Here is a 55,595-nt window from a genome sequence, read left to right as displayed (position 1 = left end):
GGGAAGGCGCGGATGCGCAGCGCATCGGCATGGATGCCCTCCGCCTCCAGCGCCGACAGCGCCTCCTTCATGGCGGCGGAGGAGCTGCCATAGTAGATCACGCCGGTCCGCGTCGGCTCCTTCGCCTGGCGCAGCACCGGGCGAGGGACGAGGGACTTCGCCGTCTCGAATTTCTGCAGCAGGCGCTGCATGTTGTCGACATAGGCGGCGCCGACCTCGGTGTATTTGGCGAAGCGGTCGCGCGAGGTTCCCCGCGTGAAGAAGGCGCCCTTGTCTGGGTGCGTGCCCGGATAGGTGCGGTAGGGGATGCCGTCGCCATCCGCATCGAGGTAGCGGCCGAAGACGCGCCCGGCCTCCAGCTCCTCCGCCGTCATCACCTTGCCGCGGTCCATCCGTCGGTTGTCGTTCCAGGCGAAGGGCTCGCAGAGCCAGTCGTTCATCCCGATATCGAGGTCGAGCAGCACGAAGACCGGCTGCTGCAGCCGGTCGGCGAGGTCGAAGGCATCGGCGCCGAAGGCGAAGCACTCATGCGGGTCCTCGGGGAAGAGCACGACATGCTTGGTGTCGCCATGGCTGGCATAGGCAGCCGCCAGCACGTCCGATTGCTGGGTGCGCGTCGGCATGCCCGTGCTCGGCCCGGCGCGCTGCACGTCGAAGATCACCGAGGGAATCTCGGCGAAGTAGGAGAGGCCAACGAATTCCTGCATCAGCGAGATGCCCGGGCCCGAGGTCGCGGTGAAGGCCCGCGCCCCGTTCCAGGCGGCGCCGATGACGATGCCGATGGAGGCCAGCTCGTCCTCCGCCTGGACGATGGCGTAGCGCTTGCGCCCGTCCGGGTCGGTGCGGAACTTCTTCGCATAGCGCTCGAACCCCTCGGCCAGCGAGGTCGAGGGCGTGATCGGGTACCAGGCGCAGACCGTCGCGCCGCCATAGACGGCGCCGAGCCCGGCCGCACTGTTGCCGTCGACATAGATGCGGTTGCCGACCTTGTCGGCCCGCTCCAGCGTCAGCCCGATCGGGCAGGCGAGGTTCGCCAGCGCCCAGTCGCGCCCCATATGGAAGGCGTCCTGGTTCGGCTTGGCGAGCTTCTCCTTGCCCTTGTACTGTTCGGAGAGCAGCGTCTCCACCACCGCCGGGTCGATCTGCAGCAGGGCCGAGAGCGCGCCGACATACATGATGTTCTTGAACAGCTGCCGCTGCCGCGCATCCGTATAGGCGGCGTTGCACATCTCGGTCAGCGGCACGCCGATGACATGCACGTCGTCGCGGAAGCGGCTCTGCGGCATCGGCCGGGTGCTGTCGTAGAAGAGGTAGCCGCCCGGGTCGATCTCGGCGAGGTCGCGGTCCCAGGTCTGCGGGTTCATCGCCACCATCAGGTCCACGCCGCCGCGCCGGCCGAGATGCCCCTCGCCTGAGACGCGCACCTCGAACCAGGTGGGCAGGCCCTGGATGTTGCTCGGGAAGATGTTGCGCGAGGCGATGGGGATGCCCATGCGCAGGATCGCCTTGGCGAAGAGCTGGTTGGCGCTGGCCGAGCCCGAGCCGTTGACATTGGCGAATTTGACGACGAAGTCGTTGATCGCAGTCACCGGGCTGCGCATGCGTGCACCCTTTCAGCCTTGGGCTTCGCGCTATCGAGGAGGAATTTCTGCATGTCCCAGGCGCCGGTCGGGCAGCGCTCGGCGCACATGCCGCAATGCAGGCAGACATCCTCGTCCTTGGCCATGACGCGGCCGGTCTTGAGGCCGTCCGCGACATAGATCGCCTGCTCGAGGTTGAGCGCCGGCATCTTCAGCCGGTCGCGCAGCTCGGCCTCCTCGCCATTCTCGGTGAAGGTGATGCAGTCGACCGGGCAGATATCGACGCAGGCATCGCATTCGATGCAGAGCTTCGCGGTGAAGACGGTCTGCACGTCGCAATTCAGGCAGCGCTGCGCCTCCTTGAAGGCAAGCTCCCGGTCATAGCCGAGCTCCACCTCGGTCTTGATATCGCGCAGCGCCACCTCGTTCTCGGCATGCGGCACCTTGAAGCGGAGGTCGAGCGAGACGCCGTTGTCGTAGCTCCACTCATGGATGCCCATCTTCTGGCTGGCGATGCGCACATCCGGCGGCGGCCGCTGCGCCACGTCCTCGCCGCGGCAGAAGAGGTCGATGGAGACCGCCGCCTGGTGGCCATGCGCCACCGCCCAGATGATGTTCTTCGGCCCGAAGGCCGCATCGCCACCGAAGAAGACCTCCGGCCGGGTCGATTGCAGCGTCGCCTCGTCGAGCTTCGGCAGGCCCCAGCGGTCGAATTCGATGCCGAGATCGCCCTCGATCCAGGGGAATGCGTTCTCCTGGCCGATGGCGACCAGCACGTCATCCGCCTCGATCACCACATCCGGCTCGCCGGAGGGGACGAGCTGGCGGCGGCCCTTGGCGTCGCGCTCGGCCTTGACCGGCTCGAAGACCATGCCGGTGAGGCGGCCATCCTCGTGCAGCACCTGCTTCGGCACGAGGAAGTTGCGGATGGGGATGCCCTCCTTCAGCGCATCCTCCTTCTCCCAAGGGCTCGCCTTCATCTCCTCGAAGCCGGAGCGGACGACGACCGTCACCTCCTCGCCGCCGAGGCGGCGGGCGGAGCGGCAGCAATCCATCGCCGTGTTGCCCCCCCCGAGGACGATCACCCGCCGGCCCACGCTCTCGACATGGCCAAAGGAGACGGAGGAGAGCCAGTCGATGCCGATATGGATATTGGCCGCGGCCTCGCGCCTGCCTGGCACATCGAGGTCCCGCCCGCGCGGCGCGCCGGCGCCGACGAAGACGGCATCGTATCCCTCCGCCAGCAGCGCCCGCAGGCTGCCGACTCGCTGGTCGTAATGGGTGACGACGCCGCCGCGGCCGGTGATGTAGCCGACCTCCTCGTCGATCACGCTTTCCGGCAGGCGGAAGCGCGGGATCTGGCTGCGGATGAAGCCGCCGCCCTTCGACTGCTCGTCATAGACATGCACCTCGTAGCCGAGCGGCGCGAGGTCCCGCGCGACGGTCAGGCTCGCCGGCCCGGCGCCGATGCAGGCGATGCGCTTGCCGTTGCCGACGGCAGGGATGGGCGGCATCCGCGCCAGCACATCCTCCTTATTGTCGGCGGCGACGCGCTTGAGGCGGCAGATCGCCACCGGCTCCTCCTCGACGCGCCCGCGCCGGCAGGCCGGCTCGCAGGGGCGGTCGCAGGTGCGGCCGAGCACGCCGGGAAAGACGTTGGAGTGCCAGTTGACCATATAGGCATCGGAATAGCGGCCCGCGGCGATCAACCGAATGTATTCCGGCACGGGCGTGTGGGCCGGGCAGGCCCATTGGCAATCGACGACCTTGTGGAAGTAGTCGGGATTGCTGATCTCGGTCGGCGTCACGCGCGCGACTCCCCTGGACACATCCTGGATTCCTCCTGCCGGCCTCTGCGGGCCATGCGGGGAGCTTGCCCCAAGCCCGGTAGCCCCGCAACGACCTGATCGCAGCCGTGCCGAAGCCCCGCTTGCGGCCCTGCCGGGCGCCACCGATGATGCGGCATGAGCCAGGGGAGGGGCGGCGGATGAAGCTCATCAGCTTCGCGATCGGCGGCGAGGCGCGCTTCGGCGCGGTCGAGGGCGATGCAGTGATTGACCTCACCAGCCGGCTCGGCGCGCGCTTCCCGAGCCTGCTCTCCCTGATCGAGGCGGACGCGCTGGCGGAAGCGCAAGCGGCGCTCGCCGCACCCGGCCCGCGCCACGCCCTCGCCGGGATCACCTATCTGGAGCCGATCCCGCAGGCGCGGCGCATCTTCTGCGTCGGCGCCAACTACCCGAAGGTCCACCCGACCGGCGGCGTGGTCAGCGGCCCGGAATTCCCCGCCATCTTCCAGAAGCCGGCCGAGACGCTGGTACCGCACAAGGCGGTGCTGCAGGCGCCGGCGGCGTCGGGCCAGTTCGACTACGAGGGCGAGCTCGCCTTCGTCATCGGCCGCGGCGGCGCCGGCATCCTGCCGGAGCGGGCGCTCGGCCATGTCTTCGGCTATGCCTGCCTGAACGACGGATCCGTGCGCGACTTCCAGAAGCACAGCGTCTGGGCGGGGAAGAATTTCGCCCGCTCCGGCGGCTTCGGCCCCTGGCTGGTGACCGCCGACGAGGTGGGCGACCCGGCTTCCCTCACCCTGGTGACGCGGCTGAACGGGGAGGAGGTACAACGCACCGGGCTCGACCGGATGTTCTTCGGCATCCCCGCCATCATCGCCTATCTCTCGGCGGTGACGCCGCTGCTGCCGGGCGACGTGGTCGCCACCGGCTCGCCCGAGGGCAGCGGCGCCACCCGCAATCCGCCGCGCTGGCTCGTCCCAGGCGACCGGATCGAGGTGGAGGTGGAGCGGGTCGGCGTGTTGGAGAACAGCGTGGGCCGGTAAGCGCTATCGCCTTGCAGTAGAATATTCGCTGCCTTGAACCTCTGTCCAAGTAAAGCTGACACGGTTTCGTCACAACACGGGATAGTTCCGACACCAGTTCCGGTTCTTCTTCTACATCCTCGCAGGCCGGCCCATGGGTTGCCCAAGGCCCGGCCCGATCCACCTGTGCTTGAGGAATGAGGAAGGATGCGTCTCCTACTCCTGTTGCCGGCGCTTGTCCTCGCCGGCTGCGCCATGTCCAAGGCTGACCCTCAGGCCGAGGCCGAGCTGGCCGCGGTCCGCCAGGTCTCCATGTCCGGCCCTGCCCTTTCCTGGGAGCAGCTGGACATCCACCCGACCCTCGCCGCCCGCCCCTGCTCGGTGAGCACGCTGGTGAACACGCGGGGCCAGATCGTCGGCTACTGCCAGGCCGGCCGCCAGTGCCGGACGATGGACTGGCGCCCCGTCGCCGCCGGCTGCGTCGACCCGCAGCTCCGCCAGACCAGCGCCCCGGCCCGCACCGCGGCGCTCGATACGACACAGTAACAGCGATTGCGGCGCGCCCCCGGCGCGGTACATCCGGGGGCGTGCTCCACCTCATCAAGCTCTCGGTCGGCCCCAAGGATGTAGGGCAGCTCCGCGCCATCCAGGCGCGGCGGGCGGTGGCCGAGCCGCCGCTCCGCCACCAGACCCGGATGATGCCGAAGCGCGCCGCCGAGATCCTCGCCGGCGGCTCGATCTATTGGGTCGTCGCCGGCTTCGTGCAGGTGCGCCAGCGCATCATCGACATCATCGAGGAGGAGTGGGACGATGGCTCCCGCTGCGCCGGGCTGGTGCTGGACCCGGAGCTGGTCCCCGTCGCCGCCCGGCCAGTGAAGCCCTTCCAGGGCTGGCGCTACCTGGAGCCGGAGGTCGCGCCGCCCGATGTCGTCGCCGGCATCGAGGGCGAGGGGGCCGAGGCCATGCCGGAGCGCCTGCGCGCCGAGTTGCGCGCCCTCGGCCTATTGTAGCGCCCAGCGCACCGCCAGCAGCGCCGCCGTCCCGAGGCCGAGCGCCGGCAGCAGCCGCCCGCCGAGCAGCCGATGCGCCAGCAGCCCGGCCGCGAGCCCGGCCAGCCGCGCCGGCCATGGCAGCCCGGCCACGGCCCCACCCGGCACCGCGACCGCCAGCGTGACGAAAGCGGCGAGCGTCGCCTGCGAGACCGCCGCCGCCCAGGCGATCAGCGGGTGGTCCGGCCGCAGCGCCCCGGCGACCAGCAGCCCGAGGCCGCGCAGCAGCAGCATCGCCGCCGCCGCCAGCAGCAAGGCGAGGTCAGCCTCCGCCACGCCGTAGCCCGAGGAGGAAGGCGAGCGTCCCGCCCAGCAGCCCGGCCCCGAGCAGCCCCCAGGCCGGCGGCAGCCAGAGGGCAACGGGCGCCACCACCACCCCGGCCAGGATCGCCCGCCGCGGTGCCGGCAGCCGCAGCTCCGCGGCCAGCAGCAGGGCGAAGTAGAGCGGGTTGGTGAAGAGCAGCGCCGCCAGCAGCACGGGACTCAGCAGCGGCGCCGCCGCATGGCCCGCCGCCGTCGCCAGCCCCGCCACGACCCAGGAGGCCAGGGCGAAGCCGAGGAACCAGCCCAGCCTTTCGCCGGCCGGCAGGCCCGGCAGCGCCCGCATGGCGGCCGCCCAGGGGGTGATGGCGATGAAGGGCAGCGCCAGCCAGCGCCGCGCCCCGCCGCCGAGCCAGGGCGCCAGCGCCAGGGCCATCGGCAGGAAGCGCGCGTTGGCGATGGTCGCGCCAAGCGCCGCCGGCGCCACGCCCCCCGCCTGCAGCAGCACCAGCTGCCCCGCCATGCCATAGACCAGCAGCGAGGCGCCAAGCGCCCAGCCCATCCCCCGCCCGGCCGCCGCCACCGCCGCCCCGAAGGCGAGGAAGGTCGCCCCCATGGCGAGGGCGGGCGCGCCGAGCGCGGCAAGCGCGCCCCGGCGCAGCGGGAGGGGGATGGAAGGCATGGGTGCCGGCCAGACTGCCATGCCAGATGGCCAAGCCGTAAGCCGCCGCCCGCGCCGCATGGCGCCGGATTAAGCCGGCGCCGCCGGCCCCGGTAATGCTGCGTATGCGAAACCATCCGCCACGCCGGAACCCCACGCAGCTTCCGTCGAGCCATCGCCCGGGCGCGTGCCCGCTGAGGATCCGCCATGCGCCACATCGTTGCCTTCGCCCTCGAGAAACGGGCCCTGGTGATCCTGCTCTTCCTCGCCTTCCTGGGCCTGGGCTTCGCCGGCTTCCGGCAGCTCAACATCGAGGCCTATCCGGACCCGGTGCCGCCGACCGTCGTCGTCATCACCCAGAATGCCGGGCAGAGCGCCGAGGAGATCGAGCGCTACATCACCATCCCGATCGAGGTCGGGCTGTCGGGGATGCCGAACCTCTCCAAGGTGCGCTCCACATCGCTCTTCGGCCTCTCGGTGGTCTCGGCGCAGTTCACCTTCGCCTACAACTACGAGCAGTCGCTGCAGCAGGTGCTGAACCGGCTCGGCCAGATCACCCTGCCCTCGGGCGTGCAGCCGAGCATCAGCCCCTGGAGCCCGATCGGCGAGATCCTGCGCTACCGCATCTTGGGTCCCCCGGGCTTCTCGCTGACCGACCTCCGCGTGCTGCAGGACAGGGTGCTGCAGCGCCGCTTCAAGCGCGTGCCCGGCGTGGTGGACGTCACGGCCTATGGCGGCCCGACCAAGTCCTACAACGTCATCGTCGACCTGCCGAAGCTGAACGCCTACGGCCTCTCCCTGCCCACCGTGGTCCAGGCGATCGGCAACGGCGATGCGACGACGGGCGCCGGCATCATCGATATCGGCCCCCAATCCGCCGTGGTGCAGGGCGTCGGCCTGATCCGCAGCATGGACGACGTGCGGAACGTGGTGCTTGGCTCCTCCAACGGCGTGCCCATTCTGCTCTCGGACGTGGCGCGGGTGGAGGTCGGCAACCTGCCGCGCCTCGGCATCGCCGGGCAGGAGGCGGATGACGATGTCGTCATGGGCGTCGTCCTGATGCGCCGCGGCGAGCAGACCCTGCCGACCATCCGCGCGGTGGAGCGGGAGGTGCACGAGATCAATGCCGGCGGCGTCCTGCCACCCGGCGTCCACATCGTCACGATCTATGACCGGAAGGAGCTGGTCGACGTCACCACCCACCATGTGGTCAAGAACATCATCATGGGCATCGCCCTGGTGGTCTTCATCCAGTGGCTCTTCCTCGGCGACCTGCGCGGCGCCATCGTGGTCGGGGCGACCATCCCCTTCGCCTTCTTCGTCGCCGTCATCACCATGCTGCTGCGGGGCGAGAGCGCCAACCTGCTGTCCCTCGGCAGCCTCGACTTCGGCCTGCTGGTCGACGCCACGGTGATCCTGGTGGAGAATGTCTACCGCCACCTCCACCTCCACAAGGCGCAGTTCCGCCACGGGCGGCTGCCGCATCCGGTCGCCGCCCCGCGCGGCCTCTCGGGCGTGCCGCTGGTGGTGCTGCGGGCGGGCGGCGAGGTCAGCACCGCCATCTTCTTCTCGGCGCTCATCATCGTCGCCGCCTTCATCCCGCTCTTCACCATGGGCGGGATCGAGGGCCGCATCTTCGGCCCGATGGCCAAGACCTACGCCTATGCCATCGGCGGCGCGCTGCTGGCCACCTTCACCGTGGCCCCGGCGCTGGCCGGCGCCCTCTTCCGCGACGACACGGAGGAGAAGGTGATGCCGATCGTCCGCTGGATGGCCCATGCGCATGAACGGCTGCATGCGCTGGCCATGCGGCGCCGGCTGGCGACCATCGCCGTCTCCCTCCTGCTGCTGGGCGGCGCCGTCGTCCAGTTCGGCCGGATGGGCGGCGAGTTCCTCCCCACGCTGGAGGAGGGCAGCATCTGGATGCGCGCCACCATGCCGGCCACCATCTCCCTCGCCGAGGGCAATGCGGCGGTGAACCGCATGCGCGCCATCCTGATGGAGTTCCCCGAGGTCATCACCGTCACCTCCCAGCAGGGCCGGCCGGATGACGGCACGGACAGCGCCGGCTTCTTCAACGCCGAGTTCTTCGTCCCCCTGCGGCCGATGGACCAGTGGCGGACGGCGAAGACCAAGGATGCGCTGGTCGCCGCCGTCCAGGCGCGACTGCAACGGGACTTCGTCGGCGTCGACTTCAACTTCTCCCAGTACATCTCCGACAACGTGCAGGAGGCCTCCTCCGGCGTGAAGGGCGCCAATGCGCTGAAGGTGATCGGGCCGGAGCTCGACGTGCTCGCCCGCCTCGCCGAGGAGGTGCGGCAGCAGATGGCGCAGGTAGAGGGCATCGCCGACCTCGCCGCCTTCCGCACCCTCGGCCAGCCCACCGTCTCCATCCGCATCGACCGGGCGCGGGCGGCGCGATACGGGCTTGCCGTCAGCGACATCAACCAGGTGATCCAGGCCGCCATCGGCGGGCAGGAGGCGGCGCGGCTCTACGAGGATGGCGGCGACCGCAACTTCCCACTCATCGTCCGCGTCGATGCGCAGTACCGCGACAGCCTGGACGCCATCGGCCGCATCCCCATCAGCCCGCAATCCGGGGCGACGCTGCGCGACGTGGCGGATATCCGCCTGGTCTCCGGCGCCAGCTACATCTACCGCGAGGATGCCAGCCGCTACGTGCCGGTGAAGTTCAGCGTCCGCGGGCGGGACCCGCAGAGCGCGGTGGAGGAGGCGCAGGAGCGCGTCGCCGCCCATGTGGCCCTGCCGCCCGGCTACCGGCTGGAATGGGTCGGTGAGTTCCGCAACCTGCAGGACGCCATCGCCCGGCTGAAGGTGGTGGTGCCCATCGCCCTCGCCCTGATCGCGGTGCTGCTCTACGTCCAGTTCGGCAGCTTGCGGGATGCGATGCTGATCTTCGGCCTCCTGCCGCTCTCCTGCATCGGCGGCGTCACGGCGCTCGACGCGATGGGGCTCAACTTCAGCGTCCCGGCGGCGATCGGCTTCCTCGCCCTCTTCGGCATCACGGTGATGGAGGGCATCATCCTGCTCTCGCATTTCCACGGGTTGCGGGACGAGGGGATGCCCTGGCGCCAGGCGCTCGACCAGGCCGGGGTGGACCGGATGCGGCCGGTGATGATGACCTGCCTCGCCGCCATGGTCGGGCTGCTGCCGGCGGCGGTGGCGACGGGCATCGGCTCCGACCTGCAGAAGCCGCTGGCGGTGGTGGTGGTCGGCGGCACGACGCTGCTGCCGGTCTTCATCCTCGTCGTCTTCCCGGCCATGATCGACCTGTTCGGCCGGCCGGCCTCGCTGCGGCGGGAGGTGCCGCGGGGGGCGGCGAAGGCGCGGTGAGGCGCCTCAGGCGCGCAGCAAGGCGTCGCGCAGGCGGCCCGCCTCGTCGCGGAGGTGGCGGAGCTCCTCCACCGTCATTCCGCTCGCCGCCTGCATGCAGGCCGGGACCTCCGCGGCCTCCTCGCGCAGCGCCCGGCCCCGCCCGGTGAGGGTGATGCGGAGCTGCCGCTCATTCGCCGGGTCGCGCTGCCGGTGCAACAGGCCCTGCGCCTCGAGCCGCTTCAGCAGCGGGGTGAGCGTGCTGGAATCGAGGAAGAGCCGCTCGCCAAGGGCGTTGAGCGTCACCCCCTCCTCCTCCCACAGCGCCACCATGACCAGGTACTGCGGGTAGGTCAGGCCCAGCCGGTCCAGCAGCGGCTTGTAGGCGCGGCCCAGCGCATGCCCGGCCGAGTGGATGGCGAAGCAGGCGAAATTCTTCAGGCTCAGGGGGTCATCCGCCATCGGGTCCTCCACCGGGCAAGATAGATCGCGCACCAAGCGATCGCGTCCCAAGGAATGCCTGGCGGCCGTGCTGCTTGGGCAATCGTGCCCCAACAGATCGCGGGCAAACTATATCTCGTCCCAAGGCAACAGGAGCCGCCGTTGTCCGTGAACGTCCTCTACCGCACCGAAGCCACCGGCGGCCGCGACGGCCATGCCGCCACCGCCGATGGCAGCCTCGACCTGCGCCTCGCCACGCCGAAGGAGCTCGGCGGCGCAGGCGGGGCCGGCAACAACCCGGAGCAGCTCTTCGCCGCCGGCTACTCGGCCTGCTTCCTCGGCGCGATGAAATTCGTCGCCTCCCAGGGCGGCCGCAAGGTCCCGGCGGAGACGACGGTCACGGCGCAGGTCGGCATCGGGCCGCGCTCCGAGGGTGGCTTCGGCCTCGAGATCGGCCTCACCATCGCCCTGCCCGGCCTGCCGCGCGACGAGGCGGAGGCGCTGGTCCAAAAGGCGCATCAGGTCTGCCCCTACTCCAACGCGACGCGCAACAACATCGACGTCACGCTGACCGTCGCCTGAGCCTTGACCGCCATGGCGGGCAGCGCACACCTTCCGCCCGCCATGGCCCAGCCCCCGCCCGACCCGCCGCAAACCCCCGCGGACCGCGCCCGCGCCGAGCGGGAGGCCCGCCTCGCCGCCGCCCTCCGCGCCAATCTCCGCCGCCGCAAGGCCCAGGCCCGTGGCCGGGAGGAGGCGCCGGCCCCTCCGCCGGCCTCGGATGACAAGGCCGACTGAGCCCTTCGCCGAACCGCTGCATTCCGCTAGAGGGAAGGCCCTCCATACGCCTCGGCCCGGGACCTTTCGGCATGAGCATCAAGAACGACCGCTGGATCCGCCGCATGGCCGAGACGGAAGGGATGATCGAGCCCTTCGAGCCGGGCCAGGTGCGCGAGGTCGAGGGCCGCCGGGTGATCTCCTACGGCCTGTCCTCCTATGGCTACGACATCCGCTGCTCGCGCCAGTTCAAGATCTTCACCAATGTCTACTCGGCGATGGTCGACCCGAAGAGCTTCGACCCGCGCAGCTTCGTCGACTTCGAGGGCGACGAGTGCATCATCCCGCCCAACTCCTTCGCCCTCGCGGCGACGGTCGAGTATTTCCGCATCCCCCGCAACGTGCTGACGATCTGCCTGTCGAAGTCGACCTATGCCCGCTGCGGCATCATCGTGAACGTCACGCCCTTCGAGCCGGAATGGGAAGGGCAGGTGACGCTGGAATTCTCCAACACCACCAACCTGCCGGCCAAGATCTACGCCAATGAGGGCGTGGCGCAGGTGCTGTTCCTTGAATCCGACGAGGTCTGCGAGACCTCCTACCGCGACCGGCACGGCAAGTACCAGGGCCAGCGGGGCGTGACGCTTCCCCGCGCCTGAGCGGGGAACTTGCGGCCCGGCCACAGGGTTGCGCCCCGCAGCAGGACGGGACGCACCCCATGACCAAGGCCGTGATCTTCGACGTCGACGGAACGCTCGTCGACACCAACGACTTTCACGCCGCCTCCTGGGCCGAGGCCTTCCGCCGCTTCGGCCATGCGGTGCCGGAGGCCGCGATCCGCGGCCAGATCGGCAAGGGCAGCGACCAGCTGATGCCCGCCTTCCTGCCGCCCGAGGTGGTGGAGCGCGAGGGCAAGGCCATCGCCGAGGCCCGCAGCGCGCTCTTCATGCAGGAGTATATCGGCCGCGCCCGCGCCTTTCCCGGCGTCCGCCCCCTGTTCGAGCGGCTGCGCGGCGAGGGCCAGCGCATCCTTCTCGCCAGCTCCGCCAAGGGCGAGGAGCTGGAGCGCTACAAGGAGATCGCCCGGATCGGCGACCTGCTCGACGGCGCCACCAGCGCCGACGATGCTGAGAGCTCCAAGCCCTCCCCCGACATCTTCGAGGCCGCGCTCGCCAAGCTGAAGCCGCTGCCGGCCGAGGCGGCCATCGTGGTCGGCGACTCGCCTTACGATGCGGAGGCCGCCGGCAAGGCCGGGCTGCGCTGCGTCGGCCTGCTCTGCGGCGGCTTCCCCGAGGCGGTGCTGCGGGAGGCCGGCTGCATCGCCCTCTACCGCGACCCGGCCGACCTCCTCGCCCAGTACGAGCGCTCGCCGCTCGCGCCGGGCTGAGCCGCGCTCAGCGCCCGGTGCGGTTCCACCCGCGCCCGGCATCGCCCATCGGCTCGTGGCCGCCCTCGGTCACGGCGACCGTGTCCTCGAGCTTGATGAAGCCGCGGCGCGGATGCAGCAGCGTCGTCTCGACCGAGAGCACCATGTCGGCCTCGAGCGGCCGCTCCAGGTCATGCGCCTGGTAGGCGATGGGCCCGGTCGCGGTCAGCCAGGGCGCCTCGTGCTGCACCAGCCCCATGCCATGGGCGAGGAACTCGATGTGCTCCGCATGCGGCGAGGCCGCCGCCGCCCGCTCCCCCGCCGCCTGCACCTCGCCGCCCGGGACGCCGGCCCGCACCATGCGCCGCGCGGCCTGCTGGATGGACTCGACCTCGGCCAGCAGCTCGGCCAGTTCCGCATCCGGCTCGCCCACCACGCCCATGCGGCAGAGGTCGCCGATATAGCCGCGATAGCGCCCGCCCGAATCGAGCGAGATGATGTCGCCCGGCGCGATCTTCTGGTCGGAGGCGGCGCGGTTCAGCCCGGTCCCGGCGGTGATGAGGCAGTATTCGAAGGTGAGGCCGCGCTGCACCTCCTCCCGCCGCAGCCGCTCCACCAGCTCCGCCTTGGTGACGCCCGGCTCGCAGGCGGCGAAGGTGGCGAGCATGGAGGCGACCACGCGCTCGGAGGCCTCGCGCAGCAGGGCGAGCTCCGCCGGGCTCTTCCGCGCCCGCAGCCGCTCGAGCGGCTGCGCCACATCGACCAGCGCCGCATTCGGCAGCCCGTCGCGCAGCACCTCGGCGGCGTCGGAGGGCAGGAAGGCCGGCTCCACCCCGATCCGCCGCAGCGGGATGCCGATCCGCCGGAGGTGCTGCACCGCATGCCCCACCGCATCGGTCGTGCTGCCGGAGACGGTCTCGACCACCGGCGTCCAGAAGCGGCCGAGCTGCTTCTCATGCTTCTCCAGCCGGTGGGCGATATAGGCGGTGAGCTCCGGCTTGCCCGGCACATAGACCATCACCGGCAGGTAGCGGCTGAGGCCGATGGAGTCGCGGTGGTCGAAGAAGGGGAAGCTGTAGCCGCCCAGCATGTATTGCGAGGCCTGGCGGGAGGTGGTGACGAGGGCATCGACATCCGCCTCGGCCAGCAGCCGGTCGAGCCGCCCGGTGTCGAAGGGCGGGCGTTGGGTGGCGGCGGGGCTTCCCTCAGGCGCTGGCGCGGTGGTCGACATGGCTCGTCTCCTTGGTTCTTCTCGCCGGGACCGGGGCATCAAAGCACGGGCTGAGCCCCCTGGTCTGCGGCGATCCGGGGCGCCGGCGCGTGCTCGCCGATTTCTCAAGCGGGCGGATGGCAGGACGCTGCCGAGGGGCACGGCAGGCTTGGCGCCGGCATGGGTTCCCCGGCTATCCTGTCCGATGGCGTCACGTCCCGCGTCTGAACCCGGGCCGGGCAGGACGGGATCGGGACGGGACCATGGGCATGCGGGCGGTGTGGCTTCTGCTTCTGCTGGCGCTCGGCGGCTGCGCGGGCGGGCATCGGGCGGCGGTCTGGGACGGGCGGCGCGGCTATGACGGCAATGGCGACTACGGCTACGACCTCGCCGCCTCCCAGGCCGAGGCACGGGGCTACCGCGCCCTCGCGGCGCCGGCCTATGCCGCCCCCGGCACGCCGGACGACCCCTGGGGCCCCGATATCCGCGAGGCCGCGGCGCGCTTCGGCCTGCCGGAGCGCTGGATCCGCGAGGTGATGCGCCAGGAGAGCGGCGGGCGGCTGACCGGCGCGGACGGGCTGCCGATCACCTCCCCGGTCGGCGCCATGGGGCTGATGCAGGTGATGCCGCGCACCTACGACATCCTGCGGCCGCGCTACGGGCTCGGCCCCGACCCCTTTGCGCCGCGCGACAACATCCTCGCCGGCGCCGCCTATCTGCGGGAGATGCATGACCGCTTCGGCGCCCCCGCCTTCCTCGCCGCCTACAATGCCGGGCCGGACCGGGTGGCGGACTTCCTCGCCGGCGCGCGCATCCTGCCGGACGAGACGATGCGCTACGTCGCCAGCATCGCGCCGCGGCTCGGCATGCCGGATTACGGGGGCGGCGCCGTCGCCGCGGCGGACCGGGCCTATGCGGGCGGCGGGATGGTGGGGACGGAGTATGCCGGTGGCGCCCAGCTCGCCGTGATGCCGGCCGATCCCCTGGATCGCGCCTTCGACGGCGGCGGCCTCGTCACGCCCGAGGCCCCGACCGGCCGCTGGACCGGCCGCCGCTGACCGGCCGTCACGCAGCCTTCGCCGCCAGCGGCTGCTGCGCCGTTGCCCGCAGCAGCAACCCCGCGGCCAGCGCCCCGGCGCCGAGATTGCCGATCAGCAGCCCGGCGAAGGTCCCCGCCTCGCCCCCGAGGCGGCCGCCGAGCCAGGCCAGCGGCACCCCCAGCACGAAGGTCCGCACCAGCGAGATGGCCACCGCCACCATCGGCTGGTCCAGCCCGTTGAAGGCGGCGCAGGCCACCGCGATGGCCCCGATCGCCCCGTAGCCCCAGGGCAGGATGCGGAGGTAGAGCGCGGTCGAGCTCGCCACCGCCGGGTCGCCGGTGAAGAGCATCGCGATGAAAGGCGCCGCCACCACCAGCGGCAGCGCCACCGCCAGCCCATAGGCCAGGCAGAAGCCCATGGCCGCCTGCATCCCCGTCCGCAGCCGGTCCGGCCGGCCCGCCCCGGCATTCTGCGCGGCGAAGGGATTGGCCACGGCCGAGAGGGCGAAGAGCGCCGTCAGCGCCAGGCTCTCCACCCGCGAGCCGAGGCCGAAGCCGGCCACTGCCGCGCTCCCCTGCACCGCCAGCATGGCGGTGAAGAGTCCGTTGGCGACGGGGATGATCGCATTCGTCCCCGCCGCCGGCAGTCCGACCCGCAGCACCCGACGCGTCGAGGCCGCGAAGCCGCCCAGCAGGGTGCCCTCCACCGTCAGCAGCCCGAGTTGGCGCAGCCGCCGGAGCGAGGCCAGGAGCATCGCCGTCCAGGCGAGGCCGGCCGCCGCCGCCAGCCCCGGCAGGCCGAGCCCCGGCACCACCCCCGGCAGGCCGAAGGCCAGTGGCCAGTCGAGCAGGAAGCCGAGGATGCCTGCCCCTGCCAGCGCCGAGCCGCCGAAGCGCATGTCCCCCGCCGCGCGGGCGATGCCGAGTGCCACCATCCCCGTCAGCAGCGGCACCGCGCCGAGCAGCCAGACCCGCAGGTAGCCGAGCGCCAGCAGCCGCGTCTCGCCCTCCGCCCCGAGCCAGCGCAGCAGCGTCTCCGCCCCCAGCCAGCAGGGCAGGGCGAGGCCGAGCGCCACGCCGGCGGCGAGCAGCAGCGCATGCAGCGAGAGCCGCCCCGCCTCCTCCCGCGCGCCGAGTGCCCGCGCCACCACCGCCGTCGCCCCGGCGCCGAGGCCGATGCCGAAGCTCATCACCGTCATCACGATGGGGATGACGAAGCCCATCGCCGCCAGCGCATGCGGGCCGAGCAGGCCGGTCAGCCAGGCCTCGGCGAGCTGGATGGCGAACATGACGACCAGCGCCATGGCGAGCGGCGCCGTGGCCACCGCCAGCCCCCGCACCACCGGCCCCTCCGACAGCGCCACGCGATTCGCCTGGCGGCTGGCCCCGGCCGGGGCGGTCTGCTCCTTCTGCATCAAACCTCGATCACGTCTGCCAAGTCACCCTGGCACGGGTGCGGAAGGGCCGCCACCGCGTGCCTTCCCAAAGCGGGAACCGGCCCCATAACAGCAGGCCAGGAACGTGACACCCGTGATGCCATCCCGCCCCAGTGCCTTGCCGCCCATCCCGCTGCCGCAGGCCCTCGCCCGCCCGCTCAAGAAGAGGATCGCCGCCGAGGTCGTTGCCCTGTTCAACGACCGCGCCCGCGGCGAGCGGCCCGTGGTGCCGCGCCCCGACGGGTTGTTCGGCCCGCGCTCCGTCGCCTGGCGGGTCCATGGCGACGTGACCTCGATGATGGTCGGCGGCATCGCCGGGCTGCTGCTGCAGATGCTGCATCCGGCCGTGCTGGCGGGCGTGTGGGACCATTCCAATTTCCGCGCCGACATGCTGGGCCGCCTGCGCCGCACTGCGCGCTTCGTCGCCCTCACCACCTATGGCGGCCGTGACGAGGCGGAGGCGATGCTGGCCCGCATCCGCCGCATCCACGACCATGTGCAGGGCACGCTGCCCGATGGCCGTGCCTATTCCGCCAACGACCCCGCGCTGCTCGCCTGGGTGCACGTGACGGAGGCGACGAGCTTCCTCGCCGGCTGGGTCCGCTATGCCAAGCCGCGCATGACGGGCGCCGACCAGGACCGCTACTTCGCCGAGATGGCGCAGATCGGCGAGGCGCTCGGCGCCGACCCGGTCCCGCGCAGCCGGGCCGAGGCGCAGCGCCTGCTGCAGGCGATGCGGCCGCAGCTCCGCTACGATGGCCGCACCGCGGAGGTCGCCCGCCTCCTCCTCTACCAACCGGCGCCGAGCCTGGTGGCGGAGCCGGTGCAGGCGCTCACCATGCAGGCGGCGATCGACCTCATGCCTGCCTGGGCCCAGAGGATGCATGGGATGGAGAGCCCCCTCGGCGCCCGCCCGCTGGTCCGCGCCGGCACGCTCGGCATCGCCCGCACGCTGCGCTGGGCCTTCGGCTGAGCGGGGGCTCAAAGCGGCGCCGCGCTCACCACCACGGCCGGCACCGCGAGCAGCAGCGCCAGCACGACCGGTGAGGCCAGCAGGACGGCGGAGGGTCCGGCCAGGCAGAAGAGCACGGCGCAGGCCCCGCCGCAGGCCATGCTGACCTTCAGCCGGCCGGCGCTGTAGCCCCAGCGCAGCCGCCGCCCGCGCCGCTGCTGCGGCCCCCAGCCCGCGAGCCCCGGCGCGACGGTTAGCGCCGTCTTCTCCGCCGCCAGGATCGCATCGACGAGGACGGAGAAGCCGATCTCGGCCAGCACCGCCTGCAGCATCCGCCCTCTCGGCTGGTCTCCCGGCCGCAGCATGGCCTCGGCGAAGCCCAGGAATTTCGGCAGGTGCAGCAGCAGGAAGCCCGCCAGCAGCAGGCCGATGAGCGCCGCCGGCGCGGTCGCCGCCGCGCCGCCGGCCGCGGCATTGAGGGCGGCAAGCGGCAGCAGGGCGAACCAGAAGGGCGTCAGCGCATAATGCAGGATCGCCTGCAGCATCTGCAGCCGGCCGATCCGGCTGAGGTCCCGCCGCCGCAGCAGGTGACGGTATTGCAGGTTGCCTGCCGCCCAGCGCCGGTCCCGGTCGAGATGGGCGAGGAGGTCCGGCGGGTGCCGCTCGAAGGAGCCCGCATCCTCCGGCAGCACGTGCACCGCCCAGCCCGCAGCATGCAGCAGCGCCGCCTCCACATAGTCGTGGCTGAGGATCAGCTCGCCGCCCGGCAGCACCGGCAGCTTGGCATGGGCGCGGAAGGGCGCGATGCGGATCAGCGCGTTGTGCCCCCAATAGGCGCCCTCCGGCCCCTGCCACCAGGCCTGCCCCGTCGCCCAGATGCGCGTGCCATGGCGATGGCCGAAGCCGAAATGCCGGGCGAACAGGGTCTCCGCCCGATGGCCGCCGACGGTCGGCTGCAGGATCGCCATGCCGGGATCCGCCTGCATCAGCCGGACCAGCCGCCGCACCGCCGCCGCGGACATGGTGGAATCGGCGTCGAGCACCAGCAGGAAGTCGTCGCCTTCCGCATCCCGGTCGAGGAAGTCCATCAGGTTGCCGGCCTTGTAGCCGTCGTTCCGCAGCCTGCGCCGGTAGCGGACCGCGCCTTCCGGGAAGCGGGCGGCGAGGCGCTCCACCGCCGCCGCCTCCTGCACGGCTGCGGGCCCATCGGGCGTATCGGAGAGGATGGCGAGGCGGAAGCGGTCGCCGCCCTCGTTCGAGGCGCGCAGCTCGCGCAGCAGCCGCTCCAGCGGCGGCAGCACCGCCTCCATCTCCTCGAGGCGGACGCAGGCGGCGATGACGGTGCGGGCCTCGATCGGCGCCTCGGCCCAGCCCGGCTGGCGCATGGCCGGCAGCACCGCCGCCAGCGGGTCCCGTGCCAGCATGCGGATGGCGAAGCCGATAACGGCCGTCGCCCCGGTCAGCCCCAGCCAGGGCGCGTTGAGGGCGAGGCAGGCGAGGATCAGCCATTCCCAGACCGTCCATCCGCCATCGGCCAGCACATGCCAGCCGAGCGCGACCAGCCCCGCCGTAAGGCCGGCCATCAAGGCACCCATGACGATGCGGCGCACCGCGAGCGACGGCGCCGTCAGCCCCAGCGCTCCCGCCGGTCGTGTCCGTTCAGCCGCCGCTGCCAGCGGACGGCATCGGCGATGATGGCATCGAGGTCGTCGAAAGCCGGCCGCCAGGCGAGCCGGCCGCGGATGCGGTCCGCCGCGGCGATCACGGCCGGCGGGTCGCCCGGACGGCGCGGCGCGACCCGCACCCGCGCGCCCGTCGCCCGCTCCACCGCGCGGATGACGGCGCGCACCGAATGCCCGTGGCCGTAGCCGCAGTTCAGCACGACCGTCTCGCCGCCCATCGCCAGGTGCCGCAGCGCCTCCACATGCGCCCGCGCCAGGTCGGTGACATGGATGTAGTCGCGCACGCCCGTCCCGTCCGGCGTGTCGTAATCCCCGCCATAGATGGCGAGCTCCGCCCGCTGCCCGAGCGCCGCCTCGAGCGCGACCTTGATGAGGTGCGTCGCCCCTGGCATGCGCGGCCCCGCCCGCCCCGCCGGATCGGCACCCGCCACGTTGAAGTAGCGCAGCGCAACGACCGAGAGCCGGTGCGCTGCGGCCACGGCCTGCAGCATCTGCTCCGCCGCCAGCTTAGAGGCGCCGTAGGGGTTGATCGGCCGGCAGGGCGCCTCCTCGTCGACCGGCAGCCGGTCCGGGATGCCGTAGACCGCCGCGGTCGAGGAGAAGACGAGCCGCGCTACGTCCTCGGCGATGCAGGCCTCGGCGAGGACCAGCGTGTTCGCCATGTTGTTCCGCCAGTACCGCGCGGGATCGACGACGCTCTCGGGCGCGATCAGGGAGCCTGCCATGTGCACCACCGCCCCGATGCGGTGCCGCCGCAGCGCCGCCCGCACCGCCGCCGCATCGCCGGTATCGGCCAGCACCAGCGGCACGCCCTCCGGCACCGCCTCGCGGCAGCCGGTGGACAGGTTGTCGAGCACGACGACGGACAGCCCGGCATCGAGCAGGGCGAGCACCACATGGCTGCCGATATAGCCGGCCCCGCCGGTGACGAGGATGGTTGCGCTCTCCGTCATGCCGCCACCCCGAGCCGCACCGCGCCGCGCAGGCGGAAGCGCTCCACCGATCCCGCGGCATCGAGCGCGCGCCGGAGCCCTTCGGCCCCGCCGAATTGGAAGCCGAGCTGCGTCGCATAGGCCGCGCAGGCGGCCAGCCGCGCCGGCGCATCGCCGGGGAAGCCGCGCTCCGGCCAGGCTTCCATCAGCCCGGCGAAGGGCCGCACCGCCTCACGCAGCGGCCGCGCCGCATAGGGGAAGTCGGTCCACCACAGCACCGGCACCCCGTCCGGCAGCACCGGCAGCAGCGATTCCACCAGCCGCACATGGTCGACATGCCCGCCGATCGCCTGCGGCGCCAGGATCAGGTCGGGCGCCGGTGCCATCAGCGCGGCAAAGGCCTGCGAGAGCGGTGCCGCGATCGCATCATCCTCGCGCGGCGCGGCGAAGAGCGCGCGCGCATCCGGGTAGCCGCGATGCGGCGCCTCGGCGAAGTCGAGCCAGGCGGCCCGCGCGCCGAGCCTGGCGCAGGCCGCCGCATCCTCTGCCCGGCGCAGCGCCATGTAGTCGGCCTCCGGCGGCAAGCCCTTGTCGAGCTGGCAGGCGAGGGCGAAGCCGGTCGGGTTGGGCACGGACCGGGTGAAGGCCGTCGCCACCGTGACCTCCCACCCCGCCCGTGCGAGCGCCGCCAGCGTGCCGCCGCAGGAAAAGGCCGCGTCGTCGAGATGCGGCGAAAGGGCCAGGGCGCGCGGCATCAGAGGAGATGCGGCGCCGCGCGGAACCGGCACCCCGCGTCATGCGGCAGCACGGGGTCGAAGCCGGTATCGGGTTGCCGCCCGGCGACCCCGGCATAGACGCCCATGATCTGCCGCCCCACCGCTTCCCAGGAATAGGTGCGCCGGCATTCCTCGAGCGCCGTTGCGGCAAGCCGCCGCCGCAGCGGCGCATCCTCGATCACCCGCCTGAGCGCCTGGGCGAGCGCCGGGATGTCGCCCGGCTGCACCAGCAGCCCGTTCTCGCCATCGCGCAGGCAGTCGACGACGCCGACGGCGTAGCAGGAGACGCTCGGCAGGCCGTTCGCCATCGCCTCCAGGATCGTGTTGCTGAAGCCCTCGGCATAGGTCGGGCTGACGAAGACATCCGCCTCACGGTAGAGCGCCGGCGCCGCGTCGTAATCGGCATAGCCGGTGAAGCGGACCAGCACGCCCCGCTTCTCCGCCAGCGCGCGCGAGCTGTCGTAGTCCGGCCCGATGCCGGAGATGGTGGCGGCGAAGCGCACGCCGTCGCGCTGCAGCAGGGCCAGCGCCTCGATCATGTCGAGCGAGCCTTTCCGCCGGTCGACGCGGCCATGGTAGAGCAGCCGCACCGGATCCGCCGCCTCACCCGGCACGAAGCCCGGGGCCGGGCGGAAGCGCTCGGTATCCACGGCGCCGGGGACGATGGTGAAGCGCTCCCGCGCCACGCCGAGCCGCTCGATCACCTCCTGCGCGAAGCTCTCGCAGCCGATCAGGAGCGCATTCGCATGGTTCAGCACGTTGAGCATGCCGAGCCGGTGCGTCTCGCAGCAGGAGCCGACCCAGTGGCCGTCGCCGCCCTGGATGGAGACGACGGTGGGGATGCCGATCTCCCGCGCCGCGAGCAGCACCGCCCAGCCATTCGGGTAGCCGTACTGCGCATGCAGGATGTCGAAGGGCTTCTTCCGATGCTCGGCGAGGATGACATCAACCATGTCCTGCACGTCGCGCTCGAAATCCGCCCCGCCCGGCTCGGCGAAGGCTTCCTCGCCGAGGGACTGCCGACCGATGACGGTGACGCCGGGGACGGGCGGCGGCGGTCCGCCGCCATAGACGCGGGTGCCGGTGGGGTCGCCGCGATACTGGCTGACCATGGTCACGTCATGCCCGGCCGCAACGAGCTGCCGCAGCAGGTTCACCGCATAGACGCTCATGCCGCTGATGGCCGGGAAGAAGCGGCGGCTGCAGAACAGGATCCTCATCTGTCTCGTCCCTCCCTGCACTGCCGCAGCCAGGCGAGCGACTGCGGGATCATCCGGTCGGCGCGATGGCTCTCGCGCGAGAGCTCCACGCAGACGAGCCGCTGGAAGCCCACCGCCTCCAACGCATCGAGGCAGGCGGGGATGTCCATCTCGCCCTCGCCGAAGGGCAGGTGGGTATGGTCGCCGCGGCGCATGTCCTCGATGGCGATGGTGCCGAGATGCGGCGCGAACTCGCCGACGGCGGCCGCCGGCTCCCGCTCCTGCGTCACCAGGCAATGGCCGAGGTCGAGCGCCAGCCTCAGCCCCGGCAGATGCGGCCGCAGCAGCGCCCAGTCGTCGAGCGTCTCGACCAGCATGCCCGGCTCCGGCTCCAGCGCCACGGTGACGCCGTGCCGCGTGCCGTAGTCGACGACCTGCGCCACGCCCTCCAGCAGCCACTCTCCCGCCTCGCCGCGGTCGACGCCCGGCTGCGGCACGCCCGCCCAGAAGGAAACCGCCTCCGCCTCCAGGATGTTGCCGATGTCGACGGCGCGCTGCAGGAAGGCGACGCGCCGTGCCCGCCCCTCCGCCGTCGGCGTCAACAAGGTTGGTTCATGCTTGCGCCGCGGGTCGAGCAGGAAGCGCGCGCCCGTCTCGATGACGCAGCCGAGGCGCCGGGCGCGCAGCTCGCGCGCCAGCGCCTCCGTCCGCGCCACCCAGCCCTCGGTCAGCGGGTCGAGATGCTGGAAGTCGAGCGTCAGCGCCACGCCGTCATACCCGGCCTCGGCGATCAGCGCGACGGCATCGCCGAGCCGGTGATTGGCCGCGCCATTGGTATTGTAGGCGAAGCGCAGCGCCATGCTCAGGCCGCCTGCCGCCGGCGGTAGAGCTGCGCGGAGAAGGTGCCGCACTCGCGGTAGAGCGGGTAGAGCTGCCCCACCTTCTCATCCGCCAGCCGCGCGTCGAACCAGGCGGGGCCGCCGGCCCGCGCCTCGTCCTCCGGCCGCAGCCGCACCCGCGCGGCGCCCTCGCGCGCCGCATCGAGCAGCAGCGGGTCGCCCCGCTCGCGCAGCCGCCGCACGCCGCGCCAGCCGATGCGATGGTAGCTCATCGTCTCGCTCTCGAGGCCGGGCACGATGGTCTTCACCGCCTTGACCGGGCTGCCCTGCGGCGAGCAGTCGATCACCAGCGGCTCCAGCCCCTCGGCGGCCAGGCGCTCCGTCAGCAGCCTGAGGCGCGCGCCGGAATCGGCCACCGCCTCGGCCGGCACGGTCGGCAGCTCCGAGAGGCGCACCCGCCGCCGGTCGGAGAAGACGCTGCCGGCGAGGCGCCGGCGCAGCTCCGCCGCATCCTGGCCGACCCATTCCGCCATGGCGGTCAGCGCGCGGCTCTCCTCCTCCTCCAGCATGGCGACGCCGATCTGGCGGTCGACATAGTCGCGCGGCAGCGATGCCTGGACGAGGTCGATCGGTCCATGCGTCGCCGCCTTGCGCGAGCGGGAGCCGCAAAACTCCAGCAGCGCCTTGCGCAGCGTGCGCGAGCGGTCGGGGTGCGAGGCCTCGCCGCAGGAGGTCACCTGCACCGGCACCGTCGGCCAGCCACGGTCGTTGCCGACGACATAGAGGTTCGGGATGCCGAAATCCGTGCAGGCCAGCTTGACGGTGACGTCGATGCCGAGGTCCCGGAGATGCGCCATCAGCCCGGCGACCTCCGGCTCCTCCTCGGTGTCCACCTCCACTACCACGCCCTGGTCGAGCGCGCGGTAGGTCACGGCATTGCCGTCGCGCTGCAGCAGCTCCATCAGCCCGTGCGAGATGGCATGCGGCAGGTCGAAGCCGGCGCCGAGGCCGTTGGTGATCGGCGTGATCAGCCGCGGCTTCTCGCCGAGCTGGTAGGGATAGGCCGCCACCCAGTCGAGCGGCACCAGCACCGGCTCGCCGGTCGAGAAGCGCCGCGCCTCGGCCCAGGCCAGCGGCATGTCCGGCGCGTAGGGGCTGCCGGCCGGCAGGCCGAGCGTCAGCGGGTCGGCGACGCCCGCGGCGCCGCGCTGCCGCATCATCTCGGCATAGCTGCCGTACAGGCGTTCCGTCCGCTTCACCCAGGCGCCGACATGCACCTCCTCGCAGAGCTCGCCGAGCGCGCCGACCTCCGCCTCGATCGGCTCGAAGCCGTAGCCATAGCCCGTGGTCGCCGGCTCCTTGGCGACGATCAGGTTGGCCTGCACCACGGGGATGCCGATGCGGTCCAGCATGTCGATGCGGAAGACGGTGACATGGCCTTCCTCCGGCATGGAGGCGCGGAACTCGCGGGCGACCTCGTGCAGGTCGGTGGTGGTGCTCATCGCATCGCGCTCCTGCGCAACTCGTCGATCGGGATATGGCGCACGCCGGGCGGGCCGCGCAGCTGGTCGTCCAGCACGGCGAGCGCGATCTCGCGCCCCACGCCCGGCGCGTGCTCGAAGGGCGTGCAGACCGTGTCGAAGTCGAGCCCCTCGATCACCGCGCGGTAGCGGCGGATCTCGCCTGGCGTCAGCGGGATCGACTTGTGGAAGGCCTTGTGGGTCGAGACGGCGGTGCTGTTCCCCGCCTCGTCCTGGTCGACCTTGAAGGCATCGCCGCAGAAGAGGATGCGCCGCCCCGCATCGTGCAGCACGGCCTGCCCCTCGTAGTGGCCGCCGACATGGTGCAGCACGAGGCCCGGCGCGATCTCCAGCGCCTCGTCATAGGGCCAGGTGACGCGGAAGGCCTTGGTGAGGCGGAGGTCTTCCTTTTGGATGGCCAGCACCTCCGGCCGGAACACGTCCTGCAGTTGCCACAGCGCGCCATAGCCATGGACATGCGAGGCGGCGAGGAAGCGGATGCCGCCCAGCCGCTCGATCTCGGCCAACATTGCGTCGGTGTAGAAGGGCGCAGCCTCGAAGGCGATGTTGCCCTCCGGGTGCAGCAGCAGCCAGCCGGTGCCGTTCAGCCCAAAGGGCGGCGAGACGGAGAAGGCGACCATGTCCCGCTCCAGCCGCCGCCAGTGCCCGGTGATGCGCGGCCGCACCTCCTCGACGGACAGGAACTGCCAGCCATCCTCCGGCAGGTCGTTGCGCGTGTCGGTGCAGACCGGGCAGTCGGGCGGCGGGGCGAAGTAGCGCTGCCAATGGCCGCAATTGGCGCAGGCATAGGGCTTCAGCGGCATGGACGGCCCTCCGCGGCGGCATAGGCGCGCTCGACCAGACGCATGGTATGGAGGTCGCGGTCGAGCGAAAAGGCGTCCCGCTCGCCCTCGCCGCGCAGCCAGCGCGCGAAGGCGGCCATCTGCCGCGCGAAGGGCGAGGCCTCGGCGTCGGGCACCGGCAGCGGCGCGCGCAGGCCGAGCCGCCCGTCGATGCGCCAAGCCTGTCCGCCCGGGGTCTGGCCCATGGTGCGCTCGGCGAGGATCTGTCCGGCGGTGCCGAGCACCTCGAGCCGCCGGCGCGGCAGTGCCTCCGGGCAGTTGTAGGCGACGTGGAGCTGCACCAGCACGCCGGAGCGGGTGCGGCCGAGCAGCATGGCGCCGTCATCGACGGCATAGTCCTGCACCCGCCGCTGCGTCAGCGCCGCGATCTCCTCCACCGGCTCGCCGAGCAGGCAGTCGACAAGGTCGAGCCCGTGCGGCGCGAGATCCATCAGCGCGCCGCCGCCGGCCCGGGCCGCATCCGCCCGCCAGTTGTCACGCGCCCAGCCGGCATCGACCCAGCAGGCATAGGCGATGCGGATGGCGGTGACGGTGCCGACCGCGCCCTCCGCGATGGCCGCGCGGATCGCCGCATGGGCCGGATGGTGCCGCTGGTCGAAGGCGGTGCCGTAGGGGATGCCGGCGGCGCGCACCGCCTCCGCCATCGCCTCCGCCTCGGCGAGGCTCGCCGCCATCGGCTTCTCGCAGAGCACGGGCTTGCCGGCCGCCGCCGCGCGCTCCACCGCGGCGCGATGCAGATGGTTGGGCGTCGCCACGTAGACGGCCTGCACGGCCGGGTCGGCGAGCAGCACATCGACATCCGCATGCGCCGCGGCGCCGAGCGCGGCCGCCCGGCGCCGCGCGGCCGGATCCGGGTCGGCGACGGCGACCAGCCTTCCGCCCGCGCCCAGCAGCCCCGGCACGGCATAGTCGCGCGCCACCCAGCCGAAGCCGATCACGCCCCAGCCGAGCCCGGTCGTCGCATGGGTCGTGGCATCCAGCATGTCACCAGCCCTCCGGCAGGTCGACCAGCTCGCGCCGCCGCGCCGCCTCGCGCGTCACCTCGGACAGTGCGGCACGCGGCGGCTGCGTCGTCGCCGGCGGATAGGTCGCCAGCGCCCCGTATTCGCGTCCGTAGCGCTCGGAGGGCCAGGCGATGCGCCCGGCCTCGTCATAGAGCGGGTTGCGTCGGAGCGCCGCGCCTTCCGGCGGCATGGCGAGCAACCCGCTGACGGCGCGGGCCTCCCGCAGCCCCGGCCCCTCGGCGGCGGCAAAGGCCTCGGCCCCCCGCAACGCCTCGACCGAAGCGCGCTGCGGCGCCTCCCCCGCGGCCAGCGCCCGCGTCAGCGCCGCATCCTCGTAGAGCGCCGCCTCCGGCATCAGCGCCGCCATCTCCGCGGCGGAGAGCGCGGCGCCGGCCGAGAGGTTGGGCCAGTCGCGGTTATGGACATGGCCGACCAGCAGCAGCCCGCGCTCCGCATCGCGCAGGCCGCGCAGCCTGGCGAGGATCGGCCCCTTCGGCTCAAGGAAGTAGAAGGCGTCGTGGCAGGCGACGAGGTCGAAGGAGCCGAGCGCCGGCCAGTCCTGCGCCGCGTCGAGGCAGACCAGCCGTGCCTCCGGCACCACCCAGTGCCGCGCGACCCAGAGCTTGGCGAAGACCACATCGGCCCCCGTCACCGCGACGCCGCGCCGCGCCAGCTCCCGCAGGTGGTGGCCGATGCCGCAGGCGAGTTCGAAGGCGCTGCGCGGCGCGTTCCAATGCGCCTCGGTCAGCGCCAGCCCGGCGAGGAAGGTTGGGTCCGTCCAGCGATGCGCGAAGTAATCGGCCACCGGCCCCCAGGCCAGCAGCCGCATCGCCTCGCGCAGGCTGAGCCCGGTGCGCCCACGCACGAGCTGCCGCAGCGCCTCGGGCTCCGCCTGCGGCCCGCGCCACCAGTCATCCTGGTCGGCGAGCAGCAGCACCAGCGCCGCCTCGTCCTCGCCGGCATCGAGATGGGCGAGCGCCGCCTCGGCCAGCGTCCGCCGGCCCGCGCGGAGGAAGGGGATGCCATCCACCACCGGCCAGCGCAGCCCCGCCGCATCCCGCACCGAGTGGGCGGTGTCCGCGATCATGCGGCGAGGCCCATCCGGGCCAGCACCGCATCCTGGAAGGGCTTCACCGGCCCGGCATGCACGAGCTCCATCTCGCGCAGGACGAAGCCCATGCTGGTGCCGGCGGCGCGCAGCTGGCTCTCCACCTGCAGCACCCGATCCAGCGTGTCCGCCGCATGAAAGGCGCGGCCCTCCGGCGTCCCGGCATCCGGCAGGATGCGGCAGGCCTCTTCGACCCTGGCGCGCAGCCCTGGGCCGAGCTCCCCCAGGGCAAGCGCCGTCGCCCGCGCCATCGCCGGCCCCAGCCATTCGCCGAGCGCCATCTCGCCGGCGAATCCGGAGTCCGGGATCATTGCGTTGTGCAGGTGATGCGCGAGCCCGGCGAGGAAGACCGTCTCCGGCCGCGCGCCCCAGACCGGCGCCAGCACGGCACCGAAGAGCGCGACCAGCGCGCAATGCTCCGCATGGCTCTCCGGCGGGTCGAGGATCAGCCGCCCGCGGCCCGGCGCGGTCGCCCCCGCCCGCGGCTGCGCCGCGAGCCGCCCGACGAAGCCCGGCAGCGGCCCGGCGCCTGGCGCGCGTGGCGCCTCCATCAGCCAGGCGCGCAAGGCTGGATCGAGCGGCCCCGCCGCCTCCGCCACCACGCCATGGATGATGCCCTCGGCCTCACCCGCGGGGATGCCGAGCTCGCCCATCAGCCCCGCGTCGAGGTCGCCGAGCACCGTCGCCGCCAGCGCCCGCCGCACCGCGTGGTGCGCGACCTCCACCGGTGCATCGCCCGCGACAAGCTCGGCCCAGGCCTCGGCGAAAAGCCGCTCGGCGATGGAGCCCGCGCGTCCCGCCGAGCGGATGCGCTTCAGGTCCTCGAGGCTCCGCAACAGCGGCATCAGGGCGGGCGAGGCTCGCCCACCCTCCTCCGCGGCAGCCAGGCTCATCGGCCAGCCTTGCCCTCGAGCCAGTCGGCCAGCATCCGCTCCTGGACGTGGAAGGCGTGCTCCGGCGCTCGTCGTCCCGCCGTCATCGGCGCCTTGAAGAAGAGCGAGAGCTGCTCCTGCGGCCCCCGCTCGCCGCGCTGCCGCGCGAGATCGAGCACGCGGGCGATCTCGAGGACCAGCGGCGCCGCCAGCACGCTGTCCTTGCAGAGGAAGTTGACCTTGATCTGCATCTTGTGGCCGAGGAAGCCGCTGACGTCGATGTTGTCCCAGGCCTCCTTGTCGTCGCCGCGCGGCCGGTAGTAGCGGATGTCGACGATGTGGTCCTCGACCTTGTAGCCGAGGATGCTGTCGAGCACGCTGCCCTTGGTGCCGAGCTTCGACTTCAGGCTGTCCGGGTCCTCCAGCGCCTGGCCGTCGCGGTTGCCGAGGATGTTGGTGGAGAACCAGCCGTCCACATGCAGCGCGCGCGCCCGGAAGGCAGGCGCCAGCACGGTCTTGAGCAGCGTCTGGCCGGTCTTGCCGTCCTTGCCAGCGAGCGGCACGCCGCGCCGCTCGGCGAGCTCCATCAGCCCGGGGATGTCAGCGGCGACGGAGGGGGTGAAATTGCCGTAGGCGACGCCGGCCTCGATCGCGGCCGCGGCATAGAGCATGGCCGGGCCGATATCCGGGTCGTCGCGGTCGAGCGCGCGCTGGAAGCCGTCCGCGGTGCCGAGCGCCTCGCCCTCCACCGGCGTGCGCTCGGTCGAGGCGAGGTTGATCATCACCACGTCGTCGAGGTCGTTCGCCGCCTTGAACTGCTGGATGTCGCTGATGATCGCGTCGATCGCAGCACGATGCCCGCGCATCTCGCGCGTGTTGCTGCCGCCGATCCGCCGGCAGAAGGCGCTGCTGGCGACCGCGGCCCAGGGCTTGATGCGCTCGAGCGCGCCCTCGGCTTCCGCCAGCTGGTTGTCGTTCAGCACATGGTGCTCGGCGGCGGCGGCGGCGAGGCTCTGCCCGTTCACGTCCCAGCCGCCGAAGACGAGATCCTCATAACCGGCAAGGCCGGGCACCGCGACATCGGCGAGCGGCAGGCCGGTCATCTGGTTCGCGCCGCGGCGCATCAGCTCGACCCCGGCGACGGCGGTGGTGGCCACCGCGCCGCCCATGCCAACCACCGCCACTCCGACGCGACGGCGCCTCGACGCATTCACCATAGCGATTCATCCCTGAACTCAGCCGAGCAAATCAGGGCTCGGTCAGATTCCACCAGGGAAAGGCCGCATCACGTATGCCGGAGGACTAAAAAGGTTCTTATGGGTTCCAAATAAGTCATCCTGCGACAATAATGCCACGCCAATACTAGCGGTTGTATTATCATCACTTCGCTTGCCGAAGCGCCCCGCCAGCCGCTGCGGCGCACAGGGCGAAGATCGCCGCCCCGCCGAGCGCGATCTGCCAGGATGCCAGCACGGCCCCGATCCGCCCCGACGCCGCCGAGCCGAGGATGCTCCCGCCATTCAGCGCCGCCATGACGAAGGCGAATTGCGTCGCCGCCCCGCCACCCTGGATCGCCTGCATCACCGCCGGCGCGAGCGAGACGAAGACCAGCGCGGGGACGATGCTGGAGAGCGCCATGGCTAGGCCCTCCGCCAGGAAGCCGCGCGGCCCGAACAGCAGCACCGCCGTGACGACATAGCCGACGGCGCAGGCGCCGAGCAGCAGGCGCAGCGCATGCTGCGGCCCCACCCGGTCCAGCCACAGCCCGATCGAGAAGGCGCCGATGGTCCCGCTCGCCAGCGTCAGCCCGCCCTGAAGGTGCGAGAGGCTCGTCGCCTCCCACCGCCCGGTCGCCACCAGCTCCAGCCCGAAATGCACGCCGAAGGCGCCCGTGGCGAACTCCTCCGCCACGCAGATGGCGAGCAGGACGAGCATCTCCGGCCGCCGCCCGAAGGCGAGCAGCTCCTGCAGGACGGCGAGGTAGGAGGCATCCTCCGCCCCGCGCCCCGGCCCGACCCGCCGCCGCGGGGAGAGCAGCGCATCGCCCGCCTCCTCCCGCACCAGGACCGGCACCGCGACCACGAGCAGGCCGAGCAGCAGCAGCAGGTGCTCCGCCACCGCGAGCCCAAGCGCCGCGATCACCGAGGAGAACAGCGCCGCCCCGAGCGCCATCCCTGTGACGAAGCCGGCCCGGGTCAGCGCCGTCACCTCGCCCAGGTGGTTGGCCGGGACCCGGTCGATGATCAGCGCGTCGACCGCCGTGTCGGTCAGCGCCGCGCAGGCATTGTGCGCCAGCAGCACCAGCCCGATCCCCGCGAGACCCTCCGCCAGCGGCAGGCAGGCCAGGCAGAGCAGCGCCCCCGCCAGCCCGGCCAGGATCCAGAAGCGCCGCCGCCCCATGCGGAAGGCGCCATGCCGGTCGACCAGCGGCCCCCAGAGCGGCTGTAGCACCCAGGGCAGGCCGGTCATCGCCATGGTGGCGCCGATGGCTTCCGGCGCCGACCCCGTCGCGGCGAGGTGGTTGGGCAGCGCCGTGACGGCGAAGCCGGCCACCAGCCCCTGGTAGCCGTAGAGCGCCAGCACCGTCAGCCGCCGCCAGGCCGGATGGGTGAAGAGCAGCCTGGTCAGGCGGGGGATGTCCTTCGGCAGAGCAGGAGGACTATGGGCCGCCGGCTGCCGCTGTCGCCCGCCTCTCGCCCTATCGTGAGCGGCCGGACCCAGGGGGGAATGCCCGATTGCATCCCCGAGAGAGTCCCTGTATCCCGCCCCGACCGTTTCCCAGACGGCCCGGCATGGGGGTTGAGGCTCGAAGGTCCCATGCATGTCCGGCGCATAGCGGCCCCCGCCCGGCGGCGGGCCGTAAGAAACCGGCAGGCATATCCGGGCACCAGATCGGCCTCCCTTTGCCGAAACCGTAAGGATTAGCCGCGATCATGGACCGCATCCGCATCCGCGGGGGCCAGCCGCTCCAGGGCAGCATCCCGATCAGCGGCGCCAAGAACGCCACCCTGCCGCTGATGGCCGCCGGCCTCCTCGCCAGCGGCCCGGTCGTGCTGCGCAACGCGCCCGACCTCGCCGACATCGCCACCATGCGCGCCCTGCTGATCCAGCACGGGCTGACCGTCGAGCACGACCGCGAGGCCCGGACGCTGACCATCGCCGGCGAGGCCAACCACCTTGAGGCGCCCTACGACCTGGTGCGGAAGATGCGCGCCTCGGTCCTCGTCCTCGGCCCGATCCTCGCCCGCCACGGCAAGGCCCGCGTCTCGCTGCCCGGCGGCTGCTCCATCGGCACCCGCCCCGTCGACCTCCATCTCAAGGGGCTGGAGGCGATGGGCGCCACCATCACCCTCGACGCCGGCTATATCGAGGCGGAGGCGCCGCATGGCCTGAAGGGCGCCCGCATCATCTTCCCCGTCGTCTCGGTCGGCGCGACCGAGAACCTGCTGATGGCCTCCTGCCTCGCCGATGGCGAGACGGAGCTGGTCAACGCCGCCCGCGAGCCGGAGATCGAGGACCTCGCCCGCTGCCTGGTCGCCATGGGCGCCGAGATCGAGGGCATCGGCACCGACCGGCTGCATGTGGTCGGCCGCCGCAGCCTCGGCGGCGCCGTGCATGACATCGTGCCTGACCGGATCGAGGCCGGCACCTATGCCTGCGCCGCGGCCATCACCGGCGGCTCCGTCCTGCTCGAGGGCGCGCGGGCCGAGCATTTCGGCTCGGTTGCCCGCACCCTGCGCGAGGCCGGCGTGGCGGTGGAGCCGGAGGGCAAGGGCCTCCGCGTCTCCCGCCTCAACGGGCTGCATGGCGTCGACGTGATGACGGAGCCCTTCCCCGGCTTCGCCACCGACATGCAGGCGCAGTTCATGGCGCTGATGGCCGTCGCCGAGGGCGCCTCGATGATCACCGAGACGATCTTCGAGAACCGCTTCATGCATGTGCCGGAGCTCAACCGCATGGGCGCCCGCATCAACGCGCATGGCGCCTCGGCCATCGTCCGCGGCGTGCCCCGCCTGTCGGGCGCGCCGGTCATGGCGACCGACCTGCGCGCCTCCGTCTCCCTCATCCTCGCCGGGCTGGCGGCAGAAGGGGAGACCATCGTCAACCGCGTCTATCACCTCGACCGCGGCTATGAGCGGGTGGAACAGAAACTCGCCGCTGTCGGGGCCGATATAGAACGGCTTCCGGGCTGAACTGCATGGATCTTCCGATTCCCGATTCCGACACCGCCAGGGCGGCCGGCACCGGCCCCATCATCCTCGCCGTGCCGAAGGGCCGCATCCTCGCGGAGCTCGGCCCGGTGCTGGCCCGCGCCGGCATCCAGCCCGCGGCGGACTACCGGGACGAGGACAGCCGCCGCCTCCGCTTCGAGACCAGCGACCCGAGCCTCGACGTGGTGCGCGTCCGCCCCTTCGACGTCGCCACCTTCGTCGCCCATGGCGCGGCGCAGATCGGCATCTGCGGCGCCGATGTGCTGATGGAATTCGACTATCCGGAGATCTACGCCCCGCTCGACCTCGGCATCGGCCGCTGCCGCATCAGCGTGGCCGAGCCTGCCGCAACCGCCGGGCAGGACGACCCGAGCCGCTGGTCGCGCATCGCGGTCGCCAGCAAGTACCCCAATGTCGCCGGGCGCCACTACGCCGCGCGCGGCATCCAGGCCGAGGTGGTCCACCTGAACGGCGCGATGGAGCTGGCGCCCTCGCTCGGCCTCGCCCGCGTCATCGTCGACCTGGTGCAGACCGGCAGCACGCTGAAGGCCAACGGGCTGATCGAGACGGAGGTGATCGCCCATGTCACCTCCCGCCTCATCGTCAACCGCACGGCGCTGAAGACCATGCCGGAGCGCATCGGCGCCTGGATCGCCCGCTTCCGCGCGGCGCTCGCCGCATGATGCGCCTCGACACCAGCGCGCCGGAATTCGAGACCGGCTTCGCCGCCCTGCTCGACATGGCCCGCGAGACCACGGCCCAGGTCGACGACGCCGTCGCCGGCATCATCGAGGAGGTGAAGGTCGGGGGCGATGCCGCCCTGCTGCGGCTCACCACCCGCTTCGACGGCTGGGCGCCGATCGATGCCGGGGCGCTGCGCGTCACCCCGGCCGAGATCGAGGCGGCGACCGCCGGCATCCCGGCCGCGCTGCTCGCTGCCCTCGACCTCGCCGCCGAGCGGATCGAGCGCTTTCACGCCGCCCAGCGGCCGGCCGACCTCGAGCTGCCGGACCCGGCAGGCCTCACGCTCGGCATGCGCTGGACGCCGCTGGATGCGGTCGGTCTCTACGTGCCGGGCGGCAAGGCGGCCTACCCCTCCTCCGTGCTGATGAATGCGCTGCCGGCCCGCGTCGCGGGCGTCGCGCGCATCGCCATGGTGGTGCCGACGCCGGGCGGGGAGCTCAACCCGCTGGTGCTGGCCGCGGCGCGGCGGGCGGGCGTCAGCGAGATCTACCGCGTCGGCGGGGCGCAGGCGGTGGCGGCGCTCGCCCATGGCACCGGCTCCATCGCGGCGGTCGACCGCATCGTAGGTCCTGGCAATGCCTATGTGGCGGCAGCCAAGCGCCAGGTCTTCGGCCGGGTCGGGATCGATTCCATCGCCGGCCCCTCCGAGGTGGTGGTGGTCGCCGACGCCTCGAACGACCCGCGCCTCGTCGCCATCGACCTGCTGGCCCAGGCCGAGCACGACGAGAGCGCCCAGGCCATCCTCATCACCGACGACGCCGTTTTCGTCGAGGCCGTCGCCGCCGCCGTCGAGGCGGAGCTGGAGACGCTGCCCCGCGGCGCCATCGCCGGCGAGAGCTGGCGGCGCCACGGCGCCACCATCCTGGTCCGCGACTGGGCGGAGGCGCAGGCCATCACCAACCGCCTCGCGCCCGAGCACCTGCAGGTGATGCTGCCCGACCCGCGCGGCTGGTTCGCCGGCATCCGCCATGCGGGCGCCGCCTTCCTCGGCCGCTGGTGCCCGGAGGCGCTGGGTGACTACGTCGCGGGCCCGAACCACGTCCTGCCGACCGGGCGGACGGCGCGCTTCGCCTCCGGCCTCTCGGTCTTCGACTTCCTGAAGCGCACCACCTGGGTGGAGGCGAGCGAGGCCGGCCTTGCGGCCATCGGCCCCGCCGCGGTGGCGCTGGCCGAGGCGGAAGGCCTGCAGGCCCACGGACTCAGCGTTGCGCGCCGGCTGGGTTGACCCGGCCCCGGCCGACCATCATCTTGACCCAACGAAGTCAACCCCCGAGTGCGTGCCCCAGGGCCCGACGCCGTCCGATCCGGACCTGGCGCGGACCCGGCACGCCGTTCAGCATGAAGGTTCCTGATGTCGAAAGAGGACATGATCGAGTTCAGCGGCACCGTGCAGGAGCTGCTGCCCAATGCGATGTTCCGGGTGAAGCTCGACAACGAGCACATGGTTCTCGCCCATACCAGCGGGAAGATGCGCAAGAACCGCATTCGCGTCCTCGCCGGGGACCGGGTGAATGTCGAGATGACGCCCTATGACCTGACCAAGGGCCGCATCACCTTCCGCTTCAAGTAAGCGCGTTTGAGCATGGGCAAACCGCCCCTGGTGCTGGCCTCCGCCAGCCCGCGGCGGCTGGAGCTGCTGGCCCGCATCGGCGTCCTGCCGGACCGCGTGCTGCCGGCCGACCTCGACGAATCCCCGCTGAAGGCGGAGCTGCCCCGCCTGCTCGCCGCCCGCCTCTCCGCCGCCAAGGCCGAGGCCGTCGGCGCCCTGGCGCCCGGGGCGCTGGTGCTGGCCGCCGATACGGTGGTGGGCGTCGGCCGCCGCATCCTCGGTAAGCCGGCCGATGCCGACGAGGCCCGGCGCTTCCTCACCCTGCTTTCCGGCCGTCGGCACCATGTCTATACGGGCGTCGCCCTCTGCACGCCAGACGGCAAGCTCCGCACCCGCTTGGTCGACACCATCCTCGCCTTCCAGCGCCTGACCGAGGCGCAGGTCGAGGACTATGTCGCCGGCGAGGAATGGCGGGGCAAGGCCGGCGGCTATGCCATCCAGGGCCGGGCCGAGGTCTTCGTCCGCTTCCTCTCCGGCTCCCATTCCAATGTCGTGGGCCTGCCCCTCTTCGAGACGGCGCAATTGCTGCGGGGGATCGGCTGGCTGAGTCCCTGAGCATCCTCGTCTCCGTTTCTCCGGGCGAGGTCCGCACGGCCCTCCTGCGCGGCGACAGGCTGGAGGAGGCCTGGTTCGAGCGCCCCGCCCGGCCGGACGGCGTCGGCGACCTGCACCGCGCCCGCGTCACCGCCCTGGCCCCCGCCATGGCCGGCGCCTTCCTGCTGCTGGCCGGGAGCGAGACCGGCTTCCTCCCCGAATCGGAGGCGAGCGCCACGCGCCAGCCCATCGCCCGCTCGGTGCAGGAGGGGCTGGTGCTGCCCGTGCGCGTCACCCGGGCGCCGCAGGGCGGCAAGGGCGCCCGCGTCACCGCCCGCCTGACGCCCGCCGAGCAGGCCCGCGCCGGCGCTGCTCCGCCGGGCAACACGCCCCTGCTGCTGGCCCGCGGGCCGCAGGCGGCGCTGCGCCTCGCCCGCGCCCATCCCGGCGCCGAGCTGCTGACGGACGGCGCCACCCTCGCCGCCCGCCTCCGCGCCGCCTACTCACCCCGCCCGGTCTTCGACGAGGCGCTGGAGGCCGAGTTCGAGGCGCTGGCCAGCCCGGAGGTGCCGCTCCCCGGCGGCGGCCGCATCCTCGTCCACCCGACGCCGGCGCTCGCCGCCCTCGATGTCGATGCCGGCAGCGCCGCCGGTGCGCGCGACCCGGAAGCGCAGCGCCGCGTCAACGAGGCGGCGGTGGCCGAGGCCGCGCGGCAGATCCGCCTCCGCCAGCTCGCCGGGCCCATCCTGCTCGACCTGGCGGGGATGACGGCCAAGCGCCGCGCCGCCCTCGCCGAGCCGCTGACCCGCGCCCTGGCGCCCGACCGCCTGGCCCGCCTGCTTGGCCTCGGCCCGCTCGGCCTGTTCGAGATCCTCCGCCAGCGCATCCACCCGCCGCTGCACGAGGTGCTGGCCGGCCCGCTCACCCCCGGCCTCGCCGCCCTGCGCCAGGCCGTGCGCGAGGCCGCCGCCTGCCCCGGCCGTCGCCTGGCGCTGGCCGCCGCCCCCGCCGTGCTGGCCGCGCTCGACACCCTGCCCGGCGCCCTCGCCGAGGCGGCGGAGGCGATCGGCCAGCCCCTGCAACTCCGCCCCGACCCCGCACGTCCGTGGGCGCATTGGACCATCGAGGAGGCCCCCCATGGCGGATAAGCCGCCCGTCCGCCGCTGCCCGGTCTGCAACAAGCCCGTGGAACCGCCCGCGCCGCACCGCCCCTTCTGCTCGGCTCGCTGCCGGCAGGTCGATCTCGGCCGCTGGCTGGCGGGCGACTACGCCATCCCGGGGGAGGATCTCGAATGCGGGGATGATGACACCGAGGGCCGCTGAACGGGTGGACAGGCGCCCGGGCTTCCGCTACATCCCCGCCCCTCTGCCGCGCCCCCGATGCGGGGGCCGCTTGGGCCCAGGTAGCTCAGTTGGTAGAGCATGCGACTGAAAATCGCAGTGTCGGTGGTTCGATTCCGCCCCTGGGCACCATTTCTCTTAAGCAGATCAAGAGCTTATAAGCGGGGCAGCCACGCTGCCGCGGTTGCGGGTGCCTAGCGCACCGCTAGCACAGCCCCCGCGAGAGTCCTTCTGCATCAGCGCCGTAAGGCGTGACCATCTGGTGCGCTAGCACACTCCTAGCACGGTCGAGGGAGTGGTCCTCCGCAGGGGTGCGACGGTGCGAGGCTGCCGGCTGCACTGTCCGGCCACGCTCCTGTCACAATCCCGCAGACCGGAGGCGGTCCAGCAGCCCCAATTTGCGCCGGTGGCCTGCACGCAGCCGCTCCAGACGTGAGGCAAACTCAGCGGTGCGCCCGTTGCGTTGGGCGAGCGTGTGAAGGTCCTTTAGCACTGCGGCGGCTTGATCGTACTCGGCCGAGCGCTTTCCCTCAGCAATTGCCTCGACTTGGCTCCATGCCTTGTCCTCTCGCCCGGAGAGAGCGGCCAATCGGCGTTCGAGCTCGATTCTTTCCTGTTCCGCTCGCTTGGCGCGCTCGGCTGCCTCCCGCTCCGCCTGCAGACGCCGCCGTTCGCTCGCATGGGCCTCGGCCTCGCCCAGGAGGTCGCGGGCCGTCCATCGCCGCACCGGCTTCTCGGCCCTCTGGCCACTCGCCCTAGCGGCCAGCCAGCGGCGGCGGACCTCGGCGACCACCGTAGGGTTGTTCCCCAGCACCGACCGGCACAGCAGGTCCGTCTTCTCCGCCTCGGGCAAGCGCGTGATGAACGCCCTCATGTCGCCGGGCGAGGGCTCGCGCGGCCCCGCTCCGTCGCAGTCCGCTCCCGCCGCAACCGCCAGCAGGTCGCCGTCGAGGCCGAAGAAGGTGGCGAAGCCATGGAGCGCGCCGGAGGGCCGTGAAATGCCTAATGGCCGCGGCGGCTCGGACGTTTTGGGTGAAATCAACCCATCTTGAACGCCGAGCAGCCACCCAAGGTAGAGACAGCTCTCGTCACCCCGCAACAGATCGCCGCGCAGGGCCGCGAAGGGGACAGATGCGCCTGCCTCTTCAGGCAATTCATCAGGTGGATCTTCGATCGTGCGCTGGATGTCAATGATGACATGGTCGCGCGACACCTCGTACTCGAGGATGCCGCGGACGCGGTAGAGACGGATGGCGGCCAGGTCTACGGACTGCTGCGGCAGGCGGATGAGCACCCTACGGGTGCCCCAGTTGGCCCAGTAGACGAAGAGGTCAAACCACCGCGTCACCAGCTCTCGCGGGTCACCCTTGAAGTCTCCCCACTGATACGTGTTAACGAGGCTGTGCGGAGTAATCAGGGCCCGCGTGGATATGCGCCGCAATGCCTGCTGCGCCTCCTCGTCGAGGGGACGGTCGATTGCCTGGAACTCGTAGTACTGGAACTCGCTCATGCGCGCGTCCCGGCCGTCAGCTGTGCTTGGCCCAGCGTCGGTAGGCGGCGATCCACTCAACGCCCTTTGGCGGAGGTGATGGTAGCGGCAGATCCAGCAAGGAGATGCGCTGGGTCTCGCGGCCGTGCCGGCACACAGCAACCGGGCTGCCGTCATCGCTCTGCTCAACAGCACCGACGGTCACCTCCAGACCCAGGACCCGTGTCTGGAACGGCAGCTCCAGGTTGTCCTCGATCATGGTGAAGAGACCAACCGCCTGCTCGGTCTCGTCGTAGCAGTCTACAACCGCCTCCTCGATGAGCGCGTCGAGGCGCATTGCATCGACCGTCTTGCCTTCAGAACTCCTTCTCCTCGGCATGTCGGCCTCGATTGAATTGAGAGATGCACCGTTGCGTTGTCCGGTCAGGTCCCGCCTCCCACAGCGCGGGCAAGGGCCAGAGCACGCGAACGCCGGACCGTTAAGAGACTACCAGTCGGGCCGATGTGGTGAAAATACCCGTCAGATCCACAAGGCTTGGCTTTCCAGCAGCACCGGTCGTCAGGTCAGGCCCCATTCTCTGGGTTATCACCTCCTGGCTGATCATCGAGGACTAAGTCTCGCGGTTAGATCCGAACCGTCGTCCAGCCCTGATGTTGAGCTGCCATCGCCCTGTATGCCGCTTGCACGGCTCTGACTGGAGGTCCACCGGGGGTAATAACCACCACGAGTTTACAAGCGAGATCTCCGTGTCCCAGTCGGATTTCACCAGACACTAAAACTCGGTCGCTCCCGATCGCATAAAGCTTAGAACGTCGCTTCCCTTGAGCTTGCGGGTCTCGTGAATGCTCAGCAGGACAAGATATTCACCGATACCCTTCACCGTGCTGGAAGAGCCAATCACATTCCGCAAACGTGCGAACGCCTTGATCGCGTGCTCCGCGTTATTGTTATTCCAAGGAACTCCGTCGTGGTTCAAGAAGGTGAACAGCTTGGAGCGGTTCTTTTCGAAGTGCCTGCGCCATCCCTGCGCCACTTCAGTGTGGTAATCGCAGTTTGCAAGTAAGCGGTAGAAGCGCTCCACATCCTTCTTATGTTTGTGGAGGTACCAAACCTTCAGCCCGCGCTGATCAACCGTGTCAATGATAGGTTTGAGTAGGTCGGCAAACTTGACTGCAACCTGTCGCATTTCGTCGTTAAAAGGATTTTTCAGGACATCCTCATTGATGTCACGCAGGAGGTGAATTAAGCACTTCTGCTGCGCACAATCCAGGCCATCATATCCGGCGTAGAAATCGGACACCAGCACGCCTTTGAAATCGTGCAAAAGGTCCCGGACGACGCCGGCCTCACGCGATGGAGCGTGGACGTACGCGACTTCGGTGTGATTGGTGAAAACCCAAACGTAATGCACCTCGCCATCTATTTGAACTTGGGTCTCGTCTGCATGGACGAGTCCTCCGCAACTGATGCGCTGAAGAATGCTCTGGTACACCGGCATGTACCGCTTTGCGGGGCTGGTTTTTATGTTGCTCACCGCGTTGACCGGAAGCTGAAGACCTACTAGCACATTCATGTTTCGGACCACCGCCCGAATTGAGAGTCGAAGCTCGATGAGTTGGTAGACCACATAGGCCTGTAGGCTCACGCCATACTTACCCGTTCTCGCTAACTCCATCATGCCATGTTTGCAGTTCCAGCATTGATAACGCATGAACTTGTGCTGGACCGTCCAGAGCTTCACGCCAGTGCGTGAAAACCGCAGGTCACATGTAACTCTACTGCGAAGCCCATTCTTGTAAAACTTCCCTGACCCACATTTTGGACAGAGCGTCGGACGAGCCTCTTGAGCCTGCACCACCTTGTTGATGGAAAGCCGCGGCCGCTTGGACGGGTGCGAACGCCCCGGAATGGCACGTCCGGCTTTCTTTGACGGGCGCAGGTAGACCTTGCTTCGCTGGTAATCCCAATAGGCAGCTTCGTTGATGTGCTGGAAGGCGGGTACGGCAAAATTGAGCGGCCCAAACCGAAGTGGATAGCTCCGCTCCATCGACCGCACGTTGACACTGTCTTCGGATGGTTCTGGCCCTTGTTGTCCCGAACAGATGCTAAACAGCTTTTCGGTAAGCTTCTGGGTGGCTTGGCAGTCTTCCTCGTTGTAGGTTACCAAACGCTGTTTAAGTGTCGGATCTCGGGACAACTCCCAGGCAGAGCGCCAAACCATGGCGCTGGTACCGGAAGCCTCCGGATCGGACCACCGAAAGCCTAGATACTGTCCGATCTCCTTCAGCCCGTTTGAGTACGTGGGAAAATAGATTTGACTGAAGGTGAGGGATACCAGATTGACGGCACGCGAGAGGAGTTCTTCGACAAAGGTGCCGTCTTCCGCCTCGCCGCAATAACGCCCTCATCCGCTTGAGGAAATGCGTCTCGTAGCTGCCGTAGTGAATGAGGCATGGTTCACCAATCTGCTTAAGGATCCTCAAGCACGATTGCCACATCTCCCTTTCGCTGCCTTCGTCGTCCGCCCAAATAGAGCGCTGGACCTCTACCTCATCAGAGCGGAACCTGAGTCCGATCAAATAGTAGAAGCTGCGGTCCGGGACACCTTCAACGTCCAGGTACACGGCAGTCCCAGCCAACGGGAGAGCCGGTGTGCCAATAACGTGTGTGCGGTTGGTGCGAATCGCAAGCGCCTTTAGGGCAGGGTCGTGCTTCAGGGTAACCCCCGAACCGATCCGCTTTCGCCGAGGTGGTCGGAACGTGTAGGACAACTGCGTTACCGTGCCGACGCCGTTGTTGATCTTCTTTTTCCGCGCCTTGGCCGACATGGTCGGTAGTAGGCTCAGATCGTCACTTTCGATAGCTAGCTTGCGGCACCGAGCCTGGTACTCGCAGGCGGGGCAGTGCTTATTGAGGGCGAGGACGGGTGCATGTGTCTTAGCCAGGATCACTCCAGCGGCTTTAAGAACACCTCGTGCCTTCGTGGACAGTTTGGTGACGGACACCGTCTGCTTGGCGTATTTCGTACCAACGATGACCCTGCCTGTCGGCGGAGGACGCCCGGCAATCTCCATAATAGCGAGTGCATCGAAGGCGAGAGTGAGCCTGTCTGCAATGGTTGGCTTCTCGGCCCAGCAAAACCGAACGGGGCGATACGTGACCCGCGTCCGCCCACCTGGCAGTAGAAGCCGTTCAATGGCGTCAGGGCGGGCGACGCCATGCGAGAATGGAAGGTCCGGGCCCAGGATAAGGCTGTATCTGCCTGCCCGGAGGATCTCGCGGCTGGGTGTGCCAACGAGCACCTCATGCTCCGGCACGCTCGCCTGCAGTGAATCTAAGGCAGATCGCTTGAACCGAGCTTCGAGGACACGCCTCAAAGCCTGGGTCTCGGTTGATGGGCTCGGCACGCCTTGCTGCAGCAGGTAAGCCTTGGTTTCGCACTCGAGGTACGCAGCAAAGACCGGCCCAGAGATTGCGTTCTCCGCCAACATTCCGGGACTATGGTCCGGTTAGTGCCCCAAGACAAAGCGGAGATTTGCCGATCAACAGATCCCACTTATAGAGCACGCATTGCACTACGGCGACAAGCGGACCGCGACCGGCGCCACCCCATACTAATGTAATGGCAAGGCTCATCAATTCCCGTCCCACGGCCCCACCCGCCACTCCGGCCGGAGCTCCTTCGCCATGCGCTCCAGCTTTACCTGTCCGTAGAATCGCTCGATCATGTCGCTGCTCGTGCCGGTGTTCTTTGCCAGCAGGAACACGTCCACGCTGGCGATCAGTGGGGTGCGGCACGGTTCGATGAGACAGCCGACTGCGGTAGAGATCACCGCAACCGGAGGTCGGACCGATGGATCAGAACCACAGCGACAAGCCCGCAGGGGCGCCGGCGTGCGCCCAGAACGCTGACGCCGGCGCCCCTGCGGGCGGTGCCGGGCCGGAGCGCCGCAACTCTGCCCGGCGCAAGCTGGCCGCCGTTACCCGCCTGCTCCGCGGCGAGCCGCTGGAGACCGTGGCCCGCGAACTCAACGTCACCGTCGCCCGCCTGAGCGAGTGGCGCGACCGCGCCCTGGTCGGGGCGGAGACGGCGATGAAGGAGCGCGAGCGCAGCAGCCGCGACGAGGAGTTGCTCCGGCTCAAGGCCAAGCTCGGCGAGGTCACCATGGCCAACGAGCTGCTGGAGCAGAAGATCGCGGCCCTGGAGGGTGGCCGCCCTTTGGGCCGCAGGAGGTCGAGGCGATGAGCCGGGCCATTTCTCCGGCAACAGGCCGCGTCTACGGCCTGGCCCGGGTCGCCCGGGTTTGGCGCCTCTCCCGTGCCACGGTCTACCGCCACCGCGCGGCGGCCAGCGCCGAGCCGCTGCCCGTTCCGGCGCGCCGCGGCCCGGTCGGGACCTGCTCCGATGCCGAGCTGCTCGAGCACATTCGCGCCCGGATCCCTGGCTCGCGCCTGCATGGCGAGGGCTACCGCAAGATCTGGGCCCGGCTGCGCCATGCCGGCATCCGCACCGCGGCCCGGCGGGTCCGGCGGCTGATGCGCGAGCACGGCCTGCTGGCGCCGCATCGGGTCGGCCGCTCCGAGCAGCGCGCCCATGACGGCACCATCACCACCACCGCCGTGGATGTCATGTGGGGCACCGACATGACCGAGACCGTGACCGTCAAGGAGGGCCGGGCCCGGGTGTTCGTCGCCGTCGACCACTGCTCCGGCGAGTGCGTCGGCAGCCACGCCGCGCGCTCCGGCAACCGCCACGAGGCGCTCGAGCCGGTGCGCCAGGGCGTCCTGTGCCACTTTGGTCGCATCGAGAAGGACGTAGCCAAGGACCTCACCCTGCGCCACGACCACGGTTCAAACTACATGTCGGGCGACTTCCAGGACGAGATAGCCTTCCTCGGCATCGAGAGCTCGCCCTCCTTCGTTCGCCAGCCCGAGGGCAACGGCGTCGCCGAGCGCTTTATCCGTACCCTGAAGGAGAACTTCCTTTGGGTGCACACCTTCGACACCATCGAAGAGCTGCGGCGTGGGCTGCAGGAGTTCGCCATCCACTACAACGCCACCTGGCTCGTTGCTCGGCACGGCTATCGCACCCCGAACCAGGTCCGCGTCGAGCAACACAACCTTGCTCAGCGCCTACCCACCCATCTACCCTTAGCCGCCTGAACAGCGCAGTCAGCTGTCTCAACAACCGGTCGCACTACACACGCCGGCGATCAGCTGCTGGCTGACGTAGAAGTGCCGGAAGGAGTAGGCTGTGCGCCGTGTGCCGCGGTGGTCGGTCAGCAGTCCGGCAGCCTTCAGCTCGGCGAGGCTCTTCTTCACCGAGTCCAGCCGCTTGCCCGTTGGTGTGGCGAACACCAGAGCAGGGTCAAGCGGAGGAGTTATGCCTCAGAAGCGGATGCGAACATTTCTCCGGTCAAGCGGCGGCTCGGCTGCGGTCGAAAAGGAGCGGCACGCCGCCAGTAGTCCCCAGAACGCTGTACGGACCACTGACGGCGATCTGCCCGATCTCAAGCAGCGCGAGTGCATCCGCAGCCCTTGCCGGGCTCCTTGACGCTCGCAGGGCCTGCGTAACACCCGCTGGGGTCCAACTGCATAGTCCAGCTGTTAGCAAGCGACTGCGTGGCGCTCCTTTACCATCTGCAGCACCTCTCCAGGATCACGCGTCCACCACCGTCTGGACAGCACCTCGACTTCGACTGGGCCTCTGTAGCCGGCGGCCTCGGCCATGGCGCGTAGGCGTGGGATGTTAATCACGCCGTCTCCTGGCATTCCGCGGTCGGGAGCCAAGTCGGTCGTCGGCACCAACCAGTCGCTAGCCTGGAATGCGGCAATGCGGCCGTGCGCCCGAGCGACCTGCCGGGCAAGGTCAGGATCCCACCAGACCTGCCACACATCCAGAACCACGCCCATGCCCGTGCCCAACTCGTCGCATAGGTCGACCGCCTGAGCCAAGGTGGAGAGCACGGAGCGGTCGGCGCAGGCCACCGGGTGTTGTGGCTCGAGCGCGAGAGTGACACCAGCAGCACGAGCCTCGTCCAGAACCTCGGCCAGCCCGTCACGCACCATCTCCCGCGCGCCGTCCAGGTCTTTTGAGCCTGGAGGAAGGCCGCCGGACACCACGACGAGACAAGCAGCACTCAAAGCATGCGCCTCCGCAATGGCGCGTCGGTTGTCCTGGACTGCAGCGCGGCGGCTGGCCGCATCGACAGCGGTGAACATGCCGCCGCGGCAGAGGCTGCTGACCGTCAGGCCTGCCTCACGGATACGCCGGGCCGCGCGCTGCGCTCCGCCCGCATCCGCCAGCGCATCCCGCCATGGGGAGATGCCGGGGATGCCACGGCGGGCGCAGCCATCGACGCACTCGGCAAGCCCCCATCGCTCCCGGACCGTGGCGGTGTTGAGTGAAAGCGGCCCTGGTCGTGGCATCATTCCGTTCCTGTGTGGCAGGCCGTCTCGCGGCCACACTGCATTCGGACCCGGTGATACGGGTAGCAGCGGGCCCGGTCGAGGTCAGTCCGAAGTGCTTACCGAAGCCGCGAATGGCGTTCCCGTGTGCCGGGATGCTTGTAGGCGCCGTCAAAGGCGAGCTCCATCTCCCATCCGTCCCCTCATGCGCTTGGCTTGAAACCGCTGAGCTGCTCTGATCGCATGTTGAGGCATCGGGAGGACCGTATGGCCGCAGCTGGGACCCACGTTTTTCGGGTGGTGCTCCAGGACCAGCCCGCAATCTACCGGGATATTGAAATCGACAGCGCCACATCTCTTGCCAAGCTTGCTGAGGCGATCGTCCGGGCCTTCGACTTTGAGTTCGACCACGCCTTTGGCTTCTATCCCGATACGAAAGGCAGGGCGGTGATGCGCGGACGCCCGGCCTACGAGCTGTTCGCCGATATGGGTGAGGCGACCGGGACGCAGAGTGTCAGGAAGACGCCTATCGCCAATGCCTTTCTAGAAATCGGCCACGCCATGGTCTTCTTGTTCGACTACGGCGACGGATGGCTGTTCCGGGTCGAGCTGATGGGACGGGACGTGAAGGTGGCTAAGACTCGCTACCCGAGGGTGCTAGCGAAGGCGGGACCATCACCGGTTCAATACCCCGATCCGGATGATGACGAGGAAGATGAGGACGACGCGTGACAAGCGCGATCGGTCCTGGGCAGCCGCGCGGTGCCGAGCCCTGCCAAATAAGATCATGCACTGGCCCTGATCCGATGAGACGCATGGTCGGCTGCGAACCAAAACCGCAAGGGAAGCTGTGCCCATGGTTAACAACGGTTATCTGATGGTGCGTGCGGTACTGACCGAAACCACCGATCGGCCGCGCTTCGACCGCTGGTATGAGACCGAGCACCTGCCCGATGCGGTGGCCGGCTTCGGAGCAATGCGGGGTTGGCGCTGCTGGAGCCGGACAGACCCGTCGGTCCATTATGCCTTTTACGAGTTCTCCGATGTCACCCGAGCGCAGGCGGTGCTCGGTTCGCCCGAGCTCCAGGGGCTAGTTGCTGAGTTCGATCGTGTCTGGGGCTCGCGGGTGACGAGAACGCGCGAGATCCTTGAGGCAATGGGCACGCCGAAGTCCGCCCCCGCCTGAGAACGCGGCGGGTGAACCGTGGGAGGGTCGACCCTCTGGCCCTTGGGACTCGTGAGGTCCACTGCCGCCCCGGCTCACCCGCCCGACATCTCAGCCCGCAGGAACTCCGCTGCCCGCTCCCCGATCATCAGCGCCGCTGGCTGGATATTGGAGGAGGGCACGAGGGGCATGACGCTTGCGTCTGCCACTATCAGCCCTTCCACACCCTTCACGCGCAATCGGCTGTCCACCGGGGCCAGCGCATCCTCGCCCATGCGGGCGGTGCCGCAGGGGTGGTACACGGTGCCGCCGTCGCGACGGATGTGCTCCAGGATCTGCTCGTCAGTCTGCTCCTTTGGACCCGGGGTGAGCTCCTCCTCGATCAGCGCTGCCAGAGGGCCCTGGGCCGCCAGTCGGCGGGCATATTTCACGCCTTCCACCATCAGCCGCTGGTCGTGCGGCGCCTCGAGATAGTTGGCGCGGATCACCGGCTTAGCGTCGGGGGCAGGGCTGCGCAGGGTGACCGTGCCGCGGCTATCCGGGCGGCATTGGCAGGCGCTGAACATGAATCCGGGCCAGGGGTCCGGGCCCTGGTCGTAGTTGGTCACGGTGAAGTTCACGAAGAGATACTGCATATCCGGCTCCTCGGCGCCGGGTAGCACGCGGGCAAAGAGGTTGGCCTCCGCCGCCCCGATGCTCATCGGCCCGCGCCGGTCGAAAGCGTAGCGCGCCGCCATGCGCAGCTTGCCGAAGGGGCCGCGGACCAGTTCGTTCACCGTGGCGCAGGGCCGCACGCGGTAGCGCATGCGTTGCAGGAAGTGGTCTTGCAGGTTCCGCCCGACGCCGCGCGACTCCACCAGAACCGGTATGCCCATCTCCTGCAGGTGAGCGCCGTCTCCGATGCCGGAGAGCATCAGGATCTGCGGCGTGCCGATGGCGCCGGCGGAGAGCACCACCTGTCGTCGTGCCTCCCACCGCTCAAGCCCCATCGGACCACGCACCAGCGCGCCGGTGCAGCGGCTCCCCTCGAAAAGCAGGCGCTGCACCGCGCGCTCCGGCATTATGCGTAGGTTTGGCCGGCGGCGGGCGGGGCGGAGGAACATGTCACCGGAATGGCTGCGGAAGCCGCGGCGGACATTCATCTGCATCGGGCCGACACCCTCGTGCCAGGCACCGTTGAAGTCGCGCACCCGCTGGTGGCCCATCTCGAGGGCAGCCGCAATGAAGGCCTGGGCACCGGGCGAAGTGTGGCGCGCCTCGGCAGCATGGATTGGCCCCTCGGTGCCACGCTCGGGCGAAGGCTCGCCGGTCCAGGTTTCCAAGCGGCGGAAGAAGGGCAGCACCTCTTCGTAGGACCAGCCGCGGGCGCCGGATTGCGCCCAGCGGTCATAGTCACGGGGGGAGCCGCGTAGAAATACCAGGCCGTTCACCGCGCCGGAGCCGCCCACCACCTTGCCGCGCGGCCAGTGGATGCTGCGGTCCGCGAGGCCGGGCTCGGGCTCCGTATGGAAGCGCCAGTCATAGCGGCCAGAAGCGTAGAGCCGGGCGAAACCGGCAGGAATGCGGATCCAGGGGTCGTGCCAGGCGGCGGGACCGGCTTCGATCAGCGCCACCTGGGTGGCTTGGTGCTCCGAGAGGCGCGCGGCGATGGCGCAGCCGGCGGAGCCGGCGCCAAGCACCAGCACATCCGTGGCGTGCACGGTCGTGACAGCGGCCTCCGGCTGAGGCCCGGCACCTTCCGGCATTGTCGTTCCCTCCCATTGCGGCCAGATCCTGCCACCTGACCCCAACGGGTCAAGCCACGCTCCACCGCGACAGCCCGCAGTGCTACCCCTCAGCCTCATCTCCGCTACGATGCGCCATTCCGGCCTGAGCTCCTTGGCCATGCGCTCAACTTTCACTTGGCCGTAGAAGTGTTCGATTAGGTCGCTACTTGTGCCGGTGTTCTTCGCCAACAGGAACACGTCCAAGCCGGCAATGACTTGCTGGCTGATGTAGAAAGGCCGGAGGGAGTACGCCGTGCGCAGCGGTGGTCGGTCAGCAGCCCCGCAGCCTTCAGCAGCTCAGAGAGGCTCTTTTGAGCAATCCCTTGGCGCAGCTTTTTCTGGGCTACGGGCCGCCAAAGAAGAGTAGAGTTGGGCCAATTGCAGCGCCAGAGCCGACCTCATGCTCAGTCCTGTTGGACACCACCCACGACCGGAGGAGCCCATACCGTTTAGGAGGGCGGCGACCATCTCTCTTCGGCTTGAGCTTGCAACCCAGGTCCTGACTGGGCTCGCTCTGCTGGGTGCCCTGCAGTTCCATCTGCTGGCGTCACTGCTCGCTGGATTGTTGGTCTACCAACTCGTGCACTTGCTCGCGCCGAGCCACAAAAGCCGGTTTGTGCATCGGCGCACGGGCAAGATCATCATCGTGGCCCTGCTCGCCATCCTTGTCATTGCCGCAATCGGGGCCGCGATCCTGGGGCTCATCTCGCTCCTGTCGAGCGGGTCCGAGAACCTGTCCGTTCTCCTCCAGAAAATGGCCGAGGTGATCGAGACCGCCCGCTCTCGTCTGCCGGCTTGGGTGGTCAGCTCTCTCCCTGAGGAACCGACCGAGCTGAAGGCCGCGGCTGTCGCTTGGTTGCGCGAGCATGCTGGGCAGCTGCGCTCCATAGGCCAGGATGTCTGGCGAGCTCTGCTCCATATTCTCTTTGGTATGATCATCGGCGGGATGATCGCCGTGAGCCGCCAGGCTGGCGACATTGAGCACGGCCCTTTGGTGCATGCGCTGACCGAGAGAGCCCGCCTGCTTGGGGCGGCCTTTCGCAGCGTGGTCTTCGCTCAGGTTCGCATCTCAGCGCTGAATACCGCTCTGACGGGCCTTTATCTGCTCGTCATCGTGCCCTGGATGGGCATCCAGCTCCCCCTTGGCAAGACCATGGTAGTTTTGACCTTCATCACCGGGCTTCTTCCCGTCATCGGCAATCTAATCTCGAACACCGTGATCGTAGTCGTGAGCCTGAGCGTCTCACCCCTTCTGGCCGTGTGCTCGCTGGGGTTCCTGGTAGTGATTCACAAGCTGGAGTACTTCGTGAACGCGCGCGTGATGGGCGGTCAGATTAACGCACGAGCATGGGAGCTTCTGCTTGCGATGCTGGTGATGGAAGCAATTTTCGGCATTCCCGGCGTGATCGCTGCGCCGATCTATTACGCCTACCTCAAGAACGAGCTCTCGGCGGAGAACCTGATCTGAGTGGGGCGACTCTTATCTGGAAGGTTCTGGTCGCCGCGCTTGGGAGGGAGCAGGTGTTGAACGTCTCGCTCGACCGCTTGATGCTCTGCATCCGACCGTCCTCCTCAGCGTTCTGGGAGCGCTCCCGGCACGGTCGGCGGGCGCTCTGGCGACAACGATGAGGAAGCAGGGTGTGAGCTGGAGGGCAGCCTCTTCCGCTGGCTGCCCATTGCGGATGGCGCCATGCGGCTGACGCCGGTGGTGTTCACTGCGCTGTTCGACGGGCTGGACTGGACGCGCGTGCAGACGTCCCGGCTGATTCCCACGCCGACCGCGCCCGCGTAGACTCGGCCCCGCGATGCGCGCCGCCGGTGCCGACACGACAACCCTGCCGGACGATCTCGCGGCGCTGCGCGCGGTGGAGCCGTTCGGCCCTGGGGCGCCTATCCTCCTTGACCGCGGTCCCGCCACTCCGGTCTGAGCTCTTTGGCCATGCGCTCCAGCCTCACCTGGCCGTAGAACGGCTTGATCATGTCGCTGCTCGTGCCGGTGTTCTTCGCCAACAGGAACACGTCCACACCGGCAATCAGCTGCTGGCTGATGTAGAAGTGCCGGAAGGAATAGGCGGTGCGCCGCGCGCCGCGGTGGTCCGCCAGCAGCTCGGCGGTTTTCAGCAGCTCGCTCAGGCTCTTCTTCACCGAGCCCAGCCGTTTGCCCGTTGGTGTGGCGAACACCGGGTCATCGTCGCCGGGTTCGCGGCCCATGGCCTTGATCCAGAACTCCCAGAGGTTGTCGAACCAGGGCAGCGCGGCAAGCATCGGCACGAACACGCGGCTCTTGCCCTTGCCATGGACACGCAGCCGGATATCGCGTGTCAATCGGCTTGCAATTGGGACCCCGGATCGGCGTCCAAAAGGGACCCCTTGGGCTGTGCTGAGGAGGTCTCGGCGCTTCTCACTCAAGCCGAAGTGCAGGAGCGGCTGCGAGTCCTGAGCTTCGTCGCGCTACCAGCCAACCCGGACGCGTTCCGGCGCCTCATCATCGAGGGGCATGATCACTGGGGGCCAGCCCTTCGTCAGGCGGGCCTCAAGCTCGATTAGGGTATGTGGCTGAGCACTGCGAGATTCAAATTACTCTTGGTTAGGCGCACCCCAAGATTCGCATAGAAACTCATCAGGATACCCTCGCAACCACCTTGTGCGACGTGCAAGTTCCGCTGCCCGCCGCCCTCCCACCGGTGGTCCGCAGGCATGACCACCGCGGCACCCGGCCCAACTCAACCACCGAGAGAGCAGAAGGCAATATCCACTTTTGGGGACCAGCCGCGCTGTCCGAATGACCGATGTGGGCGCAGAGCCGCCGCTCCCTTAATTCCAGACGGTATGTCCGCTTGGCACGTAAAACCGGGTCCCGCTTGGCCTTAGGTGAAGGACTGGTGGCGGTACGTTTCGCCGCAGCTGGCTGGACGAATACTCGGGGCCGAGGCGGTGAGAGTAACGGGATTGGCCTGAACACAGCTGAATGCCCGACACAGGAACCTCGGCCCATTGTTGATCTTAAGGTCGATCAATCAGCCCGGATATTGGCGGCGCGGATCACCTCGCCCCAGCGCCGCCGGTCTTCCTGGATGGTGCTGCGAAAGCTATTGGGGTCGCCGATCAAGCTTTCCATACCGTTCTCGGCCAGCCGCCGCTGGAAGACCGGGTCGGCGTTCACCCGCTGCAGCGCCGTGAGCCAGCGATCCAGAACCGGCTTCGGCATACCACCCGGACCGGCGACGCCAAACCAGTTGCGCACCGTGAAGCCCGGCACCGTCGCGCTGATCAAGGGCACGTCCGGCATCAGCGGGCTCGGGTTCGGGGCGCCGAAGGCGACGGCGCGCAGGCCGCCATCGCGGATCTGGCCAAGAAATTCCGGCAGATTGCCAAACATCATGTCGGTGCGCCCGGCGGCGATATCGACGATCGCCGGGGCGCCACCGCGATAGGCAACGTGCAGCAGATCGACACCGGCAAGTCGCTTGAAATACTCCGCCGCCAAATGCTGGCTGCCTCCATTCCCCGCGCTGGCATAGGTTAGCTTACCAGGATTGGCGCGGGCGAGATCGATCAACTGCTGGGCGCTTTGGATCGGCCCCTGCGGACTGACAACGAGCACATTGTAGATGTTGGCGACATTGCTGATCGGCGTCAGATCATGGTCCACGTCGAAAGGCAGCCGCATTCCCGGCATCTGCGGCATGACGGTATAGAGCGCCATGGTGGCAAGCAGTACCGTATGACCATCCGGCGGCGACTTCGCCACGGCATCGGCGGCAATATTGCCCGAGGCGCCGGTGCGGTTTTCCACCACGACGCGCTGGCCGAGGACCGGCGACAGGTGCTCAGCCAGAATGCGGGACAGCAGGTCGCAGGTCCCGCCGGGCGCGAAGCCGCAGAGGAAGCGGATGTCCTTCGAGGGAAAATCCTGCGCGCGCGCCGGTAGCGCGGCCGCGAACAGGGCAAGAATGACGATCAGCAGGCGCTTCATTGGCGCATTTCCTCCCGGTTGATGCTTGCTTTGGCCTACACGTAGCCGGGCCCCTCGATGGCCGGATGGGCGGCGAGGAAACCCTCATCCACTTCGACGCCAATGCCCGGCGCATCGAGCGGCAGCACCGTCCCGTCGCGGCTAATGCGCCAGGGCTCGCTGCCCAGCACGTCGCGGAACAGGTTGTTTCTCGAGACATCCGCCTCGAAGTAACCGCCATTCTCGATGGCAGCGAGGAAATGGATGGAGGCTGCTTGGTTCACACCGGTCATGGAGGAATGCGGATTGACCGGGATCTTGAAGGCGCTAGCCATGGCCGCGATCCGCAGGGCCTCCGTGATGCCGCCGCATTTCGACAGGTCTGGCTGCCAGATGGTGATGACCCTGTCCTCTAGCACTCGGCTGAATTCGAAACGGGTGTAGTGGTTCTCTCCCGCCGCCAGCGGCGTCCGGCCATAGCTGCGCGCCTGGGTGTAAAGATGATGATCGTGCGCGGGGAAGGGTTCCTCCAGCCAGCCAATGTTCAGCGCATCCATCGTCGGCATCACCTGCCGCACATCGGCAATGGAATAGCCAGTGTTGGCGTCCGTCAGGATTGCCAGCCCATCGCCAAATGCATTCCGCACAGCCTCCATTCGCGCGGTATCGTCGCGCACCGTGTCGCCGATGCGCAGCTTCACGGCACGATATCCGCTCTCGATCAGCGGCTGGGCCTCCTGGACCAGGTCGGCCGGCGGCTGGTAGCCGAGGGCGATGCCGCCGGCATAGGCGGGAACCAGGCGGCGGGCGCCACCAAGAAGCTTCCAGAGCGGCCAGCCCACCGCCTTGCCCCTGATGTCCCACAAGGCCATGTCGATGCCTGACATCGCCATGGCGGTGCCGGCGCCCATGCCATGGCTGCCAAGCTGGTACTTATAGATCTTGGCCCAGATGCCGGTGGTGTCGGTCGCCTCCATCCCAAGGATGAGCTGGGAGAGGGTGGTCTCTATCAGCTTGGCGATGGCGGTATGGGCCCGGCCATGATGGCTCTCACCCCAGCCGACTAGGCCGCTCTCGGTCGTCACCTTCACCATGACGCAATCGCGCTTCACGGCCTGCCCGATGCCCAGCCGCACGCCGCCGGATTGCGGCAGCGGGAAGGAGGTGGGATAGGCCTTGATCTCGCGGATCTTCATCATTGCCTCCTGTAACGGTTCAGGAAATCTTCCTTCACTGTGATGCCAAGACCTGGCCGGTCAGGCACGTCCACCATGCCGTCCTGCACGGGGAAGCGCTCCTCGATCAGGTCATGCAGCATGGGGTTGTGGCCGAGCGAGTATTCCAGGATGAAGCCCGCGCTGTTGCTGGCGGCCAGATGCAGCCCGGCAGCGAAGGCCGGGGCACCCGACCAGACATGCGGTGCCAGGCGCAGATTGAAGGCGCTGGCGATGGCGCCGATCCGCACGCCTTCGGTGATGCCGCCAGCGATGGCGAGGTCTGGCTGCAGCACATCGGCCGCACGCAGCTCCGCCAATTCTCGGAAGTCGTGCCGGGTGAATTCGCTCTCGCCGCTGCTGATGGGCACGGCGCTGGCGCGGCGCACCTCCGCTTGGCCCTGCTTGTCGTCCGCTGTTACCGGTTCCTCGAACCAGAGCAGGTCACAGTCCTCCACCATACGGCAGAAGGCCTTGGCCTCCGCCACGGTCCAGGTGCCGTGCGCATCGGCGGCGAGACCGACTTCAGGGCCGAGCGCCCGGCGCGCTGCCCGCACCCGTGCGGCGGAGCGGGCAACCGGCCCATCCATCGACCCGACCCGCATCTTCACCGCGCGGAAGCCACCCTTGTCGATGTAACCGAGGAGCTGTTCGCCGATCTTGTTCTCATCCGCCCAACCACCGGAGGCATAGGCCGGCATGCGTTCCGCCCGCCGGCCACCGAGAAGCCGCCAGACCGGTGCGCCGAGCGATTTGCCCAGAATGTCCCAAAGGGCGATGTCGATGCCTGCGATGGCACTGATCGACAGCCCCCGCCGTCCGAGCGCCGGGAAGACATGGCCGCGGTCGATCGCAAAGTCCTGCCGCGGCATGTTGTACAGCACATCCCAGAGCCGTGAGATGTCACGCGCGTCCTGGCCCATCAGCTGCGGCGCAAGATCCTGGTTGATGATGGCGGCCAGCCCGGCGCAGGCCGCTGTGCTGGCGACACCTGCCTTGGCCTCGCCCCAGCCGGTGATGCCGGATTCCGTCTCCACCCGGACGATGACGCTGTCGAAGGTCGGCTGCCTGCCGAAATCGGAAAGGTGCTGACGATCCGGTGGGATCGGCACCTGAACCCAGCTGGCCTCGACGCGGGTGATCCTCACAGGCCAAGCTCCCGACGGCGGGTCTGGTACGCGTCCCAGGCTTCCGGATTGATGAGGTTGGCCGGCCGCTCGCCGCGCAGCACCCGCACCACGTCCTCTGCCGCGACCTGGCTCATGCGCGCCGCACTCTCGCGCGAGAGGCCGGCGACATGCGGCGAGAGGATGACATTGGGAAAATCGCGCAGCGGATGGCCCGCCGCGAGCGGCTGCACGGCGTAGACATCCAGCGCCGCGCCGCCGATGCGGCCTGCCGACAACGCCTCGACCAGCGCCTCCTCCTCGACCACCGCACCGCGCGAGACATTCATCAGCCAGGCAGTCGGCTTCATGCGGCCGATCAGTGCGGCCGAGGCCAGCCCCTTGGTTTCCGGGGTCAAGGGGCAGGCCAGGGCGATGAAGTCGCTTTCTGCGAAGAGGTGTAGCAACGCCGCATACTCGACAAAATCCGGCAGCGCCTCCCTTTTCCGCTGGAAGCCTAAGACCCGCATGCGGAAGCCGTGATGCGCGACCTCTGCCAGTCGCGTTCCGATGGCGCCGACGCCGACGATGCCGAGGATCCGGCCACGCAGCTCCGTGGCGCTGCTGGCCAGGGCGCGGCCGCTCTTCCAGCCCTCCGTGAGGTGGAGCCGGTGCATCGTTTCCAGCCGCCGTGCCGCGGCAAGCATCTGGGCGACGACGAATTCGGCAACTGCATCGGCATTGGCGCCCGGCACATTGGTCACCAGCACACCATGCGCCGTGCACTCGGCTACCGGGATCAGGTCCACGCCAACCCCATGCCGCGCGGCGACCAACAGCTTTGGGCAGGAAGCGGCCAGGTCATCGGGCAACTTCTGCCGCACGATGACAGCAGAGGCTGCGCGGCAAAGGGCACGAAGTTGGTCATGGCTTTGTTCGCCACCCGGGCCTTCGGTCACCTCCAGCCCTGCCTCACGCAGCACTGCCATGCCCACGGGCTCGATCGGCTCGGTTAATACCACCTTCATTCTATGCCACCTTGAAGCGGGTCAGGACCTCGCGGTCGATCTCGATGCCGAGGCCCGGGCCCTCCGGCACGGCGACGACCCCGTTCTTCTGCTCGATCGGCACAGTCGCCAGCAGGTCGCGCAACGGGTTCGGCGTCTGCTCGAATTCCAGCATGGGTGGCATGGGACGGAAGGCCGGCGGCTGATCCGGCAGGGCCGCCAGGAACTGCACCGTGGCGGCGAGACCGATTGCGCTGCCCCAGGCATGCGGCACGCATTCCACGCCGAATGCCGAGGCCAGCGTTGCGATCTTTCGCATCTCCGAAATCCCGCCGGCGGCGCAGACATCGGGCTGGACGATATCCATGGCCTTTTTCGCGATCACGTCGCGGAAGCCGAAGCGGGTGAAATCGTTCTCCCCGCCCGCGATCGCCATGTCGAGCGCGCGCGTGACCTCGACATAGCCGTCATGGTCCTCTGGGCTGATCGGCTCCTCGAACCAGAGAAGATCCAGCGGCTCCAGCATGCGGCCGAGACGGATCGCCTGCGGGACGGAGAAGCAGTGATTGGCGTCCACCGCGAGGCCGATCTCCGGTCCGATCGCCTCCCGCACCGCCGCCACGCGCCGCAATTCCAGCTTCGGATCGCCGAGGCCGATCTTCATCTTGATGGCGCGGAAGCCCTGCTCCTTGTACTCCAGCGCTTCCTTCACTGCATCCTCGACCAGCCGATCCATGTCGATGAAGTAGAGGCCGGTTGCATAGGCCTGGACCTGGTTGCGATAGGCCCCGCCGATAAGCTTGTGGATCGGCTTGCCCGTGGCCCGCCCCATTAGGTCCCAGAGCGCGATGTCGATGCCCGAGAGCGCCGTGATGGAGAAGCCTTGGGCCCCGTAATCCTTGATGCGGTTGTAGAGGTCCTCCCAGACAACCTCCACGTCGAAGGGATCGCGGCCGATCACGCGCGGGGCATACTGCGTCTCGATCAGGGTCTTGTTGACGGCGGCCGGGCCATAGCACTCGCCCCAGCCGGTCAGCCCGTCATCGGTCGCCACCTCGACGATGCAGGAGGAGCGCGTGCTGTAGACCCAGCCCCGCGCCGAGGTGAAGGGTTTCTCCACCTTGGACTGCAGGATATGGCAGGTGATCTTGTTGATCTTCATGCGGCCGCCCTCCCAAGCGCAGTTCTGGGAAGGCTGCCATGGGGGAGCGCCGCCTGTCACCCTCGTGCTTGAGTGCCGGCCTTAGGGGCCAAATGGCCCGACTCGGAGGCCGACGAATTGCCGCTCTTATTCATCGGGTGGCAGTGGCGGGAGCTCCCACGGGTTGATTTGAGC

The 55,595-nt window shown here is 69.6% G+C and carries 52 protein-coding genes, 1 tRNA gene and 2 pseudogenes (1 of these 55 running past the window's edge); 22 read left to right on the top strand and 33 right to left on the bottom strand.

What is annotated here, in order from left to right; all coding sequences use genetic code 11:
- Both AC5JJ1_RS24645 and AC5JJ1_RS24640 read right to left on the bottom strand, forming a co-directional pair.
- Positions 1–1,601, bottom strand: partial view of a 2-oxoacid:acceptor oxidoreductase subunit alpha gene (locus tag AC5JJ1_RS24645; RefSeq protein WP_495787761.1) — the 5' portion only. 238 nt of this gene lie to the left of the window's left edge; the window shows 1,601 of its 1,839 coding nt (coding positions 1–1,601); its start codon is at positions 1,599–1,601; its stop codon lies beyond the left edge, outside the window.
- The gene (locus tag AC5JJ1_RS24640) at positions 1,586–3,388 is read right to left on the bottom strand and encodes an FAD-dependent oxidoreductase (protein WP_495787760.1); all 1,803 of its coding nucleotides are present in this window, start codon (positions 3,386–3,388) and stop codon (positions 1,586–1,588) included. The genes AC5JJ1_RS24645 and AC5JJ1_RS24640 overlap by 16 nt, the downstream gene beginning before the upstream one ends.
- A gap of 179 nt (positions 3,389–3,567) precedes the next feature.
- Between AC5JJ1_RS24640 and AC5JJ1_RS24635 the strand changes: the two genes are divergently transcribed.
- The 3 genes from AC5JJ1_RS24635 (at position 3,568) to AC5JJ1_RS24625 (ending at position 5,399) form a co-directional block, all read left to right on the top strand.
- The gene (locus AC5JJ1_RS24635; protein WP_495787759.1) at positions 3,568–4,410 is read left to right on the top strand and encodes a fumarylacetoacetate hydrolase family protein; all 843 of its coding nucleotides are present in this window, start codon (positions 3,568–3,570) and stop codon (positions 4,408–4,410) included.
- 186 nt (positions 4,411–4,596) lie between these two features.
- Entirely contained in the window at positions 4,597–4,935 is a 339-nt protein-coding gene (locus tag AC5JJ1_RS24630; RefSeq protein ID WP_495787758.1) for a hypothetical protein, read from the top strand.
- Between the two features lie 41 nt (positions 4,936–4,976).
- Positions 4,977–5,399, top strand: coding sequence for a DUF1489 family protein (locus AC5JJ1_RS24625; protein ID WP_495787757.1), 423 nt, complete (start codon positions 4,977–4,979; stop codon positions 5,397–5,399).
- On the opposite strand, the gene AC5JJ1_RS24620 is transcribed toward AC5JJ1_RS24625, so the two are convergent.
- Both AC5JJ1_RS24620 and AC5JJ1_RS24615 read right to left on the bottom strand, forming a co-directional pair.
- A complete protein-coding gene (locus tag AC5JJ1_RS24620) occupies positions 5,391–5,714 on the bottom strand; it encodes a hypothetical protein (RefSeq protein ID WP_495787756.1) in 324 nt (107 codons plus the stop codon). The genes AC5JJ1_RS24625 and AC5JJ1_RS24620 overlap by 9 nt on opposite strands.
- Complete coding sequence (locus AC5JJ1_RS24615; RefSeq protein ID WP_495787755.1) at positions 5,701–6,381, bottom strand: AzlC family ABC transporter permease; 681 nt, start codon at positions 6,379–6,381, stop codon at positions 5,701–5,703. Before AC5JJ1_RS24615 ends, AC5JJ1_RS24620 begins: the two co-directional genes overlap by 14 nt.
- A gap of 186 nt (positions 6,382–6,567) precedes the next feature.
- Between AC5JJ1_RS24615 and AC5JJ1_RS24610 the strand changes: the two genes are divergently transcribed.
- Positions 6,568–9,714 (top strand): efflux RND transporter permease subunit, encoded by a 3,147-nt coding sequence (locus tag AC5JJ1_RS24610; protein WP_495787754.1) that lies wholly within the window; start codon positions 6,568–6,570, stop codon positions 9,712–9,714.
- A 6-nt stretch (positions 9,715–9,720) separates the two neighbouring features.
- Here AC5JJ1_RS24610 and AC5JJ1_RS24605 read toward each other — a convergent pair whose 3' ends face one another.
- Positions 9,721–10,155: a MarR family winged helix-turn-helix transcriptional regulator gene (locus AC5JJ1_RS24605; protein ID WP_495787753.1), complete on the bottom strand. Its 435-nt coding sequence runs from the start codon at positions 10,153–10,155 to the stop codon at positions 9,721–9,723.
- A gap of 141 nt (positions 10,156–10,296) precedes the next feature.
- Between AC5JJ1_RS24605 and AC5JJ1_RS24600 the strand changes: the two genes are divergently transcribed.
- The 4 genes from AC5JJ1_RS24600 (at position 10,297) to AC5JJ1_RS24585 (ending at position 12,298) form a co-directional block, all read left to right on the top strand.
- Positions 10,297–10,716 carry an organic hydroperoxide resistance protein gene (locus AC5JJ1_RS24600; protein WP_495787752.1) on the top strand — a complete coding sequence of 140 codons (420 nt, stop codon included), beginning with the start codon at positions 10,297–10,299 and terminating at the stop codon, positions 10,714–10,716.
- 42 nt (positions 10,717–10,758) lie between these two features.
- A complete protein-coding gene (locus AC5JJ1_RS24595) occupies positions 10,759–10,932 on the top strand; it encodes a hypothetical protein (RefSeq protein ID WP_495787751.1) in 174 nt (57 codons plus the stop codon).
- A gap of 71 nt (positions 10,933–11,003) precedes the next feature.
- Positions 11,004–11,570 carry a dCTP deaminase gene (gene dcd, locus AC5JJ1_RS24590; RefSeq protein WP_495787750.1) on the top strand — a complete coding sequence of 189 codons (567 nt, stop codon included), beginning with the start codon at positions 11,004–11,006 and terminating at the stop codon, positions 11,568–11,570.
- A 59-nt stretch (positions 11,571–11,629) separates the two neighbouring features.
- Positions 11,630–12,298, top strand: a complete 669-nt coding sequence (locus tag AC5JJ1_RS24585; protein ID WP_495787749.1) for an HAD family hydrolase — start codon at positions 11,630–11,632, stop codon at positions 12,296–12,298.
- Positions 12,299–12,305: 7 nt separating this feature from the next.
- Here AC5JJ1_RS24585 and AC5JJ1_RS24580 read toward each other — a convergent pair whose 3' ends face one another.
- On the bottom strand, positions 12,306–13,508 hold the full coding sequence (locus AC5JJ1_RS24580) for a M24 family metallopeptidase (protein ID WP_495787748.1): 1,203 nt from the start codon (positions 13,506–13,508) through the stop codon (positions 12,306–12,308).
- A 257-nt stretch (positions 13,509–13,765) separates the two neighbouring features.
- Between AC5JJ1_RS24580 and AC5JJ1_RS24575 the strand changes: the two genes are divergently transcribed.
- On the top strand, positions 13,766–14,545 hold the full coding sequence (locus AC5JJ1_RS24575) for a lytic transglycosylase domain-containing protein (RefSeq protein ID WP_495787747.1): 780 nt from the start codon (positions 13,766–13,768) through the stop codon (positions 14,543–14,545).
- A gap of 7 nt (positions 14,546–14,552) precedes the next feature.
- Here the strand turns inward: AC5JJ1_RS24575 and AC5JJ1_RS24570 are convergent, their stop codons facing one another.
- Positions 14,553–15,941 carry an MATE family efflux transporter gene (locus AC5JJ1_RS24570; RefSeq protein WP_495787746.1) on the bottom strand — a complete coding sequence of 463 codons (1,389 nt, stop codon included), beginning with the start codon at positions 15,939–15,941 and terminating at the stop codon, positions 14,553–14,555.
- A 118-nt stretch (positions 15,942–16,059) separates the two neighbouring features.
- On the opposite strand from AC5JJ1_RS24570, the gene AC5JJ1_RS24565 reads away from it, so the two are divergent.
- Positions 16,060–16,935: an oxygenase MpaB family protein gene (locus AC5JJ1_RS24565; RefSeq protein WP_495787745.1), complete on the top strand. Its 876-nt coding sequence runs from the start codon at positions 16,060–16,062 to the stop codon at positions 16,933–16,935.
- Positions 16,936–16,943: 8 nt separating this feature from the next.
- On the opposite strand, the gene mdoH is transcribed toward AC5JJ1_RS24565, so the two are convergent.
- The 12 genes from mdoH to AC5JJ1_RS24505 form a co-directional block, all read right to left on the bottom strand.
- On the bottom strand, positions 16,944–18,545 hold the full coding sequence (mdoH, locus tag AC5JJ1_RS24560) for a glucans biosynthesis glucosyltransferase MdoH (protein WP_495787780.1): 1,602 nt from the start codon (positions 18,543–18,545) through the stop codon (positions 16,944–16,946).
- Positions 18,542–19,549 carry a UDP-glucose 4-epimerase GalE gene (galE, locus tag AC5JJ1_RS24555; RefSeq protein WP_495787744.1) on the bottom strand — a complete coding sequence of 336 codons (1,008 nt, stop codon included), beginning with the start codon at positions 19,547–19,549 and terminating at the stop codon, positions 18,542–18,544. The genes mdoH and galE overlap by 4 nt, the downstream gene beginning before the upstream one ends.
- A complete protein-coding gene (locus AC5JJ1_RS24550) occupies positions 19,546–20,283 on the bottom strand; it encodes a PIG-L deacetylase family protein (RefSeq protein ID WP_495787743.1) in 738 nt (245 codons plus the stop codon). Before AC5JJ1_RS24550 ends, galE begins: the two co-directional genes overlap by 4 nt.
- Positions 20,283–21,524 (bottom strand): glycosyltransferase family 4 protein, encoded by a 1,242-nt coding sequence (locus AC5JJ1_RS24545; RefSeq protein ID WP_495787742.1) that lies wholly within the window; start codon positions 21,522–21,524, stop codon positions 20,283–20,285. The genes AC5JJ1_RS24550 and AC5JJ1_RS24545 overlap by 1 nt, the downstream gene beginning before the upstream one ends.
- Positions 21,521–22,363 carry a sugar phosphate isomerase/epimerase family protein gene (locus AC5JJ1_RS24540; protein ID WP_495787741.1) on the bottom strand — a complete coding sequence of 281 codons (843 nt, stop codon included), beginning with the start codon at positions 22,361–22,363 and terminating at the stop codon, positions 21,521–21,523. Before AC5JJ1_RS24540 ends, AC5JJ1_RS24545 begins: the two co-directional genes overlap by 4 nt.
- A gap of 2 nt (positions 22,364–22,365) precedes the next feature.
- On the bottom strand, positions 22,366–23,844 hold the full coding sequence (locus AC5JJ1_RS24535) for a YcaO-like family protein (RefSeq protein ID WP_495787740.1): 1,479 nt from the start codon (positions 23,842–23,844) through the stop codon (positions 22,366–22,368).
- Complete coding sequence (locus AC5JJ1_RS24530; RefSeq protein WP_495787739.1) at positions 23,841–24,686, bottom strand: MBL fold metallo-hydrolase; 846 nt, start codon at positions 24,684–24,686, stop codon at positions 23,841–23,843. The genes AC5JJ1_RS24535 and AC5JJ1_RS24530 overlap by 4 nt, the downstream gene beginning before the upstream one ends.
- Positions 24,677–25,708, bottom strand: a complete 1,032-nt coding sequence (locus AC5JJ1_RS24525) for a Gfo/Idh/MocA family protein (protein ID WP_495787738.1) — start codon at positions 25,706–25,708, stop codon at positions 24,677–24,679. The genes AC5JJ1_RS24530 and AC5JJ1_RS24525 overlap by 10 nt, the downstream gene beginning before the upstream one ends.
- Position 25,709: 1 nt before the next feature.
- Positions 25,710–26,816 (bottom strand): class I SAM-dependent methyltransferase, encoded by a 1,107-nt coding sequence (locus AC5JJ1_RS24520; protein ID WP_495787737.1) that lies wholly within the window; start codon positions 26,814–26,816, stop codon positions 25,710–25,712.
- A complete protein-coding gene (locus AC5JJ1_RS24515; protein WP_495787736.1) occupies positions 26,813–27,730 on the bottom strand; it encodes a hypothetical protein in 918 nt (305 codons plus the stop codon). The genes AC5JJ1_RS24520 and AC5JJ1_RS24515 overlap by 4 nt, the downstream gene beginning before the upstream one ends.
- Positions 27,727–28,878, bottom strand: a complete 1,152-nt coding sequence (locus AC5JJ1_RS24510) for an inositol-3-phosphate synthase (protein ID WP_495787735.1) — start codon at positions 28,876–28,878, stop codon at positions 27,727–27,729. The genes AC5JJ1_RS24515 and AC5JJ1_RS24510 overlap by 4 nt, the downstream gene beginning before the upstream one ends.
- Before the next feature lie 211 nt (positions 28,879–29,089).
- The gene (locus tag AC5JJ1_RS24505) at positions 29,090–30,292 is read right to left on the bottom strand and encodes an MFS transporter (RefSeq protein ID WP_495787734.1); all 1,203 of its coding nucleotides are present in this window, start codon (positions 30,290–30,292) and stop codon (positions 29,090–29,092) included.
- Between the two features lie 350 nt (positions 30,293–30,642).
- Between AC5JJ1_RS24505 and murA the strand changes: the two genes are divergently transcribed.
- The 8 genes from murA to AC5JJ1_RS24465 all read left to right on the top strand — a co-directional run bounded on the left by murA (position 30,643) and on the right by AC5JJ1_RS24465 (position 36,280).
- On the top strand, positions 30,643–31,902 hold the full coding sequence (murA, locus tag AC5JJ1_RS24500; RefSeq protein ID WP_495787733.1) for a UDP-N-acetylglucosamine 1-carboxyvinyltransferase: 1,260 nt from the start codon (positions 30,643–30,645) through the stop codon (positions 31,900–31,902).
- Positions 31,903–31,907: 5 nt separating this feature from the next.
- Positions 31,908–32,603 carry an ATP phosphoribosyltransferase gene (hisG, locus tag AC5JJ1_RS24495; protein WP_495787732.1) on the top strand — a complete coding sequence of 232 codons (696 nt, stop codon included), beginning with the start codon at positions 31,908–31,910 and terminating at the stop codon, positions 32,601–32,603.
- A complete protein-coding gene (hisD, locus tag AC5JJ1_RS24490; RefSeq protein ID WP_495787731.1) occupies positions 32,600–33,889 on the top strand; it encodes a histidinol dehydrogenase in 1,290 nt (429 codons plus the stop codon). The genes hisG and hisD overlap by 4 nt, the downstream gene beginning before the upstream one ends.
- A gap of 126 nt (positions 33,890–34,015) precedes the next feature.
- Positions 34,016–34,234, top strand: coding sequence for a translation initiation factor IF-1 (gene infA / locus AC5JJ1_RS24485; protein ID WP_043336856.1), 219 nt, complete (start codon positions 34,016–34,018; stop codon positions 34,232–34,234).
- Between the two features lie 12 nt (positions 34,235–34,246).
- The gene (locus tag AC5JJ1_RS24480; RefSeq protein ID WP_495787730.1) at positions 34,247–34,828 is read left to right on the top strand and encodes a Maf family protein; all 582 of its coding nucleotides are present in this window, start codon (positions 34,247–34,249) and stop codon (positions 34,826–34,828) included.
- 146 nt (positions 34,829–34,974) lie between these two features.
- Positions 34,975–35,955, top strand: coding sequence for a ribonuclease E/G (locus AC5JJ1_RS24475; RefSeq protein ID WP_495787729.1), 981 nt, complete (start codon positions 34,975–34,977; stop codon positions 35,953–35,955).
- Entirely contained in the window at positions 35,945–36,130 is a 186-nt protein-coding gene (locus AC5JJ1_RS24470) for a DNA gyrase inhibitor YacG (protein WP_495787728.1), read from the top strand. Before AC5JJ1_RS24475 ends, AC5JJ1_RS24470 begins: the two co-directional genes overlap by 11 nt.
- 74 nt (positions 36,131–36,204) lie before the next feature.
- Positions 36,205–36,280: transfer RNA gene (locus tag AC5JJ1_RS24465), tRNA-Phe, on the top strand.
- A 226-nt stretch (positions 36,281–36,506) separates the two neighbouring features.
- Here the strand turns inward: AC5JJ1_RS24465 and AC5JJ1_RS24460 are convergent.
- The 5 genes and pseudogenes from AC5JJ1_RS24460 to AC5JJ1_RS24440 form a co-directional block, all read right to left on the bottom strand.
- On the bottom strand, positions 36,507–37,658 hold the full coding sequence (locus AC5JJ1_RS24460) for a hypothetical protein (RefSeq protein WP_495787727.1): 1,152 nt from the start codon (positions 37,656–37,658) through the stop codon (positions 36,507–36,509).
- Between the two features lie 16 nt (positions 37,659–37,674).
- A complete protein-coding gene (locus AC5JJ1_RS24455) occupies positions 37,675–37,974 on the bottom strand; it encodes a calcium-binding protein (RefSeq protein ID WP_495787726.1) in 300 nt (99 codons plus the stop codon).
- A 436-nt stretch (positions 37,975–38,410) separates the two neighbouring features.
- Complete coding sequence (locus AC5JJ1_RS24450; RefSeq protein ID WP_495787779.1) at positions 38,411–39,976, bottom strand: IS66 family transposase; 1,566 nt, start codon at positions 39,974–39,976, stop codon at positions 38,411–38,413.
- Between the two features lie 73 nt (positions 39,977–40,049).
- A pseudogene (locus tag AC5JJ1_RS24445) lies at positions 40,050–41,129 on the bottom strand (hypothetical protein); the annotation flags it as partial.
- 144 nt (positions 41,130–41,273) lie between these two features.
- Positions 41,274–41,411, bottom strand: a complete 138-nt coding sequence (locus tag AC5JJ1_RS24440) for a hypothetical protein (RefSeq protein WP_495787725.1) — start codon at positions 41,409–41,411, stop codon at positions 41,274–41,276.
- An 80-nt stretch (positions 41,412–41,491) separates the two neighbouring features.
- On the opposite strand from AC5JJ1_RS24440, the pseudogene AC5JJ1_RS24435 reads away from it, so the two are divergent.
- A pseudogene (locus AC5JJ1_RS24435) lies at positions 41,492–42,801 on the top strand (IS3 family transposase).
- 18 nt (positions 42,802–42,819) lie between these two features.
- On the opposite strand, the gene AC5JJ1_RS24430 reads toward AC5JJ1_RS24435, so the two are convergent.
- On the bottom strand, positions 42,820–42,996 hold the full coding sequence (locus tag AC5JJ1_RS24430) for a hypothetical protein (RefSeq protein WP_495787724.1): 177 nt from the start codon (positions 42,994–42,996) through the stop codon (positions 42,820–42,822).
- Positions 42,997–43,245: 249 nt separating this feature from the next.
- On the bottom strand, positions 43,246–44,067 hold the full coding sequence (locus AC5JJ1_RS24425) for a sugar phosphate isomerase/epimerase family protein (protein ID WP_495787778.1): 822 nt from the start codon (positions 44,065–44,067) through the stop codon (positions 43,246–43,248).
- A 276-nt stretch (positions 44,068–44,343) separates the two neighbouring features.
- Here AC5JJ1_RS24425 and AC5JJ1_RS24420 point away from each other — a divergent pair, with 276 nt between their 5' ends.
- Together AC5JJ1_RS24420 and AC5JJ1_RS24415 are read left to right on the top strand one after the other, a co-directional pair.
- The gene (locus AC5JJ1_RS24420; protein WP_495787723.1) at positions 44,344–44,778 is read left to right on the top strand and encodes an IS1096 element passenger TnpR family protein; all 435 of its coding nucleotides are present in this window, start codon (positions 44,344–44,346) and stop codon (positions 44,776–44,778) included.
- Positions 44,779–44,902: 124 nt separating this feature from the next.
- On the top strand, positions 44,903–45,232 hold the full coding sequence (locus AC5JJ1_RS24415) for a hypothetical protein (RefSeq protein ID WP_495787722.1): 330 nt from the start codon (positions 44,903–44,905) through the stop codon (positions 45,230–45,232).
- 74 nt (positions 45,233–45,306) lie between these two features.
- Here the strand turns inward: AC5JJ1_RS24415 and AC5JJ1_RS24410 are convergent, their stop codons facing one another.
- A complete protein-coding gene (locus AC5JJ1_RS24410) occupies positions 45,307–46,911 on the bottom strand; it encodes a GMC family oxidoreductase (protein ID WP_495787721.1) in 1,605 nt (534 codons plus the stop codon).
- A 466-nt stretch (positions 46,912–47,377) separates the two neighbouring features.
- Between AC5JJ1_RS24410 and AC5JJ1_RS24405 the strand changes: the two genes are divergently transcribed.
- The gene (locus tag AC5JJ1_RS24405; protein ID WP_495787720.1) at positions 47,378–48,445 is read left to right on the top strand and encodes an AI-2E family transporter; all 1,068 of its coding nucleotides are present in this window, start codon (positions 47,378–47,380) and stop codon (positions 48,443–48,445) included.
- Positions 48,446–48,867: 422 nt separating this feature from the next.
- Here AC5JJ1_RS24405 and AC5JJ1_RS24400 read toward each other — a convergent pair whose 3' ends face one another.
- The 6 genes from AC5JJ1_RS24400 to AC5JJ1_RS24375 all read right to left on the bottom strand — a co-directional run bounded on the left by AC5JJ1_RS24400 (position 48,868) and on the right by AC5JJ1_RS24375 (position 55,421).
- Entirely contained in the window at positions 48,868–49,302 is a 435-nt protein-coding gene (locus AC5JJ1_RS24400) for a site-specific integrase (protein WP_495787719.1), read from the bottom strand.
- Positions 49,303–49,990: 688 nt separating this feature from the next.
- Positions 49,991–50,953, bottom strand: a complete 963-nt coding sequence (locus AC5JJ1_RS24395) for a Bug family tripartite tricarboxylate transporter substrate binding protein (protein WP_495787718.1) — start codon at positions 50,951–50,953, stop codon at positions 49,991–49,993.
- A 35-nt stretch (positions 50,954–50,988) separates the two neighbouring features.
- Complete coding sequence (locus tag AC5JJ1_RS24390; protein ID WP_495787717.1) at positions 50,989–52,131, bottom strand: mandelate racemase/muconate lactonizing enzyme family protein; 1,143 nt, start codon at positions 52,129–52,131, stop codon at positions 50,989–50,991.
- Positions 52,128–53,258 carry a mandelate racemase/muconate lactonizing enzyme family protein gene (locus AC5JJ1_RS24385; RefSeq protein WP_495787777.1) on the bottom strand — a complete coding sequence of 377 codons (1,131 nt, stop codon included), beginning with the start codon at positions 53,256–53,258 and terminating at the stop codon, positions 52,128–52,130. The genes AC5JJ1_RS24390 and AC5JJ1_RS24385 overlap by 4 nt, the downstream gene beginning before the upstream one ends.
- Before the next feature lie 32 nt (positions 53,259–53,290).
- Positions 53,291–54,280, bottom strand: a complete 990-nt coding sequence (locus AC5JJ1_RS24380; protein WP_495787716.1) for a hydroxyacid dehydrogenase — start codon at positions 54,278–54,280, stop codon at positions 53,291–53,293.
- Between the two features lies 1 nt (position 54,281).
- A complete protein-coding gene (locus AC5JJ1_RS24375; RefSeq protein ID WP_495787715.1) occupies positions 54,282–55,421 on the bottom strand; it encodes a mandelate racemase/muconate lactonizing enzyme family protein in 1,140 nt (379 codons plus the stop codon).
- Positions 55,422–55,595 lie beyond the last annotated feature (174 nt).

The organism is Belnapia sp., from assembly GCF_059504005.1.
Note: the sequence above shows the minus strand (reverse complement) of the source record. Positions and strands in the feature narration are given on the sequence as shown.

Bases quoted from the DNA above. Each gene is read 5' to 3' on its own strand.
- AC5JJ1_RS24535 (WP_495787740.1), bottom strand. From the start codon at position 23,844: ATGAGCACCACCACCGACCTGCACGAGGTCGCCCGCGAGTTCCGCGCC.
- AC5JJ1_RS24515 (WP_495787736.1), bottom strand. From the start codon at position 27,730: ATGAGCCTGGCTGCCGCGGAGGAGGGTGGGCGAGCCTCGCCCGCCCTG.
- infA (WP_043336856.1), top strand. From the start codon at position 34,016: ATGTCGAAAGAGGACATGATCGAGTTCAGCGGCACCGTGCAGGAGCTG.
- AC5JJ1_RS24460 (WP_495787727.1), bottom strand. From the start codon at position 37,658: ATGAGCGAGTTCCAGTACTACGAGTTCCAGGCAATCGACCGTCCCCTC.
- dcd (WP_495787750.1), top strand. From the start codon at position 11,004: ATGAGCATCAAGAACGACCGCTGGATCCGCCGCATGGCCGAGACGGAA.
- AC5JJ1_RS24375 (WP_495787715.1), bottom strand. From the start codon at position 55,421: ATGAAGATCAACAAGATCACCTGCCATATCCTGCAGTCCAAGGTGGAG.
- AC5JJ1_RS24525 (WP_495787738.1), bottom strand. From the start codon at position 25,708: ATGCTGGATGCCACGACCCATGCGACGACCGGGCTCGGCTGGGGCGTG.
- AC5JJ1_RS24585 (WP_495787749.1), top strand. From the start codon at position 11,630: ATGACCAAGGCCGTGATCTTCGACGTCGACGGAACGCTCGTCGACACC.
- AC5JJ1_RS24480 (WP_495787730.1), top strand. From the start codon at position 34,247: ATGGGCAAACCGCCCCTGGTGCTGGCCTCCGCCAGCCCGCGGCGGCTG.
- AC5JJ1_RS24610 (WP_495787754.1), top strand. From the start codon at position 6,568: ATGCGCCACATCGTTGCCTTCGCCCTCGAGAAACGGGCCCTGGTGATC.
- AC5JJ1_RS24510 (WP_495787735.1), bottom strand. From the start codon at position 28,878: ATGGGCGGCGCGGTGGCCACCACCGCCGTCGCCGGGGTCGAGCTGATG.
- hisD (WP_495787731.1), top strand. From the start codon at position 32,600: ATGATGCGCCTCGACACCAGCGCGCCGGAATTCGAGACCGGCTTCGCC.
- AC5JJ1_RS24455 (WP_495787726.1), bottom strand. From the start codon at position 37,974: ATGCGCCTCGACGCGCTCATCGAGGAGGCGGTTGTAGACTGCTACGAC.
- AC5JJ1_RS24520 (WP_495787737.1), bottom strand. From the start codon at position 26,816: ATGATCGCGGACACCGCCCACTCGGTGCGGGATGCGGCGGGGCTGCGC.
- AC5JJ1_RS24395 (WP_495787718.1), bottom strand. From the start codon at position 50,953: ATGAAGCGCCTGCTGATCGTCATTCTTGCCCTGTTCGCGGCCGCGCTA.
- AC5JJ1_RS24565 (WP_495787745.1), top strand. From the start codon at position 16,060: ATGCCATCCCGCCCCAGTGCCTTGCCGCCCATCCCGCTGCCGCAGGCC.
- AC5JJ1_RS24635 (WP_495787759.1), top strand. From the start codon at position 3,568: ATGAAGCTCATCAGCTTCGCGATCGGCGGCGAGGCGCGCTTCGGCGCG.
- murA (WP_495787733.1), top strand. From the start codon at position 30,643: ATGGACCGCATCCGCATCCGCGGGGGCCAGCCGCTCCAGGGCAGCATC.
- AC5JJ1_RS24475 (WP_495787729.1), top strand. From the start codon at position 34,975: ATGGCCGGCGCCTTCCTGCTGCTGGCCGGGAGCGAGACCGGCTTCCTC.
- AC5JJ1_RS24630 (WP_495787758.1), top strand. From the start codon at position 4,597: ATGCGTCTCCTACTCCTGTTGCCGGCGCTTGTCCTCGCCGGCTGCGCC.
- hisG (WP_495787732.1), top strand. From the start codon at position 31,908: ATGGATCTTCCGATTCCCGATTCCGACACCGCCAGGGCGGCCGGCACC.
- AC5JJ1_RS24470 (WP_495787728.1), top strand. From the start codon at position 35,945: ATGGCGGATAAGCCGCCCGTCCGCCGCTGCCCGGTCTGCAACAAGCCC.
- AC5JJ1_RS24405 (WP_495787720.1), top strand. From the start codon at position 47,378: ATGCTCAGTCCTGTTGGACACCACCCACGACCGGAGGAGCCCATACCG.
- AC5JJ1_RS24540 (WP_495787741.1), bottom strand. From the start codon at position 22,363: ATGGCGCTGCGCTTCGCCTACAATACCAATGGCGCGGCCAATCACCGG.
- AC5JJ1_RS24530 (WP_495787739.1), bottom strand. From the start codon at position 24,686: ATGCCGCTGAAGCCCTATGCCTGCGCCAATTGCGGCCATTGGCAGCGC.
- AC5JJ1_RS24570 (WP_495787746.1), bottom strand. From the start codon at position 15,941: ATGCAGAAGGAGCAGACCGCCCCGGCCGGGGCCAGCCGCCAGGCGAAT.
- galE (WP_495787744.1), bottom strand. From the start codon at position 19,549: ATGACGGAGAGCGCAACCATCCTCGTCACCGGCGGGGCCGGCTATATC.
- AC5JJ1_RS24605 (WP_495787753.1), bottom strand. From the start codon at position 10,155: ATGGCGGATGACCCCCTGAGCCTGAAGAATTTCGCCTGCTTCGCCATC.
- AC5JJ1_RS24550 (WP_495787743.1), bottom strand. From the start codon at position 20,283: ATGCCGCGCGCCCTGGCCCTTTCGCCGCATCTCGACGACGCGGCCTTT.
- AC5JJ1_RS24595 (WP_495787751.1), top strand. From the start codon at position 10,759: ATGGCCCAGCCCCCGCCCGACCCGCCGCAAACCCCCGCGGACCGCGCC.
- AC5JJ1_RS24390 (WP_495787717.1), bottom strand. From the start codon at position 52,131: ATGATGAAGATCCGCGAGATCAAGGCCTATCCCACCTCCTTCCCGCTG.
- AC5JJ1_RS24380 (WP_495787716.1), bottom strand. From the start codon at position 54,280: ATGAAGGTGGTATTAACCGAGCCGATCGAGCCCGTGGGCATGGCAGTG.
- AC5JJ1_RS24425 (WP_495787778.1), bottom strand. From the start codon at position 44,067: ATGCCACGACCAGGGCCGCTTTCACTCAACACCGCCACGGTCCGGGAG.
- AC5JJ1_RS24545 (WP_495787742.1), bottom strand. From the start codon at position 21,524: ATGAGGATCCTGTTCTGCAGCCGCCGCTTCTTCCCGGCCATCAGCGGC.
- AC5JJ1_RS24580 (WP_495787748.1), bottom strand. From the start codon at position 13,508: ATGTCGACCACCGCGCCAGCGCCTGAGGGAAGCCCCGCCGCCACCCAA.
- AC5JJ1_RS24415 (WP_495787722.1), top strand. From the start codon at position 44,903: ATGGTTAACAACGGTTATCTGATGGTGCGTGCGGTACTGACCGAAACC.
- AC5JJ1_RS24615 (WP_495787755.1), bottom strand. From the start codon at position 6,381: ATGCCTTCCATCCCCCTCCCGCTGCGCCGGGGCGCGCTTGCCGCGCTC.